Below are 57,671 nucleotides of genomic sequence, written 5' to 3'. Positions count from 1 at the left end.
TGGACAAGGCCGGCGCGGACGTCGGACAGTTCGTCCTCGCGGTAGGCGTTGCCGTCGGCGTGCAGGTCGAGCGCGAGACCGCCCTCGCCGTCGGTCTCGCCCTGGATGTTGACGGCCAGTCCGCGCACCGGTCCGGTGGACAGCTGGTGGGTGACGGCCTCGGCGCGTCCGAAGCTCATGGCACGGGCGAAGCTCATCACGTTGAGCGTCAGGCCGCCGAACCCGCCGGTCCCGTTCGGCCTGCCGAGCTCCTGGTGCAGGTCCTCGCCCCGGTACCGCTGGTGGCGCAGCAGCGAGCCGACCGAGCGCCGCACATCGTCCACCAGTTCGCCGAGCACCGTCCAGCGGCCGATAGTGAGGCGCAGCGGCAGTTCGTTGGCGAGCATGCCGGGGGTGGTGAGCGCGGTGCGGCCCAGCCGGGCGGTCACCGGCAGGCCGAGCACGATCTCGTCCTCGCCGGTCATGGCTCTCCGGTACGCGGCGCCCAGCGCGATCGCCATGATCGCCCACGGCACGCGGGCCGCCCGCGCGGCCTCCAGGAGGGGGCGTGCCTGCTCCGGGCCGAGAAGGCCGCGGCTGTGCAAAGGCGACGCGGAGCCGCCGAGCGAGGGGGCCTGGGGGATGATCAGGCCACTCGTCGTCTCCTGCCAGTACCGCCGGTCCCGCTCGAAGCCGCTGGAGGAGGCGTACGCGACGTCCCCTTCGACGAGTTCGGCGAGCGTGCCGGCCCTGGACGGCGGGACGGGCGTCCCGGCCTCCAGGGCCGTGTAGACCTCGGCGATCCGCGCGGTGTGCAGGCCCTGGCCGAACCCGTCGAGCAGTGCGTGGTGGTAGCTGAGGAAGAGCCGGTCGCGGTCGTTCCCGAGCCGCAGCAGTGTATGGGAGACGAGCGGCTCCGGTCCCAGCATCGTGGGGGCCTCGGCCAGCCGTGCCGCCGCCCAGGCGTCGGCTTCGGCGGCCGGGTCGGGGTGTGCGCGCAGATCGACCAGCGTGAGCTCACCTGCTGTCCGGGCCTCGTCGGAGGGCCGCACGTGGAGCGTCAGCCGGTCGTCCCGCTCGGCGAACCGCACCCGTAGTGCTTCGGCGTCGTCGACCGCGCGCGCCACGGCGCGGCCGAGCAGCCCGGGGTCGATGGGGCCTGAGAATTCGAGTACGGCCGCGCAGTGGAAAGCCGTGGGGGGGGCCGGGGGGGGGAGCGGGGGCGGGGGCGGCCCCCGGGGCCCCCCCGGGGGTGGTGGGGCCCTGATATTGCGTCCCCGCCCCGGCTGGGAACCGCGGGGGGGCCGGCGTCGTTGTGCGCGGCCCCGGGCCCCCCACGCTGCGCAGCCGTAGCGGGCAGGGGGACGAAGCCCGTGCGGCGAGTGTTCACAGTGCATGCTCCAGGTCGGCGTCGACGGGCCCTCAGGACGTGGCGGCCCGGGCCTCGATCAGATGTGCGGAGAGTTCGGCGATGCTGGGGTGGTCCCAGACGGCGGTGGGGTCGACCTCGACTCCGAGGTGGTCCTCGATGGCCGCGGCGAGCGTCAGGCCGGAGATGGAGTCCAGTCCGTACTCGCCGAACGCGGCGGAGTGGTCGATCTCCTCCGGCGCCATGCCGAGAAGCGGGGCGATCTCGGCGGCCAGCCAGTCCTGCAGCTCGGTCTGGACCGGCAGGACCTGCTGTCCGGTGGTACCCGGCATGGTGATCTCCTTCTCTGGGGTGGGGTCACGCTCCCGCCGCCCCTTGCCCGTCGGGCAGGAGTCGCGCGGCGAGGTCGAAGGCACGACCGGTGTGGAACCGGTCGAGCAGCTCGGTGTACAGCGCCTCCTCGGCGGCCGCGGGCAGCGGGGCGGGCCGGCCCTTCAGCCGCCCGTGGAGCCGGTCCAGCAGGGCGTGCGGCCAGACCGGGGCGTCCGGCAGACCGCCGCCGCCGATGTTGTGCCGCCAGAGGCCGAGGACGGAGGCCGCCGTGTGCACGTGTCCGAGCCGGGTCACCAGGTCGGAGGCGTCGGCGCCCGCGGTGACCGTGAGATCCGCCGGGCCGAGGGCGCGGCAGTCGCGCGTCAGCGCGGCGTGCTCCACGAGGAGCAGCTCGCCGAGGGCGGCGGCGGGACCGCCGAGCCGGGAGACGGACTCGGTGAGCGAACCGGTCAGGTGGTCGCGCCCACCGGCGGAGAGCCCGAGCCGGTGAAACTCCAGCGGCCCGAGGGGGGCGTCGAGGTCGAACAGTTCGGCCGGGGCGTCCTCGGGCCGGGGCTCCGACCAGGACCGGCGGGCGAGCACCGGGAGTTGCGGCAGCACGATCGACTCGCAGGCGGCGCGGGCGGCATGCCCGAATCCGACCAGGCGTACGTCGCGCAGCAGCTTCTGGAAGATCGCCGTGGGGCCGGTCCGCAGGTAGAAGTGGGCGCCGAGAAGGTCGGACAGGGTGTTCATCGCGTCGAGCAGCACCGCCGAGCCGAAGTGCTTGTACACGGCCGAGTACACGCTCGCCTCGGCAGGCAGCACGTGTACGGCCCTGATCGCGGCCGCGCCGAAGCACTCGACGAGGAGCAGGTCTGCGAAGACACCAGCGAGGGTGGAGCGCACGTGGGGCAGGTCCGTGGCCGTACCGCCGTACAGGGGCCTGGTGGTCAGGTGGCGCAGCGCCACCCGCAGCCCGGTCTCCACCGGTCCGCACATCACGGCGGGCGTGACGGTCTTCGTGATCTGGAAGGAGCGGATCGCCGTCTCCAGGCCCCGGCCGCGTTGCAGGATGCTGTGCGGCGGCACCGGGCAGTCCTCGAACTCGATGCCGTGCAGCTGGACCGCGCGCATGCCCGAGCTGGAGAAGCGGGGCAGGTCGCGCAGGCGTGTCCGGTCGAGGGTGCGCTTGTCCAGCAGGATCTGCGAGTGGCTGCGGCTGCCGGGGCGTTCGTCGGTGCGCGCGAAGAGGATCATGCCCTGGGCGCGGCGCACGTTGGTCACGACTTCCTTGCGTCCGCGCAGGACGGGGGTGCCGTCGACCTCGACGAGAGAGCACTCGGCGCCCGACAGGTCGTTGCCGTGCGCCAGTTCGTGGTACGCGGCGGCGAGACGGTGGTTGCCGAGGATCAGTTCGGCGGCGGTCCGGCGCTGCCGGTCATCGCCTGCGAGCCAGACGTTGACGGAGGCGATGAACGAACTCATGCCGTAGCCGAGGCCGAGGGAGGGGTCCCGGCGGTAGAGGGAGCGCAGGGCCGCCACGACGCCGTCGAGCCGGGACAGCCTGCCGCCCAGTTCCACGGGCACGAACTCCGCGTTGAAGCCGTAGTCGTCCAGGGCCCGCTCGGCGGCGGCGGGCATCTCGCCACGTTCGTCGGCCTCCAGGAGCGCGGCGAAACCGACCGGGTTGGCGTCGTCGAACGGGTCCCCGAGGTGGCGCTCCAGCTCCCCGGTGCGGGAGTGGTCCATGGTCATGAGGTCTCCAGTCCGCAGAGCAGGGAGAACTCCCCTTCGGCCGGGTCGGCGGAGAGCAGTTCGTCGCACAGCAGGTCGCGGGCGTCGGGTCCGGCGGCCGGTTCGAGGCCGAGCCGTCCGAGGACGACGGTCAGGCAGGCGCGCACCCACAGAGCGTCGCGCCACCACCGGGCGCCGGGCGGCGGCTCGTTGTGCAGCCACAGCGCGAGAGCGGACGCCCCCGCGAAGACGAGTTCGTAGCGCTTCGCCAGTTCGAACGCCTCGGCGGACGCGGCCCCGGGCGCCTCGCGGCAGCCGGCGATCTCCTTGTGGAGCCGCGCCGACACCTCGGCCAGCGCGCGGGCGTCGGCGGCGACGTCCTCGCGGCCGCGGCGGGCGGCGAGTTCCGCCGCCTCGGGGAGGGACTGGACGACGCTGGAACCGCCGTCGCTGATCAGAGCGAGTCGGCGGGGATCCAGCGGCGGCTGCGCGACGCCGATCCCTGCCGCCGCCCGCAGACCCGCTTCGTCGCGGGCCCCGGCGGCGTGCGCCCGGGCGAGCAGCGGGAAGGCGGTGATCAGCGCCTGCCGGTTCACGGCGGTACTGCCGTCGAAGACGGCCACGATGCGGTGGTCGCGGTCGAGTTTGGCGAACGCGCCGTGCTCCAGGACTCCGGTGAGGAAGCCGCGTACGCCCAGGAGTTCGGCCAGGGCGTCCACCGAGCGCTGCACGGTCGTCGGGACGAAGGCCTTCGTCACGGCGGCGGTCACCGCCAGTTCTCGGGTCAGGGTCTGGGCGCTCCGCCCTGCCAGCACGGCTACCGCCTCGGCGAGCAGCAGCGCAGACGCCGCGTCGCCGAGGGCCCTGCGGATGCGTGGCAGGTCCGCGAGCCGCTGTCCGTACAGGCGGCGCTCGGTGAGGAAGCGCACGGCGATGGGAAGGGCGTGGTCGGCGGCGCCCAGTGAGAGCGAGGTGGCGCAGATCCGGGTGAGCTGGAGCGACTTGAGGAGCACTTCGAAGCCGGAGCCGGGCGCACCGACGAGCGCCGAGTCCGGAACGCGTGCGTCCTGGAAGGCGATGCCGCTGATGTCCGCGCCGCGGATGCCGTGGGTGGCCTCCTTCCGCAGTGTGCGGAAGGCCCCCTCCGGGAGTGTGTCCTTGTCGACCAGGACGAAGCCGAAACCGCGCGGGCCGCCCTCCGGCCGGGTGCGGGCCAGGACGCAGGCGAACCGGGCCCGGGTGGCGTTGTTGATCAGCCACTTCTCCCCGTCCACGGCAAGCCCGCCGTCGACCGGGCGGGCGGTCAGCCGGCCGGAGAGGAGGTCGCTGCCGATGCCGCGCTCGGTGAGCCCCCAGCACACCTCCGCACCGGAGCGGATCTCCCGGGAGAGCAGCTCGGTCTGCTGTTCGTCGCCGGCCACCCAGGTGGGCATCGCGCCGAGGAAGGTCTTGCCATGGGCGATGGCGACGGTCAGGTCGCGGCGGGCGACGGTGCGCAGCACGGCCATCGCTCCGTCGAGGCCGTGCAGCCGGCCGCCGTGGCGCTCCGGGACGTAGTGCGCGCCCGTGCCCGCGTCGGCGAGCAGCCGGTGCGCGGCTTCGGGGAACGCCTCCGCCTCGTCCAGCCGGGCGAGTTCGGCGGGGTCGAAGGCGCCGCCCGGGGCGGATGCCCGGGTGAGCAGCTCCTCAAGAGCCGGGGCGCCGGTTCCGGTGCCGGAAACGGTCATGCCGTGCGTCCTCGTCCGGCGAGGGCGGCGTACTGGGAGTCGTACTCCGCGAACAGCGGTTCGACCGCGCCGGAGAGGAACAGCTCCCGCATGGCGGCGCGCTGGATCTTGCCGCTCGTGGTGCGCCGGACACCGGCCCGGCGGAGGAGCAGGACGCCCGCCGTGCGTACCCCGAACTCCCGGGAGATCGTGTCGCGGATGGCGCGTACGAGCGCCCGGGCGTCGTCCGGCGACGGACGGCCGCGTACCTCCTGAAGCACGAGCAGCGCGTCGTCGACCGAACCGTCGCTGCCGTCCGCCGGTACGGTGAACGCGGCGGCAGGCAGCCCGCCCAGCTCGTCGTGCCGGTCCTGGAGGGCGTGTTCGACGTCCTGCGGGTGGAGATTGCGGCCGTTGATGATCATCAGTTCCTTGCGCCGCCCGGTGATGTAGAGCTCCCCGTCCAGGAAGCCGCCCAGGTCGCCGGTGCGCAGGAACGGGCCTTCGCCGTCCTTGGTGTGCGCCTGGAACGTCGCGGCGGTCGCCTCCGGGTTCTCCCAGTAGCCGAGGGCGACGCTCGCGCCGCGCAGCCAGACCTCCCCCACCGAGCCGACGGGCAGTTCCTCGCGGGTGTCCGGGTCGACGATCCGGGCCTCCACGTCGCGCACCACGCCGTTGCTGGGCACCGACCGCCCCTGGGCGGCGTCCGTCGCCCGCCGCAGCAGCCCCTGTTCGAGCAGCGCCGGATCCAGGTCGGTGACGACCACTTCGCGTCCGGGCGACCCGGAGACGAAGACGGTGCACTCGGCGAGGCCGTAACAGACGCCGAACGCGTCGGACTTGAGGCCGGCCGCGGCGAAGCGCTCGCTGAATCTGCGGATGGTCGACGCCTGCGCCGGCTCGCCGCCGCTGAGGGCGTAGCTCCACCGGGACAGGTCGAGGGTGGCCAGCTGCTCGTCGGTCACTTTCGCGGTGCACAGGTCGTGAGCGAAGTTGGGAGCGGCGGAGAACCTCAGGTCGTACCGGTCGATCAGCCTCAGCCACTGGACGGGGCGCTTCACGAAGGTCACGGCCGACATCAGGACCACGGTGCTGCCCATGGCCAGCGGTGCGAGCGTCTGCCCGATGAGGCCCATGTCGTGGTAAAGCGGCGCCCAGCCGCCCGTCCTGACCGGCTCGTCCGAGCCGAGCGACGACACGAACGACGCGATGTCCGACAGGAGGTTGCCGTGCGTGATGGTGACGCCCTTGGGCTCGCTGGTGGAGCCCGAGGTGTACTGGAGCATCGCCGTCGTCCCGTGGCCGGCGGGCGCGAGCGCCGCCAGATGGCCGTCGGCGTCGTCGAGGGTGTCGGTGGCCACGATGCGCAGGCCGGGCAGGGCCGCGGCGTCGGCCCACTCCTGTACGGCCGCGAGGTTCGCGCTGTCCGTCAGGACCACGGAGATCCGGGCGTCGGAAACGATCGAGGTGACCCGCTTGCGGTCCTGCTGGTAACTGCCCGGCATCGGGGCCACCACCGCCAGCGTTCCGGCGTACAGGCAGCCCGCGAAGGCCGCGACGCACTCGGTGCTCTGCGGATACAGCAGGAGCACCCGGTCACCGGCGGCGGAGTGCGTCCGCAGAGCCTCGGCGATGGCGCCGGACCGCCGATCCAACTGCGCGTAGGTGAGGGTATCCGCGTCGCCCGTCTGCGGGTCACGCACGAACACCACGGCCTCCTGGTCCGCCCGGTCGCGCAGGTGTCCGCGCAGGAGGGCGCCCAACGAGGCCGCGTTCCTGATGTTCTCGATCATGTCGTAGCCCACTGGATTCCTCTCCGTACCGGTGGCCGCCCGTTGAGGGCCCACACAGCGTCGCCGCGGGTTCTTCGGGTCTTTCACGCCACGCGGAAGCACGCCTGGTGCGCGGACTTCCGGGCAGCGCGGTGCGGCCGTTGCCGCGGGGGGACGTACGGGTCTTCTGTCAGCGATCCGCGCGACGGCGAACGCCCGGGGACGGCCGCGCGGGCATCAGCAGGCGCGGCAGCTCTCGGGAAACCGGGCGGCGTCCGCCTCCGGGAACCCCTCGCCGTCCCTGGTGAACTCGTCTCCCATCTTCAGGAGCGCCAGGCCGAGGTCGGTGAGGGAATGCAGTACGGCGTTGAGTTTGCGCCGACTGGTGATGAGCCCGGCCGCCCGGAGCACCGCGGTGTGCTGGCTCGCCGCCGCGGCCGAGATACCGAGCCGCCGCCCGAGTTCAGTGGTGGTGCAGCCTTCCGTCAGTGCGAGCAGCACGCTCGCACGGGTACGTCCCATCAGCGCGCCGAGGGCCCTGTCCTGGTGCTCCGGCTCCTCCCACATGGCCGCCGCGGTCACCGCGTCCAGCGGGACGGGGTACACCAGGACGGGCGGGGTGCCCTCGGAGCCCGAACCCTTGTAGACCACGGGCCTGCTGTGCAGGAACAGCGAGGGCACGACCATCAGGCCCGCGCCCTCCGGGCGGAACTCCCCGTCCAGACCGTTGTCCAGCTCCAGCACCGGCGAGTTCCACTCGATGCGCGCGTTCAGCGTGCCGAGCAGGGCTGCCACCCCACCGCTGAGGAAGATCCGGCTGCGGTGTTCGGCGTCGGCACGGAGGTAGGCGTTGATGCGTTCCCAGTAGGGGGCCACCACACGCTCGAAGAAATCGTTGTCGGCGGTCGCGCCCCGGCGGCCCGTCCACTCCTGCAGCATGGCCGCGCCACTGGCCTGCGCCAGCAGGGTGAGGTGGTCGGGCACCGAGGGCCTCGCCGGCAGGCGAAGCGTGCCCCCCTGACTCACCAGATCTCGCCAGCGTCCGAAAATCACACCCCCGCTCCGGCGGCGGAGAAGATCAGCGGCCAATTCGGTCTCCACAGCCGGATCCCCCGCGGGCGCGATGGTGATACGCGTCAGATCCTGGACGGTGAAATGAATCCTCTGCACTGATCCCCCGAGATCATGGATGAACTTAGCGGCCGGTCGGCAAGATCGACCTGGCTCATGGAGTATGGTCCGGCGCCTCCGGAGCCGCAATGACATTTAGATCAAGATGAATGATGGCGACCCTATCCCCATTTGAACACGAACAGTGATCGAACGCTCCCGCAGAGTAACCGCCTTTTGGTCTCCTTTCACATTGCAGGGACTTTCGGCCGAGCATGAAACCCTGCCCGCGCGACTCCCGGCCGAATTAGTATCCCCAGATGCGAAATCGGAGCGGGTCGAACCCGTGCGGCCCGCCCGCTCGAAAAACGGCGCTCGACACCGTCCAGGGGGCGACCAGGTGACCACCGAACACACGTACCGCCAACGCCGCATTTCCGTATTCGATGCCACATTGCGCGACGGGGAACAGGCCCCCGGCAATTCAATGTCGCCGGCCCAGAAACTGCCTCTGGCGCTCGCGGCCGAGGCGTACGGCGCGGACATCGTGGAGGCCGGCTTTCCCGGCTCGTCCCCGGCGGACGCCGAGGCGACCCGACTGATCGCCGAGTCCCTGACGACCGCGAGGTTCGCCACCTTCAACCGTGCGTCCACCGACGACGTCCGGGCCTCCATGGCAGCGGGCGGGGCCAGGCCCAACCATCAGGTGCAGATCTGCGGCACTGGCAGTGACCTGCACCTGGAGCACAAACGCGGCATCACGCGCGCCGAATCGATCCAAGAGGTGCACGACGCCATCCGGCTGGCCGTCGACCTCGGCGCGACCGACATCTCCTTCGGCGTCGAGGACGCCAGCCGCGGCAGCAAGGACCACATCGAGGCCCTCGTCACTGCCGCCGTCGAAGACGGCGCGACCACCGTGATCCTCGCCGACACCACCGGATGCGCCACCCCTCAGGAGTACGGCGACCTCTGCGCCTCCGTGCGCTCGTGGATTCCGGACGACATCATCCTCTCCACGCACTGCCACGACGACATGGGTCTGTCCCTGGCCAATGCGCTCGCCGGAATCCAGGCGGGCGCCAATGAGGTGCAGGCCACCCTGGGTGGAATAGGTGAACGTGCGGGAAACACGCCGCTCGAAGAACTCGCATCCGTACTGACGCACAAGGGTGACGAATTCGGCGCGACCATCGATGTCCAGCTCGCAGGGCTTTACCCGGCCTATCTCCTCCTCTCGGAGACGATCGCACTGGCACCGTCCCGCAACAAAGCGGTCTTCGGAGTCAACGCCTTCGCGACGGAAGCCGGAATTCACCAGGCCGGAATTCTGAAGAACCCGATCAACTACGAGTACCTGAATCCGCATCTGTACGGTCGCGAGAGGTCGCTCCTCGTCGGGCGGCACTCCGGCAGATCGATCCTGCGTTACCTGCTCGACCGCATGGGCATCCCCGCACAGGACGAGCTGGTCGACGGTCTTTACGAGGAGTTCGTGGCCTCGCGTCCGGCCGGCGAGTGCGACGAACTGGACGACCTGGCGCAGCGGATCGCGGGCCGGTTCGCCGAGGCGGCGAAGGCATCGTGAGCACGCCCCTCACACTCGTCGACAAACTGTGGGACGCCCACGTCGTCAAGCAGGAGGAGGACGGGGCCGACCTGCTCTACGTGGACCTTCATCTGATCCACGAGGCCACCTCGGCGCAGGCGTTCGACGGGCTCGCCCAGGCGGGCCGCCGCGTCCGCCGGCCCGATCTCACCCTGGCGGTCGAGGACCACAACGTCCCCACCGACTCCCTGACCATCACCGACCCCGTAGCCTCCCTCCAGGTGGAGACCCTGCGGGCCAACTGCGCCGAGCAGGGCATCCGGCTCTTCAGCCACGGTGACGACCAGCAGGGCATCGTCCATGTGGTCGGCCCCGAGCTGGGGATCGTCCTCCCGGGCATGACCGTCACCTGCGGGGACAGCCACACCTCGACGCACGGCGCGTTCGGTGCGCTGGCGTTCGGCGTCGGCACCAGCGACGTCGAGCACGTGCTCGCGACCCAGGTGCTGGCGCTCCAGCGCCCGCGCACGATGGCCGTCGACTTCGTGGGCACCCCGCGCGCGGACGTCACCGCCAAGGACCTCACCCTGGCGCTCCTGGCCGAACTCGGCGCCAACGGCGCGCACGGGCACGTGCTGGAGTACCGCGGCGAAGCGGTGCGCGCGCTGACCGTCGAAGGCCGGATGACGCTGTGCAACATGAGCGTCGAAGCTGGCGCCCGGGCCGGTGTCGTGGCACCGGACGAGACGACGCTCGACTACCTGCGCGACCGCCCGGAGAGCCCGCGGGGCGCCGACTGGGACGAGGCGGTGGCCCACTGGCGGGAACTGCGCACCGACGAGGGCGCCTCCTTCGACCGTACGGTCGTGATCGACGCCTCGGCGGTGACTCCGTACGTCACCTGGGGCACCAATCCGGGCCAGGCCGTGGGAATCGGCGACCGCGTGCCCGACCCCGACACACTCGCCGGCCCGGTGGAACAGGCCGTCGCCCGCAAGGCGCTGGCCTACATGGGCCTCACGCCCGGGACCGTCATGCGAGACATCGCGATCGACTCCGTCTTCCTCGGCTCCTGCACCAACGGCCGTCTCGAAGACCTCAGGGCGGCCGCCGACGTACTGCGGGATCGGACCATCGCCCCCGGCATCGACATGCTCGTCGTTCCCGGCTCGATGGAGGTCCGCCGGGCGGCCGAGGCGGAGGGGCTCGACAAGGTGTTCACCGAAGCGGGCGCGAAATGGCGGTTCTCCGGTTGCTCGATGTGCCTCGGCATGAACCCCGATCGGCTGACGGGCCCCCGACGCTGCGCCTCCACCTCCAACCGCAACTACGAGGGCCGCCAGGGCACGAGCGCGCGCACTCACCTCGTCTCGCCCGCTGTGGCGGCCGCCACGGCCGTCGTGGGGCGGCTCGCCGCACCCGCCGATCTCGACTGACCACCGCGGACAGGAACGACAGGCAACAGGAACGAGGAACGATGGACGCGCTCACCGAGCACACCGGCACCTGTGTGCCGCTGCGCCGCAGCGACGTGGACACAGACCAGATCATCCCGGCCCGGCACTGCCGCAGGCTCACGAAGACGGGTTTCGAGGACGCGCTGTTCAACCGCTGGCGCGAGGACCCCGGGTTCGTCCTGAACGAGCCCGAGCGCGCGGGCGCGAGCATCCTGCTGGCAGGCCCCCACTTCGGCACCGGATCGTCCCGCGAGCACGCGGTGTGGGCGCTGCGGGACTGGGGTTTCCGGGCCGTGATCGCACCCAGCTTCGGCGACATCTTCCTGCGCAACGCCCTGCGCAACGGGCTGCTCGCCGTGCGGCTCCCGCAGGAGGTCGTGGACGGGCTGCTGGACCGGGCGGAGGCGTCGGCCTCCTTCGCCCTCACCGTCGACCTGCGGGAACAGCGGGTCCTCGACGGCGGACGGCACTGGTCGTTCGACGTGGCGGCCCGCGCCCGCAAGCTCCTGCTCGAAGGTCTGGACGACATCGAGGTCACGCTCAGGTCCCAGGACGCCGTCACCCGGTACGAGGAGACCAGACCCCGCTGGATGCCCAGGCCCTCCGGGAGCGCGGCGTGAAGCGCATCGCGGTTCTGCCCGGGGACGGGATCGGGCCCGAGGTCACCGCCGAGGCACTGCGCGTGCTGAAGGAGGTCGCCCCCGACCTGGAGACCGACGTGCTGGGACACGTCAACGCCGACACCTTCCTGGCCGGAGGGCCCGCGCTGTCCGACAGCGACTTCGCCCGGGTGGCCGAGGCCGACGGGGCGCTGCTGGGGGCCGTGGGCGATCCCCGGGTCACCGACCCCTCCTATGCGCGCGACGTGCTGCTGCGCCTGAGGTTCGACCTCGACCTCTACGTCAACCACCGCCCGGCGAAGCTGCTGCACGACCGGCTGAGCCCACTGCGCGACCCCGAGCGCAGGGCGATCGACTGCACGGTGGTCCGTGAGAACACCGAGGGCCTGTACGCAGGCATCGGCGGAAGGCTGCGCCCCGGCACCGCGCACGAGACGGCCGTCGACACCGAGGTGAGCACCCACCGGGGGGTGAGCAGGGCGCTGGAGTTCGCGTTCGCCCGCGCCACCACCTCGGTCTGTCTGGTCGACAAGGCCAACGCCGTACCGAACAACGGTGCGCTGTGGCAGCGTTGCTTCCGTGAGGTATCGGCCCGCCGGCCCGAGCTGGCCACCCGGCATCTCTACGTGGACGCGGCGGTGATGCACCTGGTCTCCGACCCGACCGCCTTCGACATGATCGTCGCCAACAACGCGCACGGCGACATCCTGAGCGACCTCACCGCCCAACTGGCGGGTGGCATGGGCACAGCGGCCTCGGCGAACCTCAACCCCGAGACGGGCTTCGCCCTGTGCGAACCGGTCCACGGGTCGGCGCCCGACCTCGCCGGATCCGGTACGGCGAACCCGCTCGCCGCGATCCTCAGCGCAGCCCTGCTACTGGACTGCGCCGGGCGTGCCCCGGAAGCCGCCGCGCTCCGGGACGCGGTCGGCAGGAGCATCACGAAGCGGCTCTGCACCCCCGACCTCGGCGGCTCGCTCACCACCTCGCAAACGGGCACCGCCGTACTCGACGAACTGTCCTGACCGGGCAGCACACATCTAGGAGACGCCGGTGGATTTCGGCCTGTTCTACTTCGCCAACAACTCGGCCGGCACGGACGGATACCGTCTGCTGCTCGAAGGGGCCCGGTTCGCCGACACCCACGGCTTCACCTCCGTGTGGACGCCGGAGCGGCATTTCCACGCCTTCGGCGGCTCCTATCCCAATCCGGCCGTCACCGGCGCGGCCGTGGCGACGGTCACCGAGCGGATCCAGATCCGCTCGGGCAGCGTGGTGGCGCCGTTGCACCACCCCCTGCGGATCGCTGAGGAGTGGGCCGTCGTCGACAACCTGTCCGGCGGGCGCGTCGGTCTCTCCTTCGCGTCCGGCTGGCACGCCGCGGACTTCGCGCTCGCCCCGCACAACTACGCCGACCGCAAGGAGGTGCTGGCGCGGACCGTCGCGGACGTGAGGGAGCTGTGGCGTGGTGGCGCCATCGCCGTTTCCGACGGGGACGGTGAGACACGCAAGCTGCGCACCTATCCGGAGCCGGTACGGGACGAACTGCCGGTCTGGCTGACGGCGGCGGGGAACCCCGAGACGTTCCGCGAGGCCGGCGAGATGGGCGCCGGACTGCTTACCCACCTGCTCGGGCAGTCGATCGAAGAACTCACCGAGAAGATCGCCGTCTACCGCGAGGCGCTGCCGGCGGGCTGCCCGGGCCATGTGGTGCTGATGCTCCACACCTTCCTCGGCACCGACCGGGACGAGGTCCGCGAGATCGTGCGCGAGCCGTTCAGCGCCTATCTGCGGAACTCGCTCGGGCTGCTCCTGAAGGCCGCGGGCGACATCATGCCCGATCTGGACCCGGACGACCTGACCCCCGAGGACATGGACTTCCTGGTCTCCCTCGGCTTCGACCGGTACTTCGAGACGGGCGGCCTGTTCGGCACCGTGGACGAGAACGCGGAGCTGCTGCGCGGCGTGCGGGACGCCGGTGTCGACGAGGTCGCGTGCCTGATCGACTTCATCGATGACGCCGACACGGTGCTGGGCGGGCTGAAGCACCTGGACGAACTGCGCCGTACCTGGGCCTGACCACGTCCGGCCGCATCCACGAGATCGCCGAAGGCTCCTGGTGGACCACCCCCCTCAAGCGGGACGCGGTCCACCCGGTGCCTTCGTCCGTACGCCGTCGGGGCTCCCGGGAACGCCGGACCGCGGACGCGGAACACGCCGTCGCGGCTGCCCGGCCGCCCACCGGAGCGTGGGCGCATGGCGCGTCCCCGCCCTCGACGCGGCCGCTCCCGCCACGCGTCGCCCCGGCCTCGCCTCCGCACACCGCGACGGCGAACAGCCCCACCTGCTCTGGGACCTCCACCCCGGCTACGCACTACGGCCGGAGGACCGCGTCGTCATCGCCGCCACGCGCTGCGGCCACGCCGAACTGCTGGGCCGCCACCCTGCAGGCCGCGGATCCCGAGGCCATCAGCGGCATCGGCCGGCTCGGGGCCTCCCGTACGACGTCGCTCGTACGGTGTCAGGTGCGGACGAGCTCCGCAGCGCCGAAGGAGACGTCGAACCGGTCGCACCAGATACTCACGCTGGTGTACGCCGACCAGTCGAGGTCCGCCGGGAGCAGGTAGTTCTGGTCACCTTTGTTCCCCTTGAGCTTGGCGAGGTTGACGTACATCCCTTCGTCGAAGACGAACCAGCCCGCCCTGCCCTCCTTCACCGGTGCGTCGCTCAGCCACACCCGAAGGTCAGGGCCGTTGCTCGTCTCCAGCCCCTCAAGACGGAGCGTGTGGCTGCCGTCCGCAAGACGGACGATCTTCACGGCTCCGGTCGTCGCGTGCTCGTGGCTGACGAACGACCCCTGCGCGACGGTGACGGGGCCCGCGGGCGCCCGGGACGGCGACGCGGTCGCGGGCGGCGGGGCGCCGACCGGCGCCGTCTGCGGCGCTGCGGAAGGCAGCGCCTCATGCACGGTCTCGTCCACCCACAGCGCCCAGGGCTTGAACCACACCAGCCCCGCAGCGACGACCACCGCGGCCACTGCGGCGACCGCGCCCCACCTCTGCCTGCTCATGACGCGCCCCACGACGCACCTCCTTCAATGTCCCGTCTCACCAGGTCATCCAAGCGAGGGCGCCGGGCCGGGGGAAGCTCGGACCCGATGACGAAAGCCTTACGTCACACAGTGACGCAGAAGACCGCCTGCAGGCCGTCTCACCCCCGGCGCGAAACGGCTGCCACCAGGCGGGCGTGTGATCGACATTCAGGGCTCCCTCCACCGGGATGACGGAAGTCTTACGGCCCGGCGCGGACGCCGCCGCCACGCGGTGCGGGTCCGTAGCGTCGCGCCTATGCGCGTACTCGTCACAGGAGGAGCCGGTTTCATCGGCTCGCACATCGTCACCTCGCTCCGGCTGGCCGGTCACGAGCCGGTCGTGCTGGACGCACTGCTGCCCAGTGCCCACCCCACCGCCCCGGACCCGCAGGGCGTGGAGTTCCTGCACGCGGACATCCGGGACGCAGCGAGCGTACGCGCCGCGCTGCACGGGGTCGACGCGGTCTGCCACCAGGCGGCCATGGTCGGCCTGGGCAAGGACTTCGCCGACGCCCCCGCGTACGTCGGCTGCAACGACCTCGGCACCGCCGTTCTGCTGGCCGGGATGGCGGAGGCGGGCGTACGGCGGCTCGTCCTCGCCGGGTCGATGGTCGTGTACGGGGAAGGGCGGTACGAGTGTCCACTGCACGGACTGGTCCGGCCGGGCCCCCGCCGCCGCGAGGACCTCGCGGCCGGGAGCTTCGAGCCGCGCTGTCCCGCGTGCGGCTCCGAACCCGCGCCTGGGCTGGTCGGCGAGGACGCGCCTGCCGACCCCCGCAACGTGTACGCCGCGACCAAGCTCATGCAGGAGCACCTGGCCGCAGCCTGGGCTCGTGCGGTAAGCGCAACGGCCGTCTCGCTGCGCTATCACAACGTGTACGGGCCCGGTATGCCCCGGGACACCCCCTACGCCGGCGTGGCCTCCCTCTTCCGCTCGGCGCTCGCCCGCGGCGATGCACCCCGCGTCTTCGAGGACGGCGGGCAGCGGCGGGACTTCGTCCACGTCAGGGACGTGGCGGCGGCCAACGTCATCGCGCTGGAGGCCGCCGGCAGCCTTCCGACCGGCGCCCTCACCGCGTACAACACCGGCAGCGGGGACCCTCACACGGTCGGCGAGATGGCGGCGGCGCTGGCCCGGGCGCACGGCGGAGAGCAGCCGGTGGTAACGGGAGAGTTCCGGCTCGGCGACGTCCGCCACATCACGGCGGACTCGTCCCGGCTGCGACGGGAGCTGGGCTGGCGTCCGGAGGTCGGCTTCGCCGAGGGGATGGCGGAGTTCGCTCGCGCAGGGCAGCGGGCTTCGGCGGCCGTCGGCGGGTAACCCGGTCGGCCTGCCGTCGGGCAGCGGAGCCCGGTCAGCCGGCGGCTGCCGGCAGACTGACCTCGAAGCGGCAGCCGCCGGGTACGTTGCGCACCTCGGCGCGGCCCGCGTGGGCCTCGACGATGCCGCGGACGATGGCGAGGCCGAGCCCGGCCCCGGCGGGCGGGGTGCGGGCCTCGGCGCCGCGCCAGCCGGTGTCGAAGACCCGTGACAGGTCCTCGTCCGGTATGCCGCCGCAGCCGTCGGTGACGGACACGACGACGGCCCCGTCCCGGCGTTCGGCCGCGACCGCGACGGTGCCGTCCGCGGGGGTGTGGCGGATGGCGTTGACGAGCAGGTTGGCGAGGACGCGCGTCATCTCCCTGCCGTCCACCTGGACGGGGACGGCTTCGACCTCCTCTCCCACCAGCCGGACCCCGTGCTCGCGGGCGAGCGGGTCCGCGCCGCTCAGGGCGTCGCCGACCAGGTCGTACACGGACATCCGGCTGAGGCTGAGGGTCAGTGCCCCGGCGTGGATGCGGGAGAGTTCGAAGAGGTCGGTGACCATGCCGGTGAGTCGTTCGACCTCGGTGCGGATCTGGCGGTGGTAGCGGGCCGGGTCGGCGGCCATACCGTCCTCCAGAGCCTCCGCCATGGCCCGCAGCCCGGCCAACGGGGTGCGCAGGTCGTGCGAGATCCAGGCGACGAGCTCCCGGCGGGACGCCTCCAGGGCACGCTCCCGGCGCCGGGAGGCATCCAGTCTCGCGCTGGTGGCGGCCAGTTCGCGGGTGAGGGCGGCGAGCTCGGCGGTGGCGGTGCCCTCGGGTGGGGCAAATCCGCCGCCGTCGCCGAAGTCCCGCGCAGCAAGTGCCAGCGCGCGGCTGCGGGCCACCACCCACCGGCCCAGCAGGAGTGCGGTGGCCAGCGAGACGAGCGCGGCCATCGCGACGACGACGGTCACCACCCACAGATCGTGCGCGGACAGGAACATCGCCTGGGCGACCGCGAGCGTCCCGGCGAGCATCGCCGTCACGGTCACGGCGGCGACGACGGTCAGCGAGACCGCGACCGAGCAGCGGCGTACGAGACGCAGCACGACCGCCCCGGCAAGCCCGGCGCCGACGGCTCCCGCGAGCGCGAACGCGGCGATGAGCAGGACGTCGTTCACGTCGTGGTGCCCTTCGCGAGGACCGGTTCGAAGCGGTATCCGACGCCCCACACCGTCTGGATCAGGGCGGGCATGGCGGGGTCGTCCTCGATCTTGGCGCGCAGGCGGCGGACGTGCACGGTGACGGTGGACAGGTCGCCGAAGTCCCAGCCCCACACGTGTCGCATCAGCTCCTCCCGGCTGTGCGCGGCACCTGGATGCTCCATGAGGTACGCCAGGAGGTCGAACTCCCTCAGAGTGAGGGCGAGTTCCCCTTCCGCACGGGTGGCCCTGCGGGTGACGGGGTCGACCGTCAGGTCCCCGGCGCGCAGCACGGCCCGGGGGGCGACGGGGGCCGCGGCACGCGCCCGCCGGAGCACGGACTCGACGCGCAGCACGAGCTCGCGCGGGCTGAACGGCTTGGTGATGTAGTCGTCCGCGCCCACTTCGAGCCCCGTGATCCGGTCCTCCTCGTCACCGCGGGCGGTCAGCATGACCACCGGCACGGGCCCCGTGGCACGCAGTCGCCGGCAGACCTCCAACCCGTCCAGCCCAGGCAGCATCAGATCGAGCACGACAAGGTCGGGCCACCGATCCCCGGAACGCCGCAGGGCGTCGAAGCCGTCGGCCGCGTACTCGACGGAGAAACCGGCCCGCTCCAGGTAGCCGGTGACCACCTCGGCGACCGTCGGGTCGTCGTCCACCACCAGGACCCGGCCCCCGCTCCGGAGGGCGCCACGCTCATTCATGGGGCACAGCCTCGCATCCGCTCCCGCAGTGCGGCCACGGCCACCCGGGCGGACGTCGCACGGCGTCCTCGTTTCGTAAGGACTTCGGCGCCCCCTAAGCGCTCCGTGATTCCTACGGTGAGAGCCATGTCTCCCATGACTGTAGATGTCGTCCTTCCCTGCCTCGACGAGGCCGAGGCCCTGCCGTGGGTCCTGGCGCGCATCCCCGCCGGCTGGCGGGCGATCGTCGTCGACAACGGCTCGACCGACGGTTCCGCCGCGCTCGCGGCCGGCCTCGGCGCCACCGTCGTACACGAGCCCAGACGCGGCTTCGGCGCCGCCTGCCACGCCGGGCTGGTGGCCGCCGACGCCGAATTCGTCTGCTTCTGCGACTGCGACGCCTCCCTCGATCCGGGTCTGCTGCCCGGTCTGGTGCGTACCGTCGCCGACGGCTCCACCGACCTCGTCCTCGGTCGCCGCCGCCCCACCGGGCGAGGCGCGTGGCCCGCGCATGCCCGGGCGGGGAACCTCGCCCTGTCATGGCTCCTGCGCCGGCGCACCAGGCTGCGGCTGCGCGACCTGGGGCCCATGCGGGCCGCACGGCGCGAGGCGCTCCTTGCGCTCTGCCTGTCCGACCGGCGCAGCGGCTACCCGCTCCAGATGGTCGTGCGAGCCGCTGATGCAGGCTGGCGGGTCCGAGAGGTCGACGTGCCGTACCTCCCCCGTAGGGGCAGGTCGAAGGTCACCGGGACCTGGAGGGGCACATGGCAGGCCGTGCACGACATGCGCAAGGTGCTCGACGAACCGGCGTCGACGGACGACGGTCGGCCATGACCACTCTCCTCGTCATCGCCAAACAGCCGCTGCCGGGGCGAGTGAAGACCCGGCTCACTCCCCCGTTCACCCCCGGCGAGGCCGCCGCCCTCGCCGAGGCGGCACTCGCCGACACCCTGGTCGCCGCCGCGCTCGTCCCGGCGGAGCGACATGTGCTGGTGCTCGACGGGGAGCCAGGGCCCTGGCTCCCGTCGGGCTACGAGGTCGTCCCCCAGGTGACGGGCGGGCTCGACGTACGACTCGCGGCCGCGTTCGGCGCTTGCGACGGCCCGGCACTGCTCATCGGCATGGACACCCCGCAGGTCGCCCCGGCGCTGCTCGCGCCCGCGCTGTGCTGGGAAACGTACGACGCCTGGTTCGGCGCGGCCGCAGACGGCGGCTTCTGGGCCCTCGGCCTGGTAACGCCCGACCCCGCCCTCCTGCTCGGCGTTCCTATGTCGCGGCCCGACACAGGAGCCGTCCAGTACGAGCGGCTGCGCGCAGCCGGGCTGCGGATCGGCACCCTGCCCGTGCTGCGCGACGTGGACACCGCCGAGGACGCCCGGCAGGTGGCCGGCCGAGCTCCCGGTACCCGCTTCGCGGCCCTGCACGCTGCCTTGACCGTCACACCGGCGGGAGCGAGAGCGTGACCGCGACCACGACCTGGCGCGCTGATCCGTACACCGACGCACTGCGCACCGGACGGGGCCCTCTCTTCCTGCGCCGCGAAGACGGCTGGCTCCTGCCTCTGGAGATCGAGCGCTGGTGCGAGGCACCCGACCTCGCCGACCGTTCCGTCCTGGCACGGTGCCAAGGCGCCGTCCTGGACGTCGGCTGCGGCCCTGGGCGTCTCGTCGCCGCCCTCGCCGCCGAGGGGCGCCGAGTGCTGGGTGTCGACATCAGCCCGGAGGCGGTCGTCCGCACCGTTCGGCTCGGCGGATCGGCACTGTGCCGCTCCGTCTTCGACCCGCTGCCGAGCGAAGGCCGCTGGGGTACGGCGCTGCTGATCGACGGCAACATCGGGATCGGCGGCGACCCCACCGCTCTGCTCCGTCGGCTGCGACCGGTCGTGTCCCGCTCCGGCCGGGTCATCGCCGAATGCGCGCCCGTGGACGTCGACGAGCGCTGCGAAGTGCGGGTCGACGACGGCCGTGGCGGGCAGGGCGAGCCGTTCCCCTGGGCCCGCGTCGGGAGACGCGCGCTGGCCTCGCAGGCGGCTGTAGCCGGTTGGACGGTGTCCGAACAGTGGGACCTGGCGGGCCGTCACTTTGTCGTCCTGGCCCCTCAGTCGTCCTCCGCGCCCCGCTGACGGCGGACCCGCCACCGCCGTACGAGGATCCCCGCCGCCGCCACCGTGGCCACGACGCCGAGGACGATCACGAGGTTCCGTCCGTACGGCAGTGGCAGGGCGGAGGGGTTCGGCGGCTCTCCGGGACGCACCAGTAGCGGTAGTGCGACCAGGGTCAGGCTCCCCGCCACGACCAGCGCGCCGCGCAGTACGCCCCGTTCGGAGCGCCTGACGAGCAGCAGGCCGACGACGAGGACGAGTGGGGCGAGGATCCCGTCGTGCAGGACGGCCGCTCCGGCCAGCCACACCAGCACGTCCACCGGGTCCGGTTGGGCCGCCACCCGCCAGGCCCCGACGCCGATCAGGACGAGCCCCAGCCCACCGAGCCCGTATCGGAGCACGCTCACACTCCTCACAACACCTCCAGGCTGTGCACCCACTTGGTCTGCAGCACCCCGGGCCTGTTGGGGGCGATGATCCGTGCGGGGAATCCGTGGTCTAGCGAGAGGGGCTGCCCGTTGAGGGCGAGGGCGAGGAGGGTGAGCGGATCCTCCACGTATTCCGCGCCCATCTCCATCACGCGGTAGGCGCCATTCACCTCCAGCGAGGTGACCCGGACGGCGTCCCGACCCGGCCGTCCGCCTGCGCGCTCCACCAGATCCCGTACCCGTACACCTGCCCAGTCCGCGTCGACGCTCCAGCCTTCGACACAGGCGATCGGCAGGCGCACCGCGGTCCGGGGCATCGCTCGCAGGCCGTCAAGGGTGAGGGCGTAGGGGCTGGGTCCGGCGACTTCGAGGCGCCAGGCCCGCAGGATCGGCTCCGAGACACCGGCGGCTGTGGCTGTCCGGTTCACCGGCAGCCCCTGCGGACCGTGGTCGGGGTGGCGGGGAGCGAGCAGGTCGAACGCCTTCAACGGCGTGAACGACTGCCCCACCGTGGTCAACGTGACCGCTCCGACAGCGGCGCCCGTACCGAGGAGGAGGGAGCGCCGGTCGACGGCGTCCACGGCAGGCAGCGCGAGCGTCCCTTCCGAGCGCCGTCCCCAGTGCGCCGCGATCTCGGGGGCCTTGACCGCGAGGTGGAGCAGGATCGAGCCGGCCACGACCCAAGCCACGGCGAAGTGCACCGGCACGAACGAGAACGGCCACGGATACCACTCGACGATGTTGAGCAGCCCGGTCAACACCTGGAACACGGCCGAGGCCACCAGGACGGCGACGGACAGCCGCTCCAACGCATGGCGCACGGACCGCACCGGCGGCCACACGAACAGCCGCGGATACACGGCCCAGAGCTTGACCAGGAGCAGGACGATCGCCGCCAGACCGGTGGCGACGTGCAGTCCCTGCGTGAGCCGGTAGCCCCAGGAGGGCCGGGTGGGCAGGTGGTCGGCGAGCCAGTCCGGCGGGTGCTGGAGATAGTGGCTGACGAGCCCCGTGGCGAAGCAGACCGCGAAGGCCACGCCGAGCCAGCGGCCGACAGCCGTCGCCGTTCTCGCGTCGTGCAGACGCCCGGTGAAGGTGGAGGGTCGGAGTGTTGGCAGAGCGAGACGTGAGGGCCTGGGCAGCCGGAAGGTCATGACGTCCATGACACCGCCGCCGGCGGCCGTACGGGCGGTTCGACACCTTACGAAACGCGAACGCCTCGATGGGTCGCCTGCCGTGCGGCCGCGCGCGCTGCCAGGCTGCGCCCATGTCTCGCGCCCGTCCGCTCGCCGTCACCGTGCTCCTGCTCGCGGCCCTGACCGCCGCGCTGACCCTCCTGCTGAGCGGGGATGCGCTCGGGGTCCGCTTCCTGGCGGGTTACGTGGGGTGCTGGGCGCTGTTCGCCGCAGCCGCGGTGGCCCTGCGCCGGGTCCCCGCCCGCACGGTCGTTCCTCTGATCCTGGTGGGGGCGGTGGCGGTCACCGCCACCGGCCTCGTGGCGGCGCCGCGTACAAGTACGGACTCCTACCGGTACGCCTGGGACGGCCGAGTGCAGGCGGCCGGCGTCTCCCCGTACGACCACGTGCCCGCCGACCCCGCCCTGGCCCGGCTGCGCGACGAGTGGCTGTTCCCCGGCCCTGCCGCCTGCGCGCACGGCCGCGACCTCTCCCCACTGCCCCACGGCGAATGCACCCGCATCAACCGGCCGGGCGTGCACACCATCTACCCGCCCATCGCCGAGGGCTGGTTCCTCCTGGTACACGCCATCGCGCCGGACGACGCCCGCCACAAGGCGCTCCAGACCGGCGCCGCCGCCCTCTCCCTCGCGGTGGCCGGCCTGCTCGTCGCCATCCTTCGCCGACGGGGCGATCCTCGGCAGGCCGCCTTGTGGGCCTGGTGCCCGGCCGTTCCCGTCGAAGGCGTGAACAACGCACATGTCGACGTGCTCGCCGTCCTGTTCTCGGTCGCCGCTCTCACGGTCGTCGCACGCCGCCGCATCACCGGCGGCATCCTGCTCGGCCTCGCCGTCGCCGCGAAACTGCTGCCCGCCGTCCTGCTCCCGGGCGCGCTGTCCGGAACACGGCGACCACGGACGTTCCTGGCTGTCGTGGTTCCGGCGATGACGGTCGTCGGGATGCTCTACCTCCCGTACGTCCTGCTCTCCGAAAGCTCCGTCCTCGGCTACCTGGGCGGCTACGCGCAGGAGGAGGGCTACGACGACGCGGGGGCCGGCGGCCGGTACGCCCTGCTGCGCCTCGTCCTGCCCGACGCCTGGGCGCCGCTCGCCGTCCTCCCCGTCATGACGGCGGTGACGCTCACGGTCTGGTGGCACGGCGACGCCGAACGCCCCTGGCGCGGCGCCTTGCTCACGACCGGAACGGCCTTCCTCCTCCTGACCCCCGGCTACTCCTGGTACGCACTCCTGTTGGTCGCCCTCGTCGCGCTGGACGGCCGCTGGGAATGGCTGGGCGTCGCCCTCGCCGGAGCGGTCGCCTACCTCGCCGGTCCCACGGTGGGCGGCGCAGGCGCGACCACCGCATACGCGGCGGCAGCGGTGGCGGTGTGCGCCGGGGCGCATCAGCGACGCCGCCAGGGCCGAGCGGCTCCCCTGGGGAATGCTCTTCGGTCGTGCCCGCCGGCGCTGGCACCGAACGGACTGAAAGCGGATCCGACAAGCGGATCTGCGGGGCTGCGAGGAAAGGACGGCCGCGGTCCGGACAGTGGCGCGGCGGACATGGGCACCGGCACTGGCCTTGATCGCACGTGAAGGTGGTCAGCCCTGCTCCGATCCAGGGAGTCAGGTCACCACTGGGTGATGAGCGGCGTGTCCGGCCCTTGCTGCCGCCAGGCTTCGGTGAGGCCGTCCCAGACGAAGTGCTTGACCTGGCGGTGGGCATCCTCGTCCGCCCGGTACTGTGCCGTCGCCTCCTCCAACCCCTCGTGGTAGCGCTTGAGGAACTGGGCGCGCGGGCTGAGCTGGCGGACGAAGACGCCTCGGTCCTGTACGAAGTAGATCGGCCCCTCCTCCTTGAGAACCCGCAGGGCGTTCTGTGCGGTGGAGTTGGCGATGCCGTACTGGGCTTGCACGTCGCGGGCGGACGGGAGCTTGGCACCGGGTGCGAGCTGGCCGTCCTGGATTTGCTTGCGGAGCTGGTCCGCAGTCCGCAGGTACGGGGGCGGGGATCGTCAGCGGGGCTGGTGGCGGTCTGCCATTCGCGCTGGAGATCACCGAGACCGGCATACGCGGGATCGGACTCGCCGGGATCAGTTCCTTCGCTTTCCGCTGCGGCTTCCGGCTCCCCTTCGGCTGGCGTCTCCTGCGTGCGGACGTAGCTGCCTAGGCCGAGGACGGAGCAGATCAGTCCTTCACGCTTGACGAGTCGCAGGGCGTTTTGGGCCGTGGAGCTGGCGATGCCGAAGCGTCGTTGCAGCTCGCGCGGGCACGTGTTCACCACGCCATAGGGCAGACCGATCGACCCGACAAACCTCACCCGCGCCTTCACCACACTCCTCCGCAAGGCTGGCCTCCGACGCATCCGCTTCCACGAGCTCAGGCACTCGACCGCGCCCCTGCTCCTGGAACAGGGAGTCGAACTCGTCGTGATCAAGGAACTCCTCGGCCACGCCCACATCGGCGTCACAGCCACCGTCTACGCCCACGTCAGGCTCCGTCTCCAGCGCGACGCCATCGACACCCGCAGCACCGCCCTTGATCGTCCCGTCAACGACGAGTCGACCCGCCGCTGTGCGGGGCCACAGTCCGCTGACGTTGCCGTCAACTACTGCCGTCACCCCATGCAGAAGCCCCGCCAGGACGCACCTGACGGGGCTTCATCTTTGCGTTCGCGACTTACCCGCTCACGCACTGCAGGGCTACGGCCTCACGCCCCAGAGAATCTCGTAAAGAGATCACGGTCGCGCCAGGAATCAGAGAAGGCATCCAGCATGGCCTCGTGCAGCCGAAGATTGCTGACGTCCCCTCGGGGGTGTCTAATTCTTTCTTCGACCGCCTCTCGGACAGCCTCCCAACGCAGCACATGCATCAGGAAAGAAACAATTTCAACGACACCTTCCCGGGGGGAATCAATCAGAGCGATCACGCGACTCTCGAATTGCCCTCTCAATTCAGGATTCCCCTGCAGAATCGTGAGAGCACGCTCCAATCCCGGCTCGAGTTCTTCGGCGCCGCAGGTCTCCTCTGCCGTAGCTAGGACCCCCTGGACGACCTGCATGAACTCCGCGACCGGATCAGCAGCTAGGCCGCCACGCCTCAATGTACTTCCCATCAGCACCAAGTCCATTCTTGTTGAAGGCATCCACTGCCGCCTTCTGGGCGTGAGCACCGTAAGGCTGATAATGGCCAGACTTATTGTCGAGGTACACGACTTGACCACCCTTGGTCTTGAACTCCCCGGCAGCCAGCACGTCCCTCCCCTGGGCGATGCTCACATGACCAGCCGTTCGCTTCCCAATGACGAGCTCGCCATCGCCGGTCACCACGTATGCATAGTTACCCGAGCGAGAGAGAACGGTGCCGGGAGCAATCGGCTTGAACCACTCCGGCGTATCTGCCGGAATCAAGTTCGAGAAGGAGGTGGGGTCAGGGCCCGCTCCGCTGTTGTGAACGAGGACCGGCGTCTGCCCTGCCAGCACATAGTACGTGTGCAGGTCGTCCACGGTGAGGTTGTAGGTGCGAGCATGCTTGGTGAAGGCACGGTTGGCCTGTACGACGACGGTCGTACCCTCATCCGTAAGGAGGCTCATGCCTGGGCGCAGCTGACCGGCCTCAACCCACTGCTTCTCTGACGGGGACCAGAAGGGGTGCTCGTGTGTGGCCGTGAGTCGCTCAAGTCCTTCGGGTGTTGCAATGGTGAGCTCGTTGAAGTGCTTGTCATCCTCGGTGACGATAAGTCGCGTGACCTTACGGGCTCCCGACTCTCCGCTTTCGGGGTCTGTTGCCAGTACTTCGTCGCCTAGCTCGACCTCCTCGATGTCCTTCGTGGTGCCATCGGCCAAGAGAACGTCAGTTCCTGCAAGGAAGCACTTACACGGAGAGGATTTCCATTTGAAGCTGCCCGCACGGGGGCCGGCCCCCGTGCCTTCATACCCCATGTATTGGCTCATCCTGAGCCATTCGAGATCCCCGTAGGCGTTCTTCATTCCCTTCGGGCATCGCATACTTCCTGGCCCGAAGCACGTGCTCAACGCGGCCACGATCAGATCGTCAGGCCTTAGTTCATCCTCGTACCACCGCATGTCGTCGATGGCGGTGTTGTACTGCTTACGCCATGCCGCATAATCGCCGGGCCCAGTAAGGTATTTTCTGGCTACTTCAGTGATTTCCCGCTCGACAATGTTGACCGGGTCGTTGACACTAACCACATCGTTCACAGAGGGCTTGGTCGCCCCCCCGCTGTGGTACTTGCCGTAGTCGCTGTTCGGCGTCTCTGTCCAGCCGTCGCTCGTGAGACTGCAGCTGACGCCGCTGAGGCAGTCGGCAGGCTTAAGGCCAGTGGGGTCGCTGAATGTGACAGGGTTGTTGTTGGCGTAGTTGTATCCGTTGAGGGACTGGGGCTGGTCCAGGGACAGGAGCGGGTCGACGCTGATGAACTGGCCGAGTTTGGTGTCGTATTCGCGGGCACCGATGTGGGTCAGGCCGGTGGTCGCGTCGATGTCGCCGCCGACGAAGCCTTTCTGGCCGGGCCAGAAGGCGGGCGGGGTGCCGCGTTCAGCGCCGTAGGGGAGTTGCTTGCGGCGGTTGACGGCGAGGTTCGATGCGGTGATGGAGAGGGTGTTGGTGGCGTGGTGGTCTGCGACCAGGAAACGGACCTGGCCGTCGCTGGAGCGGATCGCGGAGCCGCCGGGCACGCTGTAGTACCGGTTGCCGGCCAGTGTGCCGGTGGACTTGGTCAGGATGAGTTCCTGGCCGCCGGGCAGGTAGAGGGTCGTCTTCGTGGGCTCGCGCTTGAGGAGGCGGGTGCCTTCAGGGTCGTAGAGGAACGACGTGGTGGAACCGGAGACGGCCGAAGTGGCGAACTTGCCCTCATCGTTCCAGGTCAGGGATTGGGTGGCGCCAGCAGCCGGGTCCTTCGTGATGAGGTTGCCGGTCTTGTCGTAGGCGTACGTGTCCGTACCGCTCGCCCCGCCGCTGGCCGTCACGCTGCGGACACCGTGGGCCTGGGCCGCGTTCGCTGTGGTCGGGTAGGTGTACGTACGGGTGGTGTCGGCCGAGACGGGGCCTGCCTTGTGCTGGGTCTCCGTGGCGCGCTGGCCGGTGTCGGTGAAGGTCCAGCTCGTCCAGTAGGGGTCGACGGCGCCCAGGATGTTGGTGCCGGCGCCTGTTGAGGGCTTGGTGGAGCAGCTTCCCGCTGTGGTCCAGGCGTCGATCAGCCGGCGGGCCCAGTCGTAGTCGAAGCACTGGTCGTCTTCGATTGACGCGTCGTTCTGGAGTTCCTTGATCCGGGTGACGTTGCCGGCGTCGTCGTAGGTGTAGCGAATGTCGGAGAGGGTTGCCGGTCCGGTGGCCTCACGGTCGACGACCTTGCTCGCTACGCGGCGGGTGGATGCCTCGTAGGTGGAGGTCTGGATGACGCGTTTGCCCAGGTTGCCGAGTTCGGCCTGTGCCAGCTCGCCGAACGGCGTGTACGACGCGCCGCGCAGGTAGACCTGTGAGAGGTCGCCGTCGACCAGGGCAAGTTGGTCCTGGGCTCCGTAGTGGTTGGTGACGGTTTCGGTGGGCAGGACGGTCGCGGCGGCGCTGTTTCCGGTCGTGTACCTGGCCGTGTTGGGCAGGCCGTTCACGGCGGTGGCGGTGGTGGCGACCGTGTAGGTGCCCGCCAGCTCTTCCTCTCCCGCCACGGACGGGATTGTGACCTTGGTGCCGGTGGGTCTGCCTCCGGTGTCGTAGCCGGTCACTGCTGTGGTGTAGGCGGCCGTACCGTCGTAGCGGGTGGAGGTGGCCGGAAGGGCCTTCCCACCGGTGACGGTGTCGTATGTCCACTGGGCGAGCTTCGTGCCGGTGACCGAGTCCTTGCGCAGGCTGGTCTTGCGGCCGAGCTCGTCGTAGGTGGTGGCCAGGGTGATGCCCCGGGCGTCCTTGACCGTCTCGACGCGGCCGTCGGCCCCGTAGGTGGTGGTGGCCAGTCCCTTGTCGGGATCGCTGGCAGTGAGTTGTCTGCCCTGGAGGTCGTACGTGTACGTCCAGGCGTTGCGGCCGGAGTTGTCGCTGATCTGGGCGAGGCGGCCGGCCGTGTCGAACTCGTAGGCGTGCTTCTCGTACTGGGTGGGCGCGGCGCCGATGACCGGGTTGCGGTCCTTGTAGTCGCGGCGTTCGATCACGCGGTCACGTGCGTCGGTGACGGCGAGCGTCGCGGTACCGCCGTCCGGTGGGACGATTGCCGACCAGTTGGCACCGTAGGTGTTCGTGGTCGACCACTTCGGCGTGTTCAGGGTCAGCAGTGTGCTGACCGTGGTGCGGCCGCGGTTGTCGTACTCGGTCGTGGTGGCGCAGGGGATCTGGTTGTCGGTCGCGACGAACGGCGTCGTTGATACCGGGTCGCTGTTGTAGTACGGCGCGTTGGTGCGGACGACGCGGCCGTGGTCGTCGTAGAACGTGTCCGCGACGATGCGGCCGACGACCCCTGTGGCGTCCGCTTGGGATTGCCGCTGGCGCAGCAGCGAGTCGTACAGGGTGACGGAGGTGCCGGTGGTGCCGTCCTCGTACAGGTTCTTGGTCGTCACGGCGGACTGGCTGGTGGGCGACAGTTTGTAGCTGAAGGTGACGTTCGGCTTCTCCGTTGTGGCCCGGCCCTTGGCCCAGGCACTGGTGAGTCGTCCGAGGGAGTCGTAGGCGGAGGTGGCGGTGCGGCCGTTCGCGTCCGTTGCTGTCAGGGTGAGTGCACGCAGGCCGTCGAGTGTGGACGTCGCGGTGTAGCCCTTGGGGTCGGTGACCTTGACGGTTGTCGGCTGTGCGCCGGTGGCCGGGGTGTAGGCGGTCGTGGTGGTCTTGCCGTCCTGACCCGTGACCGTCAGTGCCCGCCCGTAGGCGTCGTACGTCGACTGGCCCGTGGTCTCCCAGTCCAGCAGGCCGGAGGCGTCGAGGCCCTGGGCAGCATCGGTCTTCGTCGCGTTCGCGAGGCCGGCTTTGGGGGAGGCCCCGTATGCCTGCCCGTCGTAGTAGGTGCGGGAAGCGCCCGTGACCTTCGCGTTCGGAGCGGTTGCCGAGCACGGCGCGTGGCTGGTCGTGACCACCTTGGAGGGGTAGGCGATCAGCCAGTTCGTCGTGTCAGGTGTCACGTAGGAGGTCTTCGTGCACCTCGTTTCGACCTCGCCCGCGGCACCGTCGTCGCCCTCCGTGAGTTGGAGGCCGTACGTCGGGTCGTAGGTGCGGGTCGTGGTGTTGCGCCGCCAGGTGGTGCCGTCGTCCAGCAGCGTTTCGCTCAAGGTGGTGGTGGTGCCGGACAGGTAAGCCGTCTTGGCGGGGAGGTCGGGGGCTTCCTCGCTCGGCTTGTCCGGGTCCGTGATGCCCTTGACCGGCTGGGTGGCGGTCGCCTCCGACTCCCAAGGGAGGTTGGTCGTCTTCACGACATTCGGGCCGGACACACCCTCGTAGGTGCGGGTCTGCGCGGTCCGGCCGGCATAGTCGGGCCGGTCGGTCACCCCGAAGACCTGACCGCCCATGCCGGTGAAGTACGTGACGCCGGTCTTGGTCCGGTTCGTGGAGCCGATGATGGTGTCGACTGAGGAGTATCCCTGCCACCGGTTGTAGGTCCGGTGCTTGTTGAGGGTGAACTCTCCTTCGTCCTTCCGCCAGTTGGGTGTGGCGTAGGTGTACGAGGTGGTCTTGGACGGTGAGCCGGTGCCGCCGGTGGTGTCGTCTTCGACGACTTTGGTGACCACGTATTTGTGGAACCAGTCCTTCTCCGGGTCCACGGCCCCATCGCGCGTCCACCACGACGGGTAGCAGCGTTTGGTGTTCTTGTCGGCCGTGGGGAGGGCCGAGGGGGTGCACTCGGTGGCGCTGTACGTGACGAGCGTCTGGCCGCCGGTCTCGTTGGTGACTTTGGTGATGCGGTACTTGTTCAGCGGAGGTTTGCCGTCCGCCGCGTCGACGCGGTTGGGCATGAGGGTGCCCTCGAACGTCGTGGCAGGAAGGGTGAGGTCACCGAGACTGCCTGCGCGGCCGGTGTGCTGGACGGAGTCGAGCCAGAGCGCACGCTTGGAGGTGTCCCCGGTGGCCGGCCAGGACTGGGCCAGAGTCCAGCTGTCTACCGAGGTGAGTGTGCTGCCGACGAGGGAGTAGGTGTTGATGGACTTCAGACGCTTACTGGACCAGAAGCTCGGGGAGGCCTGAAGGCACTTGGTGCCACTGGTGCAGAGCAGATCGACAGGAACGTCCGGACCCCAGTCATCCTTGTGCTCCTCGTCCAAGGTGCAGCTCTCGGCCGCACAGCGGTCGACAAGACCGAACGTGACGCGCCCGGCGGGGTTGGCCGTGTCGTAGACGTGGCCGTGTCGGAGACCGAAGTCGATCTGCGTGAGGACGCTGTCGCGCGTGTAGGCCACCGGGCTGTCGAACTGCTTGTTCTTGGCGTAGTAGCCGACGTACTTCGAGTAGTAGTAGGCCATCGCGTTACCGTGCGGGTCCACGACGTAGTCGAGGTTCCAGCGCCAGCCCTGCTGCACGGCGGAGGAGGCGAAGTCGGCGGCGTGTCCGGGCTCACCGTCATGGTTGCCGAAGACGGGAACGGTGTTGACGGACTTCGTCTCACGGTCACCGGTGGTCCAGCCTGGCAGGCGGTTCTTGCCGAAGAAGTACTGGGTACCGTCGCTTGTGGTGACCTTCCAGTACTCGAAGTCCTTGTCACCGGAGCCGTTGTCGGTCGAGTCGTAGAGGCGCTCGATGCGTGAGCCGTCGTCACCGGAGAGCTTCCACACCTTCTTGCCCGTGTCCCAAACCAGCTCGTTGCTGGAACCGTTCAGCGACAGGGTGGCGTTCTCCGACTTCCAGCAGAGGTCGGCGACCTTGTCGGTCGCGGCGTTGTTGGCGCCGTTCTGCTTGTCGTTCTCGCAGGAGGCGTACGTGCGCTCGACGAAGCCAGGAGAATAGCTCCAGCCCTCACCGATCCATGACGCCTGGTTGTTCGTCGACGCCGTACGACCATCCACCGAGGACGAGCTGTACGCCAAGTTGAGCTTCGGAGCGAGACCGCCCGGGGCGGCTGGCGCTCCGATGGGGATGCTCCAACCGAAGCTGCCGGAATTGCCTCCGGCCGACCATGAGCCGCTCGGGGAAAGCGAGGTTGCCTTGAAGGAACCTTCGTCACCGGACGTGCCCGCCTCCGCGGACACCAGCGCGACCCCACCGGACTGGGCCACGAACCGAGCAGCCTTGTTCGTCGTGGTCGCGGCCATCGGCAGTGGGACGTTGGCCGTCAGTGTGCCGGACTTGCTGTCGTTGCGGGTATCGAGTGGAGTGCGTTCGAGACACGCGGGCTTTTCCGGGGTGGTCAGCGCACAGGCGGGAAGGCTCACAAGTCGCAGGCGGGAGGACCAACCGCCGCCGTACGCGTCGCGGAAGGCCCTGTAGTCGAGTTCGACGCGAGCCACGCCCGGCGCAGCGGAACCATCGATGCGCTGCACAGACAGCAGCACACCCTTGATACCCGCCTTTGCCGTGGCCCGCCGGTCCGCCACGCTCACCCGGACCTTGCCCGGCGGTGTCGCGCCGCTGCGCTGCCTTCCTTCAGGTACCGAGGCGACCTTCATCGGCAGGCTCTCAGCCTTGGCGAAGACGCCGGCCCGCTTCGCCGCGCCAGAGGTTGTCTTGGCCGTGTCAGAGAGTGTGACGTCGTTGGTCGCGGCCTTGGGCCAGCGCACAGGTGCGGGCTTCCATGTGGCCCTGGACCCCGGCAGGAAAGCCGACTTGGGCTTCGCGAGGACGAGTTCGTGTCCGTCGACGGACTTCATCTTCTCCACAGCACGCGGCTCGAACGCCGCCGCAGTGTCGGCGAAGGCAGGTCCGGAGAGGAGCGAGACGGTCAGGGAAGTCGTAATGACACCGACAACAGAGGTGCGGAGTCTTCGCCGTCTCGCCTCGATCCCCTCCCGCTCCCTGGATCTCGCACGGAAGTACGGACGACTGGCTTGCATACCCCACCCCAGGCCAAAAACAGAAAGTAGCCCCCGTATCCAACATGTTCGCCCATTTGAGGGCAAGCATCAGTTCGATAACGCCCTGACCTGCCGCTTCTCGGGACCACTGCCGCGCTATCCCGAGTCACCATCACAGATCAAACGAAGGGGACTAATTGGACTTTCCGGAGATAGAACTACACCTCGTAATTGGCCACTTCTTTGCGTACTGTGCCTACCGCTACCAACACATCACGCACCGAGAAAGCGCCGCATGAGACAGACCACCTCTCGCGGCAGCCGCTCCAGACGCCCCCTGGCGACACTCCTCGCCTTGGCGTTCCCCGCGACTGCCCTCACCGCCTTTGTTCCCGCAGCAGTTGCCGACGGGGCCACGGGGCCCACGGCCGAAACGGAGCAGCAGGTCACTTCGGCCTCCGAAGCGGAGGCGTTCACCCTGGCGGCCAAGGCCGGGCAACGTGTTGAGATCGTCGACCGCCGTGAGGAGAGCGCGGAGACGTTCGCCAACCCCGACGGATCCATGACGCGTCGTCAGTACGCCCGGCCGCTCTGGACCCGCTCGGACCTGACCTGGCGCCGGACGGACCCGAAGGTCGAGCGACGGGAGGACGGCACCCTCGGGCCCCGAGCCACGACCTTTGACATCACGTTCTCCAGCGGCGGCACAGCCCCGCTCGTCACCATGAAGAGCCTGGGCAGGACTCTCGCTCTGACGTGGCCCACAGACTTGCCCGAGCCGGTGGTGGAGGGGAACACCGCGCTCTACAAGTCCGTGCTGCCCGATGTGGACCTGAAGCTGACCGCAGACGTCGACGGCTTCGCCGAGCACCTCATCGTCAACACCCCGCAAGCTGCCGACAATCCGGCACTGAAGAACATCAAGTTGGGGATCGATGCCCATGGGGTGACCCTCGACGACACTGCTGGTGACGTCCTGCTCGCCAAGGACGCGGAGGGGAACGTCGTCTTCAAGGCGCCGCAACCCAAGATGTGGGAGCAGCCCTCGTCGGCACAGGACGGCGCCAAGACGTCGACTGGGTCCACGGCCGCTGCCAAGTCCGTGCGACAGGCCGGTGCCAAGTCGATGGTGTCCACTATCGCAGCCACCGATGCGGATCCCGCTGACAAGCCGGAGACCGCACCTGTCGCCGCAGATGTCACAGGGTCCACTCTCACGCTCACCCCGGACGCGGGGCTGCTGGCTTCGGCAGACCAGTTTCCCTTGATCATCGACCCGATCTTCAGTGGCGGAGGCAGGGAGTCCTGGGCGGTCATCTACTCTGACACCCCTAGCGACTCCTACCCCAACGGCCAGGGCTGGCACTCCGGTACGCCCTCGGACGAGCCGAGGGTCGGTTACAACGGCTCCGGCGATACCAGCTCGTTCTTCTCCATGGACACCAAGGGCCTGAGTGGGGCCACGATCTCCGACGTCACTTTCGCCGTTGAGGAGACCCATTCCTGGGGTTGCGACGCGGACGTGGCCGGCCCCACTGAACTGTGGAGCGCCGATAGCATCAGGACGGCTCCCACCTGGAACAGCCAGGGCAACTACTGGGGTTCCAAGCTCGATGCCGACTCCTTCGCCCATGGCAATCCGAAATACTGCCCCGGCGTCCGGGGCCATGACTTCAAGTCGTCGGCGCTGACCGACTATGTCCAGGAAGCCGCGGACAAGGGTTTGGACCCCATCGTCCTCGGCATGCGCACCCCGCTCTCGTATCGGGGCAACGTCAACAGTTTCAAGCGGTTCCGCAACAGTCCGGCTCTTGAGGTCACCTACAATTTCAAGCCCGAGGTCCTCGACGCGGATGCCTACGAAGGCACCTGGACTCCTGGCGGGGACGGAAACAAGCATGTCCCTTGCGGCGGGACGATCGGCAACAGCGGCCTCGCCCTGACCGCCACCCTTCGGGACAAGGACGGCGGCACGGTCACACCCGAGTTCGTCGTCACCGACTCCGACGGAAGCAGTGTCCCGGTCAGCTACGCCACCAAGGTGGCGAGCGGCCAGACAGCCACCGCCACCGTGCTGGCAAAGAACCTGGCCAACGGCACGTACAAGTGGAAGGTCCGCGCCACGGATGGCGAAGGACCGGCCAGCGCCTACACAGCCAGCTGCTCCTTCACCGTGGACAGGATCGGTCCCAAGTACCGCGTCGACGTATGGACGGAGGACGGCGACACGATCCCGTCCAGCACCAGGTTCAAGGCACGCAAGAAGGTCCGCTTCAAGGTTCACAACCCGGCCGGGGACCTTGCGGGCTTCTGCTGGGCGATGGACCACCCCATCTCCGTATCCAGCTCCCGCTGCTCCAACGGCAACTGGGTCCCCGTCGGTTCCAGCGGCTACACCGCCTACATCGACGTGGTCCCGACCGGCTATCCGAACAGCACCCTCTACGTGCTCGCCTACGACGACGCCGGCAACCACTCCCCCACGGACGGGGACGAAGACACCACCGTCCTGAAGACCAGTCAGGCCGATGTCGTCTACGAACCCGGCATGAAGCCCTCAACCCAGGGTTTCGCGCATGACCGGCTCGGTGACCTCGACGGAGACGGGTACGGCGACGTACTCGCCACAGACACCCTCGGCCGCCTGCACTTCTACGGCGGCGACGGCACGGGCAACGTTGCTTCGTCCGTGGTCGTGGGAAGCGGCGGCTGGAGCGGAGCCCTCATCGCACACGGCGGTGACTTCACCCACCTGACCAGCCCCACGGCCGCCCCCGACGGTTACGAGGACATTCTCGTACGACTGAAAGACGACAAGACCTACCTCTATGCGGGCAACGGCCTCGGCGAGCCCTGGTTCTGGACCCGCCGCGAGCTGGCAGCACCCTCCAGCTCAGCCGAGGTCGGCGGCTGGAAGAGCGTCCTGCAGATGATCACGCCAGGTGACATCGATGGTCGTACCGACAGCGGCTACAAGGGTGGGAACGACCTGGTCACGATCCAGTGCAAGGCAGATCCCTGCACCGACGCCGACGCCGACCTCTATCTCTACTCCGGGAGGACCGCTGGGGACGGTGCCGCGAACCAGGCGGACCCCTTCGACCTCGAGAAGCCGAAGCGCATCGGCAACGGCTCGCTGTGGCTGAACCGCACGATCCTCGCGATCGGCGACCAGGACGGTGACGGTATCAAGGACCTTCTCGCACGAGATGAGACGAGCCGCGAGCTCATCATCTTCCCCGGAGAGAAGAGCGCCAGCGGCACCTACAGTCTCGACTTCGACCGCAAGGCGGTCTACGGCAGCGGCGGCTGGAACAAGGGAAACAGGCCCCTTCTGGCCTCCGCCGGCAATGCGCAGGGCGTAGTCAAGACCCTGACCGACTCGGTCGACGGCGCCACCACCCAGTACCGGGGTTTCGTGCCCACTACCGGCGCGACCGCGGGCGACCTATGGGCCACCACTCCCGCGGACTCCGACCTCGTGATCAACTACGTCACGAGCAGTGGGGCCGCCGACAGCACCACCTGCCCCACCGGATGTCTGCTCTTCTACCCGGGCGGCACGACAACACACCGCTCCCCCCAACTGGTCGGAACCGGGTACTGGTCCAAAACCATCACCGGGATCTTCTGACCCATCGGTTTCTCGCACCACGATGTCCCCGGCCCGCGGGCCGGGGAGATCAGTGTAGGTGTCCTGTTGTTGCGTGCGTGAAGTCGGCGCGCGGCGGCGATAGCCACCGCGGCCGCGTTCATCAGCGGACCACTGGTCCTCGCACCTGCTGCGGCCGCCGACAGCGAGCCGCTCGTCCTGGCCGCGGACGACCAGGTCGCGGCGCCAGGTGCCTCCTGGCGGGCCGAACCCTGGCACGTGTCCGGCCCCTATCGCAACGGCACCATGGTCTTCGCCCTCTCCACCGAGGCCCTGACCGGGGCCATCGCGGCGGACGCGGTCCTCCCCGACACTTTCATCCTGCAGGACAACGACTGCAAGACGCCGCCAGGCACCCACGGCGTCTACACCTGCGAGCGAGGCCCGTTCTACGAGGGCTACAGCAAGCTCTCATTCCACCTCAGCGAGAGCACCCGCAATGTGAGGGTGCACTTCGGATACGCCTGGGTACCGGCCGGTGGAGACATCTCAGCGGCCGTACAGTCCGTGCAGAAGTCGGAGAACCTCCCCGAAGACGCCACGCACGGCCACGCCCTCCTCAAGGTCGTCACCCCTGCCACGGCCGCCGCCCGCAACACCGTCGCCTTCGACACACCGGCCGTACCGGCAGGACGCTCCGTACGCCACAAACTACGCGTCCACGCCACCGACCCCGGGAATGTACGCACCTACTACGCCCGGTCCGTCGGGCAGCCGAGCTGGCGCCGTGACAAAGTGGCCATCACCAACGTCACCACAAGCCCCGGTATCTCGTGCAGACTCGACACCCGCCTGATCCTCGAGGGCGGAAACAACCTCAACTGCGAGGCGAGCTCCGGCGACCACACCATCGAGTACACCCTGACCGCACCTGCCGGCATGGACACCTGGCGGATCGCCACCCACGTGGTCCACGACATCTACGACCTCGCGCCCCACGGCAGCGCACTCGACCGCACATCCGCCTTCACCGCCGGTACCGGCCCGCTGCACCTGCGCCATCAGCTCCTGGCCCGGGACCCCTCCGGAAACCTGTACAGGTTCGCCGGGACCGGAAAGCCCACCACGCCGCTCTCCACGCGCAGCCTGATCGGCACCGGCTGGCAGACCTACAACCAGATCACCAAGCTGGACCCCGTCAGCGAAGACCTCTCATTCCCCGGCGCAGTCCCAGCCAGTGCGCAGCACGGGCACGGGGACCTCGTCGCCCGGGACACGAAGGGCACGCTCTGGTACTACCAGCGCCAGTTCACCTTCAAGGCGCCCGAAACGTTCAAGGCCCGCGTCAAGGTCGGCACCGGCTGGAACGCGTACGACACCCTCACCGGTGCCGGCGACGTGAACGGCGACAAGCTGTCCGACCTCCTCGCCCGGGACAAGACCGGCGTGCTCTGGCTCTACAAGGGCACCGGCAAGCCGTCGGCGCCCTTCGCCACCCGAGTCAGGGTCGGCGGCGGCTGGCAGGCGTACAACCGGCTGGCCGGTTCGGCGGACCTCACCGGTGACGCACACCCCGACCTCCTCGCCCGAGACAAGACCGGCGTGCTCTGGCTCTACAAGGGAACAGGCAACTCCAGCCCTCTGTACGGCACACGGATCAAGATCGGTGGCGGCTGGCAGACCTACGACGCACTGTCCGTCGTCGGCGACCTGACCGACAACGGCAAGGCCGACCTCATCGCCCGCGACGGTTCGGGCGCCCTGTGGCTCTACAAAGGCACCGGCCACACCTCCGCCCCGTTCGCCACGCGTACCAAGATCGCCACCGGCTGGAAGGGCTACAACAACCTCCTCTGAACCGGGACAAGACGGCGAATCCATGTGCAGCAGCCTCCGCTCGTGCGCGGGCTGCTGCACACCTATGCGAGGCAGAGAGGGACCGACACACGGCTGGATGAGCGGGCCGCCACAGGCCGGGGACTCCGGGCGGTTGATGATCCGTAGTTCCGTCAAGCCTCGCCCAGATGGAATTACGTATCGATATGCTCCGGACGCTCCATTGGCGCACCACTGAGGGTGGGTCTCATGCGCGTCCACCGCACTCTGACTGCCGCTACATTGGTCGTCTTCGGCACCGCTTTCGGGATTGCCGCCACTGCACCGGCGGAGGCAGCCGAGTACTCGTCAGCGCTGAAGATCAAGGGCATCCAGTACGACGCCCCGGACACGGACTCCAACAAGTGCTCCAGCGGCAACACCAAGAATGAGTACCTGACGATCAAGAGCTAGCGCGTTCCGCACGCGTGAGATGCGACCGGGGCGGGCGCCCTCATCACCCCGGGGCGGTGGTGTCCTCCCTGCCGACTCGGCGTCTTCGACCGGCACCCGCCGCTTCTCAGCGGCCAGCCCTGCACCCCGCTGTCGCTATCCATCTGCGAGGCTTGCCATCACGGAGCATCGTTGAGGGCTTCTTCCCCGAGCTTCGCGCCCCGCCGTTACGACCATGTTCAGCTGCCACCACCCGACAGTGGCGATACGGCTGTTACTCCAGCCGGTGACGACCCATCCACTACAGAGTCTTACCACCGGTGCGGCTACCCAAGAACAAGGACCACCGGCCCGCTTGCGTGAAAGGCGCTTCTCCGACGGGGCACACAGCCCATCCCGAAAGTCGATTCCCCGCCTGTGACCGACAATGAACAGGCCGAGGCCCATGACGATGACGACCATCCACCGCGTGACGGTGCGGTGGACGTCGAGCAGCGTCGCCTCGTAGCTGGTGTAGGCCCAGGTGCCGAACACGGCGACGAGCAGCACCGCGGTCTCCGCTGCTCCGCGCCAGTCCTGGTGCTCGAGCAGGTGGTGGGAGAGCTGCGAGACGGCGAAGACGAAGACGAGGTCGTAGAACAGTTCGAGGGGGGACACCGGCCGGCGCAGTCTGAGTGACTCGGGCACGCTGCTCATGATCCGTGGTCTCCTGCGTCTGCTTCGGGCGGGCGGCCCTCACCGGACGAGGTGCTTCTTGTAGAACGGGATCAGGTGATCCAGGGCGATCTTGACCGGTTCGGGCTGGTCGTACAGGTCGTAGTGGGAGAAGCCTTCCGCCACGACCAGTTCCTTGTCCTTCGACGCCGCGCGGCGGTAGATCTCCAGGCCGTCCCGGTACGCGCCGAACGCACCGGGCTTGTCTCCGACGACTACGCACAGCGGCCGCGTCAGGAGAACCTCGGCGCGGTGGAAGGCGTCCCAGCCGATCGCGGAAGCCTGCCGGGAGAACAGTCCCTCGGTACGGCCGCTGGGCTTCTCGCCGCGCTCGGTGCGGTAGTACGCGGTGGCCTCGGACAGGTCGAGTTCGGTCAGACCCTGCTCCTTGGCGACCTCGGGAGACGCCGGCAGGTACTGGGTGACCCGCCGCTCTTCTCCCCGTGCCTCGGCCGTACGCTGCTCGGCAACGGCGTCGAGGGCGCCGATGGGGTCGTAGCCGCTGAAGGACTCGTGCATGAGGCGCCCGAAGTTCACGCCTGTGACGCTGCCGACGGCCTTGATGCGGCGGTCGGTCATGGTGGCGTTGATGGAGTAGCCGCCGCCACCGCACACGCCGATGACCCCGATGCGGTCGGCGTCGACGTAGGGCAGCGTCACCAGGTAGTCGATGACGTAGCTGATGTCCTGGGCCCGGAACACCGGGTCCTCGATCGACCGCGGCTCACCGCCGCTTGCGCCCTGGAAGCTGGCGTCGAAGGCGATGACGACGAATCCTTCGTCCGCCAGCGCCGTTCCGTAGACGTTGCCGGCAGTCTGCTCCTTGCACGAGCCGATGGGGTGAACGCTGACGATGGCGGGGTAGGTCCGGCTCTCGTCGAAGCCCGACGGGAGGTAGATGTCAGCGGCAAGGTCCCAGGCGAGCGCCGTGACGGAGACGTGCTTGATGTTGTCGGTCATGGGTGCAACTCCTCGTCGGTGAAGCGGGTCGCGGCCAGTGGCAGGGGCGGGGCCGTGCGTCCCAGAAGTGATCAGCCCTTGTCGGCGGGCTCGCCCGTCAGGTGCTCCCGGAAGAACGGGGCGGCCTGGGAGATGGCGCGATCGACGTACTCGGGCACGTCGTAGAAGCTCATGTGCGTACCGCCCTCGACGACCTGGAGCTGCTTGGGGCTGCGGACCCGGCCGTGCAGTTCGGTGGACATCCACAGCGACCCGGCCTCACTGCCGGCCACGATGAGGATCGGCTGGGTGAGGAGGTCCTCGACCATGTGGAAGGCGTCGAAGGTGAAGATCCGCGAGACGCTCTTGGTGAAGAGGAACTTGTTCTTGGCGTTGGGGTGCTGGGCGCGCGGGGTGAGGTAGTAGTCGCCGGCCTCGACCAGGTCGCGCGGGGTGTTCTCGTCCGGCTCCGGCGGGACGTAGGGCAGGTAAGTCGGGTCGGCGCCCTTCGTGGCCTCGGCGGTCCGCTGCTCGGCAAGAGCCCTGAGAGTGGGCACGGCGGCCGCGTCGGAGTCGGTGCCGTACCAGCCGCGGCGGAAGGAGGTGCCGATGTTGACGGCGCTGACGGTGGTGAGGGCCTTGATCCGGTAGTCGGTCATCGCGGCGTTGACGCTGTAGCCGCCGCCGGCGCAGACGCCCAGGGCGCCGATGCGCTCGGGGTCGACGTAGTCGAGGGACTGGATGTAGTCGACGGCGGCGCGGACGTCCTCGACGCGAGCGTAGGGGTCCTCCAGGTGGTGGGGCTCGCCGCCGCTGTCGCCCTGGAAGGAGGCGTCGAAGGCGAGCGCCACGAAGCCCTGCTCGGCGAGCTTGCTCGCGTACAGGCCGGCGGCCTGTTCCTTCACGCCGCCACCGGGGTGGACGACGACGATGGCCGCGTGAGGGGTGTACGGGGCGAAGCCGTCGGGCAGGTAGAGGTTGCCCGCCATGGTGATCTGGCCGTTGGGGAAGGTGATGGCTTCCATCATCTGCTCCTGTTGTGTGTAGGTGCGGTGTGGTTTCAGTGGGTGCGCAGGTGCGCGAGGTCTTCCCTGACGCGGGCCGGTTCGGCGTCCAGGGGCAGGTTGGCGGTGTCCTTGACGGCGTCGAGGGCACCGGAGAGGTCCGGCTGGGCCTTGGCGAACAGGGCGGTGAAGTCCTTGGTGGCCCGGCCGGGCCCGGAGAAGACCTCGAAGGTCTTGCCGATGGCTGCGTCGTCCAGCAGCGCCTCGACCAGGAGGCCGCCGAGGGCCTCGCGGCTCACTCCGTCTTCGCCCGTGTCACCCTGCTCGATCCGCAAGTGCGCCCCGCCCTCGCCGGCATCCAGCCAGCCGGGGCGCACGATCGTGTACGGGGCGCCGCTGAGCCGTACGAGCCGCTCGGAGCGGCGCTTCCAGTCCAGGGCGTGACCGCCGTCGTTGAAGGAATGGTCGCGGCGGGTGACGAAGATCGTCGTCTGCAGGACGATCCGGGGCCGGCGCTCCCCGAGCGCACGCAGGACGTTCGAGACGCCGCCGTAGTCGATCCGCTCGAAGGACTCGGGGCGGGCGTCGTCGTCCGAGCCGTGCACGAAGATCACCGCGTCGATGTCCCGGACCGCCGCTGTGAGGGTGTCCGGTGCCGTGAGGTCGCCGACGACGATCTCGGTGCCAGGAGGGAGCGCCTTGCGGGCGCGGGATGCGCTGCGGGCGAGGGCCACGGCGGTCAGACCGCGGGCGGTCGCCGCGGCGACCACGTGCTGCCCGGTGCGGCCGGTGGCCCCGACGACGAGGACACGATCGATAGAGGGCATGAGGGGTTCAGCTCCTTCTTCGGCTCAGGAGTCGATGACGGCCATTCCGGCTTCGTCGTGACGCTCCCCGGCGGCCGGGGTCAGGTTGTTGAGCCGGTCGATCTGTTCGCCGGTGAGTTCGACGCGGTCGGCGGCGGTGTTCTCCTCGACGCGCGAGACCCGCTTGGTGCCGGGGATGGGGGCGATGTCATCACCCTGGGCGAGGAGCCAGGCCAGAGCGACCTGTGCCGGTGTCGCGCCCGCCTCCGCCGCGACGGCCTCGACCTCGTCGACGATCCGCAGATTGCGCTGGAAGTTCTCGCCGATGAAACGCGGATTGATCCTGCGCCAGTCGTCCTCGGCGAAATCCTGGGTGGAACGGATCTTCCCGGTGAGGAAGCCGTGGCCAAGGGGCGAGTAGGGGACGAAGCCGATGCCCAGCTCACGCAGCAGGGGCAGCAGCTCGGCCTCAGGGTCGCGAGTCCATAGGGAGTACTCCGTCTGCAGGGCTGCGACGGGATGCACGAGGTGGGCGCGGCGGATCGTGGCCGGGCCGGCCTCGGACAGGCCGATGTGGCGGATCTTGCCCTCGGCGACGAGTTCGGCCAGGGCGCCGAACGTCTCCTCGATCGGGGTGTCCGGGTCGACCCGGTGCTGGTAGTACAGATCGATGTAGTCGGTGCCCAGACGGCGCAGCGAGCCTTCGACAGCGGTGCGGATGCTGGCCGGGCTGCTGTCCAGCCCCGGGCGGCCGGTGTAGGAGATGCCGCCGAACTTCGTCGCCAGCACGACCTGGTCCCGGCGGTCCTTCACGGCTCGGCCGACGAGTTCCTCGTTGGTGTACGGGCCGTAGATCTCCGCGGTGTCGATGTGGGTGACACCCAGGTCCAGCGCGCGGTGGATGGCGCGGACGGCCTCGGCGTCGTCACTGCCGGCACCGGTGTAGTAGGCGGACATCGACATGGCGCCGAGGCCGACGCGCGAGACGTCGAGTCCGCCGAGAGTGATGTGCTTCATGAGGAGGATGGCTCCGTTTTCCCTGTTGATTCAAAGCGGATGGTGGCCGTGAGCGGAGGATGTGTCCGACTCGCGGTCGGAGCAGACCAGAAGGTCTCGGCTCCGAATTCCTAGAGACCGGCGAATATTCGCCTCTCCGTCATTCTTCTCTTGGCCACAGGACGAAACTCGCACGCGCCATGCGCCCCCACCAGAGGAGACTTTCATCCTGGGAGGAATCCATCCAGGGATAAAAATATCCCTGCCACCCCAGTTACCTGCCGGGTGACACTGGAGACCATGACCAATAGTGCGCGCCCCGATGAACTGGGGGCCTTCTTGAAGGCACGCCGAGCCGACCTGAGCCCGCAATCGATCGGTCTCCCCGAGAGCGGAGCCCGCCGCCGTGTCCCGGGGCTACGCCGCGAGGAGGTCGCCGCCCTAGCCGCCATCAGCGCCGACTACTACACCCGCCTGGAACAGGGCCGCATGCAGGCATCGGCGCCGGTGCTGAACACACTGGCACGCGTCCTGCACCTGGACGACGACCAGCGCACCTACATGTTCCAGCTCGCCGGGCGCCCCTCGGGAAAGCCCGCACGCCGCTCCGCCCAGAAAGCACAACCCCGACTGCAGCGTCTGCTCGACGACCTGGCCACGACCCCGGGAATCATTCTCGGCCGGCGCATGGACATTCTCGCGTGGAATCCACTCGCGGCAGCTCTCGTCACCGATTTCTCACACATTCCGGAGAAGCACCGGAACTATATACGCCTGGTTTTCACCGACCCGAAAATGCGGGAGCTGTATGCCGACTGGAAGAACGTCGCCCACACCTGTGTGGCCCAGCTTCGCATGGAGGCGGCCCGCGACCCGGACAATCCGCGCCTCACCACACTCGTCGGCGAGCTGTCGGTCCAGGACGCCGATTTCCGCCGATGGTGGGCCGACCACCACGTAGCAGTGCGAGGAGTCGGCACGAAGACACTCAGGCACCCGGTCGTCGGCGACCTGACCCTCGACTGGGACACCCTCGCCTCCACCACCGACACCGACCAGCAGCTCGTGGTCTGGTCCGCCGAACCCGGCTCCCCCTCCCACGACGCCCTACGCATCCTCGCCTCCTGGGCCAACGCCACGACCTCGGCCACCACCGAGACCAGCACCGACACCGACCGCTCGCTGCCCGGCTGACCTGAGCCGCTGCCACACTGGAACCATGAGCAGTGGCGACCCGAAAGAACTGGGCACATTCCTCAAGGCGCGCCGGGCCGAGCTGGATCCCCTCCAGGTAGGGCTGCCGGACACCGGACCTCAGCGGAGGGTGGCGGGCCTGCGCCGCGAGGAGGTCGCCCAGCTGGCCGCCATCAGCACCGACTACTACACGCGCGTCGAACAGGGCCGCATGCAGGCATCCGTCCCCGTCCTGGAGGCAATCGTCCGGGCCCTGCGCCTCACCGACGACCAGCGCACCTACCTGTTCGAGCTTGCCGGCCGTCCACCGATCGAAGTGCCTGCCCCACCGGACCGGACTGTCACCCCGCACACCCGCAGACTCCTCGACCAGCTGACCGAATCACCCGCCGTGGTCCTGTCCGACACCATGGACGTCCTGGCCTGGAACCGGCTCGCCGCAGCCCTCCTCACCGACTTCGGACAAGTCCCCGAAGAGGACCGCAACTACGTCTGGCTGCTGTTCAACGACCCCGTCCTGCGTGCCCTGTACGACGACTGGGAGACCGGCGCACACGCCTGCGTGGCCTACCTGCGCATGCACACCGCCCGCCGCCCGGACGACCCCCGCCTCCTGCGTCTCCTGGAACGGATGGCGCATCATGCCGACTTCCAGAACTGGTGGCAGACGCGCGAGGTCGCCGTTCAGGGCGCCGGCAACAAGGTCTTCCACCATCCGGTCGCCGGTACCCTCGTCCTCGACTGGGACACCCTGACCAGCTCGACTTCCCCCCAGCAGCATGTCGTCATCTGGACGGCGGAGTCCGGCAGCCCCTCGGAGAAGGGGCTTCGTCGTCTGGCGACAGCCGCAGCCGACAAGCAGCGGACAGGTCTGCCCACACGTCGTCCGTGAACACCCGCCGTCAGGGTCTGCGTACACCGCATCGGCGCGGTGCTGATCGGGGCCTCCTTCTGATCCTCCGTGCGCCGCAGCAAGCGGTTCGCGGATGCCGAGGGATCCGGCACGACCCAGAAACGGCGATGGGCCTCCGTGAGCTGATCATGTTGTGGCTGGCGGCACTCAATGACGAGCCATCAGAACTAGCGTCAACTGAGCGTCGATGTGGTCGGCCTCCCTTCATACTGATGGAAGGACGACCGCACCGCCGTTCCGGTACGCCATCTAGAACGCCAGGTCAGACGGCGTTCGTCAGCAGACCACGCGCTTCACGTCGTGCACCTACGGAATCATGTCGGCACGACCCGCCCGCAACCTGGGGAATCAGAAAATCAGCAGGTCAGAGGCCCTTTGCAGCGGGCTCAAGAATCGCCACGCACTCCACGTGCGAGGTCATCGGGAACAGGTCGAACGCCCTCAGTGTCCGTGGCCTGTACCCGCACTCGCCGAAGTACGCCAAGTCCCGTGCCAGCGCAGCCGGGTCGCAGGCCACGTAGGCGATGCGGCGGGCGCCGAGGGTGGAGATGTACTCGACGGTGGTGCGGCCCGCGCCCGCGCGAGGGGGGTCGAGGACGACGAGGTCGGCTTCGGTGATGCCGGTACGCGGGAGGACGGACTCGACCTTGCCCTGTTCGATGCGGACCCTCGGGAGGTCCTGGAGGTTGTGGCGGGCGTCCTCCACCGCGCGCTTGCCGGACTCGATGCCCAGCACCGCGCCCTTTTCGCCGACGCGCTGGCCGATGGCGCCGGCGAACAGGCCGACGCCGCAGTAGAGGTCGAGGGCCGTGTCGCCCTTGCGCGGGAGCAGGCCCTGCATCACGGCCTGGACGAGGGTCTGGGCAGCCTTCGGGTGGACCTGCCAGAAGCCGCCCATGCCGACGCGGTAGGTGCGGTCGTCGGCGCGTTCGCGGACGAAGGGGCGGCCGTGGACGCGGTGGACGCTGCCGTCCCTCTCGTGGATGCGCAGGACCGACACCGGCTTGTCCAGCTCCACGATCGGGAGCCGGGCACCGGGGCGCGGGGTGAGGATGACCTGGCGGTCCTGGGAGCCGGTGGCGGCGATGGCCTCGATCGATGCCATGCCCTCCCAGGAGCGCTGCTCGACGCCGAGTTCGGTCACACCCGGCGCGGCGATCATGCAGTGGTCGACCGGTTCGACCTCATGGGAGCGGTGGCGGCGCAGCCCGGCCCGGCCTGAGGGGTCGACGGCGTACTGGACGCGGGTCCGCCAGGCGGGCACCTCGCCTGCGGGCAGCTTGTCGCCCTCAGCGGGCATCACCGTGCCGTCCCAGCCGGCCTCCTCGGGGGTGAGGCCGGCGAGGCGCTTGAGCTGCTCCGCGATGACCTCGCCCTTGAGGCGGCGCTGCGCGCCCGGCTTGGCGTGCTGCCAGTCGCAGCCGCCGCACTTTCCAGGGCCCGCGAACGGGCAGGGCGCCTCGACACGGTCCTTGGACGGCTCCAGTACGCGGACCGCGTCGGCGCGCAGATAGCGGGAGCCCTCCTCGCCCTCGGTGACGCGGGCCACGACCCGCTCGCCGGGCAGGGCGTGCCGGACGAACAGCACCTGGCCCTCTTCGGTGCGGGCGATGCAGTGGCCGCCGTGTGCGACGGGGCCGATCTCGACCTCGTACTCCTCCCCGACAAGCGAGGACTCAGGTGCGTTCTGCATGGCGGGGAGGACTCCAGAGGGCATGGGGTGCGACTGCGACAGCCCACCAGTCTACGTGGGTGCGCGGAGACCTCAGGCCTTGGTGCTGGGCTCCCTGACCGGCTCGCCCACGGGTCCGCGGCGCACCGCGCCCGGGGCGTTCCAGTCCTGGCGCTTCTTGGCCCGCGCCTTCGCCGCCTCGGACGACTGGAGCTGGTACGGCACCGAGGTGACCATGACGCCCGGAGTGAACAGCAGCCTGCCCTTGAGGCGCAGCGCGCTCTGGTTGTGGAGCAGGTGCTCCCACCAGTGGCCGACCACATATTCGGGGATGATCACACTGACCGCGTCCCGCGGGCTCTCTCGGCGCAGGCTCTTCACATACTCGATGATCGGCCGGGTGATCTCCCGGTAGGGGGAGTCGAGGATCTTGAGCGGTACGTTGATGCCGCGCCGGTCCCACTCCGCCTTGAGGGCTTTGGTCTCCGCCGGGTCCACGTTGATGCTGAGCGCCTCAAGCCGGTCGGAGCGCATCAGCTTGGCGTAGGCGACGGCGCGCAGCGTGGGGCGGTGGACCTTGGAGACCAGCACGATCGAGTGGACCCGGGAGGGGCGCACGGTGTCGTCGGTCGGCTCGTCCGGGGCGGCGATCTCGTCGGCGACGCGGTCGTAGTGCTTGCGGATCGCCGTCATCGTTCCGTAGAAGATCACCATGCCGAGCAGGGCGACCCATGCCCCGTGGGTGAACTTGGTGCCCAGGACGACCACCAGCACCAGGCCGGTGAAGAAGGCGCCGAAGGTGTTGATCGCCCGGGAGCGGATCATGTGGCGGCGCTTGGCGGGGTCGCGCTCGGTCGCCAGATGGCGGTTCCAGTGCCGCACCATGCCGGTCTGGCTGAGGGTGAAGGAGACGAACACACCGACGATGTAGAGCTGGATCAGCTTGGTGGAGTCGGCTCCGTAGACCCAGACGAGCAGGATCGCGGCGCCCGCCAGCAGCACGATGCCGTTGGAGAAGGTCAGCCGGTCGCCGCGGGTGTGCAGCTGGCGCGGCAGGTAGCGGTCCTGGGCCAGGATCGATCCGAGTAGAGGGAAGCCGTTGTACGCGGTGTTCGCGGCCAGGAACAGCACCAGGGCGGTGGCGGCGGCGAGCACGATGAAGAAGAACGTCCCGTTGCCGAAGACGGCTGCCGCGACCTGGGAGATGACCGGGTTCTGGACGTAGCCGGAGCCGACCGGGACACCGTCGCGGATCAGGTCCTGGGCGGGGTGCTCCGCCATTCTGACGTCTGTTGCTATGGCCAGGCCGATGATGCCGCAGAACATGGTGACGGCCAGGGCGCCCATGAGGAGCAGCGTGGTGGCGGCGTTCTTGCTCTTGGGTTTGCGGAAGGCGGGGACGCCGTTGCTGATGGCCTCGACGCCGGTGAGCGCGGCGCAGCCGGAGGAGAAGGCGCGCAGCAGCAGGAAGACCAGGGCGAAGCCGGCCAGGCCCTGTGCCTCGGGCTTGATCTCGAGGTCGGCGGTCGGGGCGCGCATGGTGTCGTCGAGGACGAGTCCCTTGTAGGCGCCCCACACGATCATGATGAAGACACCGGCGACGAAGATGTAGGTCGGGATGGCGAAGAGCTTGCCCGACTCCTTGACACCGCGCAGGTTCATCAGCGTGAGCAGCACGATTATGCCGATGGCGCAGAACACCTTGTGCTCGACCACGAACGGGATCGCGGAGCCGAGGTTCTCCACGCCGGAGGAGATCGACACGGCGACGGTGAGTACGTAGTCGACAAGGAGCGCGCTGGCGACGGTGAGGCCCGCCTTGGGGCCGAGGTTGGTGTTCGCCACCTCGTAGTCGCCACCGCCGCTGGGGTACGCGTGGACGTTCTGGCGGTACGAGGCGACCACCGTGAACATCAAGACGACGACGCCCGCCGCGATCCAAGGGCTGAAGTGGTAGGCCGACACACCCGCGATCGAGAGGACCAGCAGCACTTCGCCGGGGGCGTACGCCACGGAGGACAGCGGGTCGGAGGCGAAGACGGGGAGTGCGATGCGCTTCGGCAGGAGCGTTTCTCCCAGCCGGTCGCTGCGCAGGGCCCTGCCGATCAGGATCCGTTTGAGCGGGTCGGTCAGTTTAGGCACGCAGAGGATCGTAAGGGCTCTGTCAGGGGGAAACCCACTCGCGGCCCGTCAGGGATTCGTATGGACTCCAGTCGCCACGTTGTGATGCCGGCCGGGTACACAGGGCTATGGGGATTCCCCGTGTAATCCGAGCCCGTCCGCTCGCACGGATACGCCAACGCGTTCGGATGGGTACCGCGGATGAGGGCAAGCGGATAGCCGCGTCATAAGCTCGTCAAGGGCAGCGCCGGGCGCTGTTGCCCGGCCATTGCCCAGCAGAGCCGAGAGAGAAGAGTGACCAGGGTGTTTGCGCAGGTCAGCCGGATGACCAGGACTGCGGGGTAGATAGGTGCACATTGTCATCATGGGCTGCGGCCGGGTGGGAGCGGCACTCGCGCAGACCCTGGAGCAGCAGGGACACACGGTCGCCGTGGTCGACCAGGACCCCACCGCCTTCCGTCGCCTGGGCTCCGGGTTCGGCGGGCGCCGGGTGACCGGTGTCGGCTTCGACCAGGACACCCTGCGCGAGGCGGGTATCGAGGAGGCCGGCGCCTTCGCGGCCGTCAGCAGCGGCGACAACTCGAACATCATCGCGGCTCGGGTCGCTCGGGAGATGTTCGGCATCGAGAACGTCGCGGCCCGGATCTACGACCCCCGGCGCGCCGAGGTCTACCAGCGCCTCGGGATCCCCACCGTGGCCACGGTCCGGTGGACCGCCGACCAGATGCTGCGCCGGCTGCTGCCGTCCGGAGCCGAGCCACTGTGGCGTGACCCGAGCGGTGGTGTGCAGCTCGCGGAGGTGCACACGTCACCGGCCTGGATCGGCCAAAAGATCAGCAAACTGCAGGAGGAGACGGGTGTGCGTGTCGCGTTCCTCACGCGGCTGGGTGAGGCGGTGCTGCCGACGTCGCAGACGGTCCTCCAGGAAGGCGATCTGGTCCATGTGATGATGCGCACGGACGAGATCGAGAAGGTCGAGGCGGCGTTCGCCCAGGGTCCCGAGGAGGCCGGTCACTGATGCGGGTCGCGATTGCCGGGGCCGGCGCGGTGGGGCGTTCCATCGCGGGCGAGCTGCTGGAGAACGGGCACGAGGTGCTCCTGATCGACAAGGCGCCCACCGCCATCTCGGTGGAGCGGGTGCCGCAGGCGGAGTGGCTGCTGGCCGACGCCTGTGAGATCACATCGCTGGACGAGGCCGCCTTGCAGCGGTGCAACGTCGTGATCGCGGCGACCGGTGACGACAAGGTCAACCTGGTCGTATCGCTGCTGGCGAAGACCGAGTACGGCGTGCCGCGTGTGGTCGCCCGGGTGAACAACCCCAAGAACGAGTGGCTCTTCAACGAGTCCTGGGGCGTGGATGTCGCGGTGTCCACTCCGCGCCTGATGTCGGCGCTGGTCGAGGAGGCGGTGAGTGTCGGCGACCTGGTCCGGCTGCTGCGCTTCAGCCACGGCGACGCCAACCTGGTGGAGTTGACGCTGCCGCCGGAGTCGGCGCTCGCGGGTGTCCAGGTCGGGGATGTGGCCTGGCCCGAGGACACCTCGCTGGTGACCATCATCCGCGGGCCCCGGGTGCTCACCCCGCATGGCGAGGAGACGCTGGAGCCGGGTGACGAGCTGCTGTTCGTCGCGGCGCAGGCCCGTGAGGAGCAGCTGGAGGACCTGCTGTCGGTGCGCCGGGGAGACCCGGGGAAGGTCTGATTCCGCCACGCGCCCATGCGTACGGGTACGGCCCGGGACGAAGGTCCCGGGCCGCACCCATGACGAGGGGCCTACATCTGGCGGTCGCCACGCGCGGCGGCCTGGCGCTCCTCCTCGGCACGCTCCGCGCGCTCCTGCTCCTCCATCTCCGCGAAGACGTCGATGGGCGGCGGGGCCTTCGCCAGGAAGACCCAGGTCAGATAGACCGCGAGCAGGAACGGCGGAATCTTCAGGGCGATCAGCACCCAGCCGAACTGGGTCGTGTCCGCCCACCAGTAGAGCGGGAAGAGGATGGCGCACTTGGCCAGCAGGATCAGGCCCCAGGCCCAGCTGGCCTTCGCGTAGGCCTTCTTGCGTCCCGGGTTGCGGGTGCGCCAGGAGAGGTTCTCCTTGAAGACCGGGCCGAGGATGAGACCGATCAGCGGCACGCCCGCGAGGGTCGTGATGATGTACGCGAGCCCCAGGCCCAGGGTGTACAGCATGCCCGGCAGGTAGAAGTCCTTGGCGTTGCCGGTCATCATCGCGAAGATCACGCCGAAGGCCACCCCGAAGACCCCGCTGAACGCGTGCTTCACGGTGTCCCTGCGGATCAGCCGTACGGCGACGAGCAGCAGCGAAACCGCCAGCGCGGCGATCGCCGAGATGTGCAGGTCCTTGTTGATCGTGAAGATCGTGACGAAGAGCAGTCCGGGCAGGACTGTCTCCACCATGCCCCGGAGCCCGCCGAAGGCCTCGAACAGGGCCGCTTCCGTGACCGCCTTGCTGTGCTCGGGGCCGCCGTCTTCCTGGTCCTGCGCGGTCGGCTTGTCGAGGGACGCCACCTGCTACTCCTGTCCGAGCGGTCGCAGCTCGTATTTCGGGTTGAACAGCACACGCCGGCCGTGGCTCATGGCGATCCGGCCCGAGGCGATCATCCTGCGGCCCGGTTCTATGCCCACGATCGAGCGTCGGCCCAGCCACACCACGTCCAGGGCGGCGGAGCCGTCGAACAGCTCCGCCTCCAGGGCCGGGACTCCGGCCCTCGGGCGCAGGGTGACCGTGCGCAAGGTACCAGTCACCTTCACGATCTGGCGGTCCCCGCAGTCGGAGATGCGCGTGCAACCCGTCGCCTGCGAGTCCTCCTGGAGCTCCTCGGACTCGAGGTCCTGCTGGGAGCTGGACAGACGATCGAGCATCCGGCGGAAGCGGCCGGCCGGTTTCTCGCCATTCCCGGATCGAGACGCAGCACTCATACCGGAAGCGTACCGGGGAGCCCCGCCGTCCCGGTCATGGGCCGATCATCACTTTCCTGCTCCCTGCGGGTACCACGCCGCGCCGGCTCAGCGTTCGAAGCGGTATCCCATTCCGGGCTCCGTGAGGAAGTGCTCGGGGTGCGAGGGGTCCGCCTCCAGCTTGCGCCGCAGCTGAGCCATGTAGACCCGCAGATAGTTGGTCTCGGTGCCGTATGAGGGACCCCACACCTCCTGGAGCAGCTGCTTCTGGCTGACCAGCCGTCCGGTGTTGCGTACCAGGACCTCCAGGAGGTGCCATTCGGTCGGGGTGAGGCGTACGTCCTTGCCGCGTCGGTTGACCTTCTTCGCCGCGAGGTCGACGGTGAACTGCCCGGTCTCGACCACGACGATCCCGTCGTCACCGCCACCGACCGGCTCGGCCCTGCGCACCGCGGCACGCAGCCGCGCCAGCAGTTCGTCCATCCCGAACGGCTTGGTCACATAGTCGTCGGCTCCCGCGTCCAGCGCCTCCACCTTCTCGTCCGAGGTGTGCCGCGCGGAGAGCACCAGGATCGGGACACGTGTCCAGCCGCGCAGGCCCTTGATCACCTCGACTCCGTCCATGTCCGGCAGTCCGAGGTCCAGGACGACGGCATCGGGATGGCGGGCGGCGGCGAGCTGGAGCGCCGTGGCACCGTCGGTAGCCGCGTCGACGTCGTACTTGCGTGCCTTCAGGTTGATCACGAGGGCGCGTACGATCTGCGGCTCGTCGTCCACCACGAGCACTCGGGTCATGAGTGCCTGCCTTTCGTCTCTCGTCTTGTTGTCCGTGCGGGATCGGCCAGGTCAGCCGGTCGACCGGGCGATGAGCTCGGGGGGCACAGGAGCGCTACCGGAAGCCGCCCGAAGGGTCAGGACCATCGTGAGACCGCCACCCGGGGTGTCCTCGGCGGCCAGAGAGCCGTCCATGGCTTCCACGAAGCCCCGGGCCACGGCGAGACCGAGGCCGACTCCCGCGCCGCGCGGTGCGTCACCGTAGCGCTGGAAGGGCTCGAATATCCGGTCCTTCGCCTCGTCGGGCACTCCTCGGCCGCGGTCCGCGACCCGTAGCTCGACACGGTCGCCCAACGCACTGGCGGACACCATGACGGTGCTCGCCTCGGGGCTGTACTTGACTGCGTTCTCGACGATGTTGGCCACGGCGCGCTCCAGCAGCCCCTTGTCGACCCGCACCATCGGCAGTGTCTCGGGGATGTCGAGACCGACAGCGGAGTCGGGGACGCCGACCAGAGCCATGGGCACGACCTCGTCCAGGTCGGTGTCGCGGATGAGGGGGGTGACCGTGCCGGTCTGGAGACGGGACATGTCGAGCAGGTTGCCGACCAGGTGGTCGAGCCGGTCAGCGCCGGTCTCTATGCCTTCGAGGAGCTCGGCCCGGTCCTCGTCTGACCATTCGACGTCACCGGAGCGCAGCGAGCTGACGGCCGCCTTGATTCCGGCCAGCGGGGTGCGCAGGTCATGGCTGACGGCGGCGAGCAGCGAGGTGCGGATCTTGTTGCCCTCGGCGAGCTTACGGGCCTCCTCCGCCTCGTCGACGAGCCGCTGGCGGTCCAGGACGACCGCGGACTGGGCGGCGAACGCGCCGAGGACACGGCGGTCCGCGGCGGGCAGCACCCGCCCCGACAGCGCGAGCGCCATATGGTCGCCGACAGGCATGTCCACGTCCGCGTCCTCGGGCCTGGCGGCGGGCGCGGGGCCGACGCTGCCCGCGCACTCCCAGGGCTCCACATCGCCGGAGCGCTCCAGCAGCGCCACCGACTCCATACCGAAGGTCTCCCGCACCCGCTCCAGGAGCGCGTCCAGGGTGGTCTCGCCGCGCAGCACACTGCCGGCGAGGAACGAGAGGATCTCCGACTCGGCGCGCAGCCGGGCTGCCTGGTGGGTACGCCGGGCCGCGAGGTCCACGACCGATGCCACCGAGATGGCGACCGCCACGAAGATCACTATCGCGACGATGTTCCGTGGGTCGGCGATGCTGAAGAGGTGGAGGGGCGGGGTGAAGTAGTAGTTCAGCATCAGCGACCCGACAGCCGCCGACGCCAGCGCGGGCAGCAGCCCGCCGATCAGCGCCGCCGCCACCGTCAGGGCCAGGAACAGCAGCATGTCGTTGGCGAGGCCGAGCTCGGTCCCGCCCTCATGGATCCGGATGAGGAGCAGGGCGAGCAGCAAGGGGCCCGCGATGCCGACGAGCCAGCCGGCGATGATCCTGGAACGGCCCAGGCGGGCGCCCCGGGCGACAGGCAGCCCGCGGCCCTTGGCGGCTTCCTCGTGCGTCACGATGTGCACGTCTAGGTCGGGCCCGGACTCGCGGGCCACGGTCGCGCCGACTCCCGGCCCGAAGACGTACTGCCAGGCCTTCCGGCGCGAGGAGCCGAGCACGATCTGGGTGGCGTTGACCCCGCGCGCGAAGTCGAGCAGAGCGGCGGGGATGTCGTCACCGATGACGTGGTGGAAAGTGCCGCCCAGGTCCTCCACGAGGGTGCGCTGGACCGCCAGCTCCTTCGGGGACGCCGAAGTCAGCCCGTCGCTGCGGGCGACGTAGACGGCGAGGATCTCGCTCCCGGAGCCCTTGGCGGCCATCCGAGCGGCCCGGCGGATCAGGGTGCGCCCCTCGGGACCGCCGGTGAGTCCGACGACGATCCGTTCGCGGGCCTGCCAGGTCGTGCGGATGTTGTGCTCGCCGCGGTACTGCTGGAGGTACTCGTCGACCCGGTCGGCGACCCAGAGCAGCGCGAGTTCGCGCAGCGCGGTGAGGTTGCCCAGGCGGAAGTAGTTGGACAGCGACGCGTCGATCTTGTCCGGCTGGTAGACGTTGCCGTGCGCCATCCGGCGGCGCAGCGCCTGGGGCGACATGTCGACCAGCTCGATCTGGTCTGCGCGGCGGACGACCTCGTCGGGCACGGTCTCGCGCTGGCGTACCCCGGTTATCGCCTCCACGACGTCGCCGAGCGACTCCAGGTGCTGGATGTTGACGGTCGAGATGACGTCGATCCCGGCGGCCAGCAGCTCTTCGACGTCCTGCCAGCGCTTGGTGTTCCGTGACCCCGGCACATTGGTGTGGGCCAGCTCGTCCACCAGCGCGACAGCGGGCCGGCGTCGCAGCACCGCGTCCACGTCCATCTCCGTGAACACGGATCCCCGGTAGGGCAGCTCGCGACGCGGGAGCTGTTCGAGGCCGTGCAGCAGGACCTGCGTACGGGGCCGGTCGTGGTGCTCCACGACGCCGATGACGCAGTCGGTGCCCCGCTCCCCCCTGCGGTGCGCCTCGGAGAGCATGGCGTATGTCTTGCCCACCCCCGGAGCCGCGCCGAGGTAGATGCGTAGCTTGCCGCGTGCCATGGCCTCATTGTCCTTCGATGACCGCCTCCGCGGGCGGCTGCGTCCACAGCGGACACCTGTTGAAGCTACATTCATGAAATCCGCTGAAACGGACATCATGCGATGGTCACGGGTGTATTGACGCGATTCTGACGCGGTCGGGAGCCGGACCTTTGCACCCGGGCCGTCCACGCCGACGGGCCGTCCACGCCGATGGGCCGCACACCGCGAACGGTGTACGGCCCATCGCAACTGCCTGAGCTGCCTGAGGCTGCCCGAAGTGTCAGCGCACCTCGGTGATCTCGGGTCCCCGCTGGAGCTGTCCCATCCCGCCGGAGAAGCGGGATCCTTCCTGCTCCTCCTGCTGGACACCCTCCGGCACCATCTGGGCGTCGTTCGGGAGCTTGAGGACGATCGGATCGCGCGGCGCCATCGGGCCTTCGCCGCGCACGACGACCGTCTCACGGAAGATCTGCTCCAGCAGTCCGGCCGCCTCGGGCTGAACCGCACCCTGCCCGGAGATCACCCCGCGCAGGAACCACCGCGGCCCGTCGACGCCGACGAAGCGGACGAGCTGGACGCCCCCGGTGCCGTCCGGGAGCTGGACGGGCACCTGCGCCCGCAGCTCCCAGCCCAGCGGGCCCTCGACCTCGTCGATGACACCGCCCTGCTGGGTGATGCCGGTGGCGATCTCCTCGCGCACCTCACCCCAGATGCCTTCCTTCTTGGGCGCGGCGAACGCCTGGAGCTGGACCGCGCTGTCCTGGAGCACGACCGTCGCCGCGACGATCGCGTCGCCCGCGACCTCCACCCGCAGCTCCATGCCCTCGACTCCGGGCACGAAGAGACCGCCGAGGTCCACCCGGCCCTCGCCGGGCTGGGGCTTCTCGGAGATGTCCCAGGGCCCGTCGGGCCTGGGCTCCGGCGGAAGGCTCACCCGCCGCGGCGCCTCGTCCTGTGCCGCGTCATCCGTGTCGAGCTCGTCGACGACCTGCTCGGCCTCGCCCGCCACCTCGTCGGCGGAACCGCTCTTCTTGCGACGTCCGAACACGTCACTGTCCTTCCCGGTCGGATACGACCGAAGCGTATCGATTCCCACCCTGTACGCCGTCCACGCCGGACCCGCCCACGGCGGTATGACCACCGGTGGACCCGAAGCCCCCCTCGGCCCGGGCCGAGCCGGGAAGCTCCGCCACCTCATGGAAGCGCACCTTCTCGACCTGCTGGACGACCAGTTGAGCGATCCTGTCGAACCGCTCGAACCGCACGCTCTCGCGCGGGTCCAGATTGACCAGGATCACCTTGATCTCCCCACGGTACCCGGCATCCACCGTCCCCGGGGCATTGACCAGGGCGACACCGCACCGGGCCGCGAGCCCGGAGCGCGGATGGACGAAGGCCGCGTACCCGTCCGGGAGCGCGATGGCCAGTCCGGTGGGCAGGACCGCGCGCTCCCCGGGAGCCAGTTCGGCACTCTCCGTGGTCACCAGATCGACACCGGCGTCGCCCGGATGTGCGTACGCCGGGATCGGCACCTCGGGGTCCAGGCGCCGGATCAGTACGTCGACGGGGTTGTGCATCAGGGGTTCACCTCGAAGGCGCGGGTACGCCTGACCTGGTCGGGGTCGGCCATGGCGGCCTGGATCTCCTGCGGACGGCCGTTGTCGACGAAGTGGTCGACCTTGACCTCGATGAAGAGGGCTTCGGCGCGCACGGCGACCGGTCCCTCCGGGCCGCCGATCCGGCCCGTGGCCCTGGAGTAGATCTTCCGGCCGCTGACCGCGGTGACCTCGGCCTCCAGGAACAGCACGGTGTCCACCGGCACGGGTCGGACGAAGTCGGTCTCCAGCCGCCCGGTCACCGCGATCACCCGCAGCAGCCAGTTCAGCGAACCGAGCGTCTCGTCGAGCGCGGTGGCGAGCACGCCGCCGTGCGCCAGGCCGGGAGCGCCCTGATGGGCGGGGGTGACGGTGAACTCGGCGGTGAGACTGACGCCTTCACCGGCCTTCGCCTCCAGGTGCAGCCCATGGGGCTGCCCGCCGCCGCAGCCGAAGCAGTGGTCGTAGTGCGCGCCGAGCAGCTCGCCGGGGGCGGGCGCGTCGGGGTGCCGCACCGGCGGTATGGCGTCGGCGGGAGGGGTCAGTGCAGTACTCACAGGCGCAGACCTTACCCGCGCGGGTAGCCGCAGGTCGCGCCGTGCCAAGCTTGGATTCATGCAGCCTTCCGCCGCCGCCTCCGGCTCGCCCGCCGTGCCGTCCTACGACGAGCGCCTCACCGCACCCCGCTCCTGGTGGGCGATCACCGCTCTGGTGGCCCTGTCCGGGAGCCTGGTGATGATCCCCCTGGGCCCGGTGCCGATGCTGGCGGGCCTGATCGGGGCGGGTGCGCTGGCCGCCGCGGCGGTGAGCTCCTACGGGTCGGCGCGGGTCCGGGTGGTGGCCGGTTCGCTGGTGGCCGGTGACGCGCGTATCCCGGTCGACGCGCTCGGTGACGCCGAGGTGCTGGACGCGGCGGAGGCCCGGGCGTGGCGCTCGTACAAGGCGGATCCGCGCGCGTTCATGCTGCTGCGCAGCTATGTGCCGACGGCGGTACGGGTGACGGTCTCGGACCCTGAGGATCCGACGCCGTACGTGTACGTCTCGACCCGGGATCCGGAGGCTCTGGTGGCCGCGCTGGAAGCGGTACGGGCCTGACCGCCGCACACACGGGCCTGACCGCCTCGTAGGGGGCGTACGGCCCGGTCCCGGCCGCTTGACCGGTGTACCGACCTGAGGCGTACCGGTCCTGGCCGACAGCGCGGGGCCCCGGTAGGACTCCGTCGGGTCAGCCGTCCTCCAGCTCCTTGCGCAGCTCCGGCGGAAGCTCGGGGGGCAGTTCGCCGGTGGGCTTGTCCAGGCGCGGCAGCTCGGGCAGCGCCTCCCAGGGGACCTGGTGCTTGCGCAGGTCCTTCCTGATGTGCTCGGCGAGCTTTCTGGTGTCGCGCCTGTTCATCACCGCGCCCACGGCCGCGCCGATCATGAAGGGCATCACGTTCGGCAGGTTGCGGACCATGCGCTTCATGATCTGCTGGCGCAGTTCGCGCTTCATCTGGCCGCCGAGTGCGGCGTTCATCGTCGTGGGCTTCGTCACGTCGATGCCCCGCTCCTCGGACCACGAGGTCAGATAGGCGGTGGCGCGCTCCCTGACGTTGCCCGGCGGTCGCAGGCCGTAGACCTCGTGCAGCTCGGCGACGAGCTTCAGCTCGACGGCGGCGACACAGACGATCTCCGTGGCCAGCTCGGCCGGCAGGGCGGGCGGCACGGGCAGCATCGCCGCCGCGCCGACTCCGGCGCCCACGGTGGAGCTGGCATTGGCCGCTCCCGCGATCAGCTTGTCGGCGATCTCCTCGGGGCCGAGCCCCGGGAAGTGCGCCCGGAGGGTGGCGAGATCGCGCACCGGGACGCGCGGTGCGATATCGATGACCCGGTCGGTCAGCAGACCGAGCAGGGCCTTGCCGGCCTCACCGGTCCTACGGACGCCGCTTCTGACGGCGTCCAGCCGCCGGGGGCCCGCGGCGGGGCCCCGCGGGCGGGGGGGGGGCCCGGGTGGGGGGGGGCGGGGCGCGCAACGCGGGCCTTCTCGCCGCCCGCATCCTCGCGACACAGGAC

At 69.6% G+C, this 57,671-nt stretch carries 46 protein-coding genes and 2 pseudogenes (1 of these 48 running past the window's edge); 19 read left to right on the top strand and 29 right to left on the bottom strand.

All coding sequences use genetic code 11. The features are described 5' to 3' along the window. From ACFWI9_RS05815 to ACFWI9_RS05790, 6 genes are all read right to left on the bottom strand, one after another. Window positions 1-1,376: part of a condensation domain-containing protein coding region (locus tag ACFWI9_RS05815; RefSeq protein ID WP_387159260.1), annotated on the bottom strand (this coding region is incomplete at its 3' end). Its footprint begins 239 nt before the window's first position; the window shows 1,376 of its 1,615 annotated nt. Between the two features lie 25 nt (window positions 1,377-1,401). Then, the gene (locus ACFWI9_RS05810; protein ID WP_387159259.1) at window positions 1,402-1,680 is read right to left on the bottom strand and encodes an acyl carrier protein; all 279 of its coding nucleotides are present in this window, start codon (window positions 1,678-1,680) and stop codon (window positions 1,402-1,404) included. Between the two features lie 25 nt (window positions 1,681-1,705). After that, entirely contained in the window at window positions 1,706-3,418 is a 1,713-nt protein-coding gene (locus ACFWI9_RS05805) for an acyl-CoA dehydrogenase (RefSeq protein ID WP_387159258.1), read from the bottom strand. After that, a complete protein-coding gene (locus ACFWI9_RS05800; protein WP_387159257.1) occupies window positions 3,415-5,124 on the bottom strand; it encodes an acyl-CoA dehydrogenase family protein in 1,710 nt (569 codons plus the stop codon). Before ACFWI9_RS05800 ends, ACFWI9_RS05805 begins: the two co-directional genes overlap by 4 nt. After that, window positions 5,121-6,908 carry a fatty acyl-AMP ligase gene (locus tag ACFWI9_RS05795; protein WP_387159256.1) on the bottom strand — a complete coding sequence of 596 codons (1,788 nt, stop codon included), beginning with the start codon at window positions 6,906-6,908 and terminating at the stop codon, window positions 5,121-5,123. The genes ACFWI9_RS05800 and ACFWI9_RS05795 overlap by 4 nt, the downstream gene beginning before the upstream one ends. 204 nt (window positions 6,909-7,112) lie before the next feature. After that, window positions 7,113-7,859, bottom strand: coding sequence for an ArsR/SmtB family transcription factor (locus ACFWI9_RS05790; protein WP_387159255.1), 747 nt, complete (start codon window positions 7,857-7,859; stop codon window positions 7,113-7,115). Between the two features lie 526 nt (window positions 7,860-8,385). Between ACFWI9_RS05790 and ACFWI9_RS05785 the strand changes: the two genes are divergently transcribed. From ACFWI9_RS05785 to ACFWI9_RS05765, 5 genes are read left to right on the top strand one after another with little or no spacing between them, the layout of a single operon-like run. Beyond that, window positions 8,386-9,573 (top strand): LeuA family protein, encoded by a 1,188-nt coding sequence (locus ACFWI9_RS05785; protein ID WP_387159254.1) that lies wholly within the window; start codon window positions 8,386-8,388, stop codon window positions 9,571-9,573. Next, the gene (gene leuC, locus ACFWI9_RS05780) at window positions 9,570-10,970 is read left to right on the top strand and encodes a 3-isopropylmalate dehydratase large subunit (RefSeq protein ID WP_387159253.1); all 1,401 of its coding nucleotides are present in this window, start codon (window positions 9,570-9,572) and stop codon (window positions 10,968-10,970) included. Before ACFWI9_RS05785 ends, leuC begins: the two co-directional genes overlap by 4 nt. Before the next feature lie 41 nt (window positions 10,971-11,011). Then, window positions 11,012-11,611: a 3-isopropylmalate dehydratase small subunit gene (gene leuD, locus ACFWI9_RS05775; RefSeq protein WP_387159252.1), complete on the top strand. Its 600-nt coding sequence runs from the start codon at window positions 11,012-11,014 to the stop codon at window positions 11,609-11,611. Next, entirely contained in the window at window positions 11,608-12,636 is a 1,029-nt protein-coding gene (locus ACFWI9_RS05770; protein ID WP_387159251.1) for an isocitrate/isopropylmalate dehydrogenase family protein, read from the top strand. Before leuD ends, ACFWI9_RS05770 begins: the two co-directional genes overlap by 4 nt. A 28-nt stretch (window positions 12,637-12,664) precedes the next feature. After that, complete coding sequence (locus ACFWI9_RS05765; RefSeq protein ID WP_387159250.1) at window positions 12,665-13,690, top strand: LLM class flavin-dependent oxidoreductase; 1,026 nt, start codon at window positions 12,665-12,667, stop codon at window positions 13,688-13,690. A 442-nt stretch (window positions 13,691-14,132) separates the two neighbouring features. Here ACFWI9_RS05765 and ACFWI9_RS05760 read toward each other — a convergent pair whose 3' ends face one another. Then, window positions 14,133-14,681, bottom strand: coding sequence for a DM13 domain-containing protein (locus tag ACFWI9_RS05760; protein WP_387159249.1), 549 nt, complete (start codon window positions 14,679-14,681; stop codon window positions 14,133-14,135). Between the two features lie 277 nt (window positions 14,682-14,958). Between ACFWI9_RS05760 and ACFWI9_RS05755 the strand changes: the two genes are divergently transcribed. Beyond that, the gene (locus tag ACFWI9_RS05755) at window positions 14,959-16,023 is read left to right on the top strand and encodes an NAD-dependent epimerase/dehydratase family protein (RefSeq protein ID WP_387159248.1); all 1,065 of its coding nucleotides are present in this window, start codon (window positions 14,959-14,961) and stop codon (window positions 16,021-16,023) included. 34 nt (window positions 16,024-16,057) lie between these two features. Here ACFWI9_RS05755 and ACFWI9_RS05750 read toward each other — a convergent pair whose 3' ends face one another. Together ACFWI9_RS05750 and ACFWI9_RS05745 are read right to left on the bottom strand one after the other, a co-directional pair. Continuing rightward, window positions 16,058-17,170 (bottom strand): sensor histidine kinase, encoded by a 1,113-nt coding sequence (locus ACFWI9_RS05750; RefSeq protein WP_387159247.1) that lies wholly within the window; start codon window positions 17,168-17,170, stop codon window positions 16,058-16,060. Further along, a complete protein-coding gene (locus ACFWI9_RS05745; RefSeq protein ID WP_387159246.1) occupies window positions 17,167-17,898 on the bottom strand; it encodes a response regulator transcription factor in 732 nt (243 codons plus the stop codon). The genes ACFWI9_RS05750 and ACFWI9_RS05745 overlap by 4 nt, the downstream gene beginning before the upstream one ends. A gap of 126 nt (window positions 17,899-18,024) precedes the next feature. On the opposite strand from ACFWI9_RS05745, the gene ACFWI9_RS05740 reads away from it, so the two are divergent. Genes ACFWI9_RS05740 through ACFWI9_RS05730 form a run of 3 tightly spaced genes read left to right on the top strand, consistent with a single transcriptional unit; the run spans window position 18,025 to window position 19,999 of the window. Further along, window positions 18,025-18,711 (top strand): glycosyltransferase family 2 protein, encoded by a 687-nt coding sequence (locus ACFWI9_RS05740; RefSeq protein WP_387159245.1) that lies wholly within the window; start codon window positions 18,025-18,027, stop codon window positions 18,709-18,711. Beyond that, window positions 18,708-19,340 carry a DUF2064 domain-containing protein gene (locus ACFWI9_RS05735; RefSeq protein WP_387159244.1) on the top strand — a complete coding sequence of 211 codons (633 nt, stop codon included), beginning with the start codon at window positions 18,708-18,710 and terminating at the stop codon, window positions 19,338-19,340. Before ACFWI9_RS05740 ends, ACFWI9_RS05735 begins: the two co-directional genes overlap by 4 nt. Continuing rightward, window positions 19,337-19,999: a methyltransferase domain-containing protein gene (locus tag ACFWI9_RS05730; protein WP_387159243.1), complete on the top strand. Its 663-nt coding sequence runs from the start codon at window positions 19,337-19,339 to the stop codon at window positions 19,997-19,999. Before ACFWI9_RS05735 ends, ACFWI9_RS05730 begins: the two co-directional genes overlap by 4 nt. On the opposite strand, the gene ACFWI9_RS05725 is transcribed toward ACFWI9_RS05730, so the two are convergent. Both ACFWI9_RS05725 and ACFWI9_RS05720 read right to left on the bottom strand, forming a co-directional pair. After that, a complete protein-coding gene (locus tag ACFWI9_RS05725; RefSeq protein ID WP_387159242.1) occupies window positions 19,975-20,385 on the bottom strand; it encodes a hypothetical protein in 411 nt (136 codons plus the stop codon). The genes ACFWI9_RS05730 and ACFWI9_RS05725 overlap by 25 nt on opposite strands. A 5-nt stretch (window positions 20,386-20,390) precedes the next feature. Further along, window positions 20,391-21,560 (bottom strand): molybdopterin-dependent oxidoreductase, encoded by a 1,170-nt coding sequence (locus ACFWI9_RS05720; RefSeq protein ID WP_387159262.1) that lies wholly within the window; start codon window positions 21,558-21,560, stop codon window positions 20,391-20,393. Window positions 21,561-21,673: 113 nt separating this feature from the next. Here ACFWI9_RS05720 and ACFWI9_RS05715 point away from each other — a divergent pair, with 113 nt between their 5' ends. Next, the gene (locus ACFWI9_RS05715) at window positions 21,674-23,173 is read left to right on the top strand and encodes a glycosyltransferase 87 family protein (RefSeq protein WP_387159241.1); all 1,500 of its coding nucleotides are present in this window, start codon (window positions 21,674-21,676) and stop codon (window positions 23,171-23,173) included. 35 nt (window positions 23,174-23,208) lie between these two features. On the opposite strand, the gene ACFWI9_RS05710 is transcribed toward ACFWI9_RS05715, so the two are convergent. Then, entirely contained in the window at window positions 23,209-23,544 is a 336-nt protein-coding gene (locus ACFWI9_RS05710; protein WP_387159261.1) for a GntR family transcriptional regulator, read from the bottom strand. Window positions 23,545-23,844: 300 nt separating this feature from the next. On the opposite strand from ACFWI9_RS05710, the pseudogene ACFWI9_RS05705 reads away from it, so the two are divergent. Then, a pseudogene (locus ACFWI9_RS05705) lies at window positions 23,845-24,126 on the top strand (tyrosine-type recombinase/integrase); the annotation flags it as partial. A gap of 161 nt (window positions 24,127-24,287) precedes the next feature. Here ACFWI9_RS05705 and ACFWI9_RS05700 read toward each other — a convergent pair. Both ACFWI9_RS05700 and ACFWI9_RS05695 read right to left on the bottom strand, forming a co-directional pair. Then, window positions 24,288-24,707, bottom strand: coding sequence for a hypothetical protein (locus ACFWI9_RS05700; protein ID WP_387159240.1), 420 nt, complete (start codon window positions 24,705-24,707; stop codon window positions 24,288-24,290). Further along, on the bottom strand, window positions 24,655-31,557 hold the full coding sequence (locus tag ACFWI9_RS05695; protein WP_387159239.1) for a polymorphic toxin-type HINT domain-containing protein: 6,903 nt from the start codon (window positions 31,555-31,557) through the stop codon (window positions 24,655-24,657). The genes ACFWI9_RS05700 and ACFWI9_RS05695 overlap by 53 nt, the downstream gene beginning before the upstream one ends. A gap of 256 nt (window positions 31,558-31,813) precedes the next feature. On the opposite strand from ACFWI9_RS05695, the gene ACFWI9_RS05690 reads away from it, so the two are divergent. The 3 genes and pseudogenes from ACFWI9_RS05690 to ACFWI9_RS05680 all read left to right on the top strand — a co-directional run. Next, window positions 31,814-35,152: a hypothetical protein gene (locus ACFWI9_RS05690; protein ID WP_387159238.1), complete on the top strand. Its 3,339-nt coding sequence runs from the start codon at window positions 31,814-31,816 to the stop codon at window positions 35,150-35,152. 237 nt (window positions 35,153-35,389) lie between these two features. Further along, window positions 35,390-36,967, top strand: coding sequence for an FG-GAP repeat domain-containing protein (locus ACFWI9_RS05685; protein WP_387159237.1), 1,578 nt, complete (start codon window positions 35,390-35,392; stop codon window positions 36,965-36,967). 228 nt (window positions 36,968-37,195) lie between these two features. Next, window positions 37,196-37,396: pseudogene (locus tag ACFWI9_RS05680) on the top strand (lamin tail domain-containing protein); the annotation flags it as partial. 138 nt (window positions 37,397-37,534) lie between these two features. Here ACFWI9_RS05680 and ACFWI9_RS05675 read toward each other — a convergent pair. The 5 genes from ACFWI9_RS05675 to ACFWI9_RS05655 form a co-directional block, all read right to left on the bottom strand. Further along, on the bottom strand, window positions 37,535-38,074 hold the full coding sequence (locus ACFWI9_RS05675) for a low temperature requirement protein A (RefSeq protein ID WP_387159236.1): 540 nt from the start codon (window positions 38,072-38,074) through the stop codon (window positions 37,535-37,537). 39 nt (window positions 38,075-38,113) lie between these two features. Further along, window positions 38,114-39,052 carry an alpha/beta hydrolase gene (locus ACFWI9_RS05670; protein ID WP_387159235.1) on the bottom strand — a complete coding sequence of 313 codons (939 nt, stop codon included), beginning with the start codon at window positions 39,050-39,052 and terminating at the stop codon, window positions 38,114-38,116. 71 nt (window positions 39,053-39,123) lie between these two features. Continuing rightward, window positions 39,124-40,059: an alpha/beta hydrolase gene (locus tag ACFWI9_RS05665; RefSeq protein WP_387159234.1), complete on the bottom strand. Its 936-nt coding sequence runs from the start codon at window positions 40,057-40,059 to the stop codon at window positions 39,124-39,126. Window positions 40,060-40,091: 32 nt separating this feature from the next. Next, window positions 40,092-40,862, bottom strand: coding sequence for an SDR family oxidoreductase (locus tag ACFWI9_RS05660; protein ID WP_387159233.1), 771 nt, complete (start codon window positions 40,860-40,862; stop codon window positions 40,092-40,094). 24 nt (window positions 40,863-40,886) lie between these two features. Beyond that, window positions 40,887-41,858, bottom strand: a complete 972-nt coding sequence (locus ACFWI9_RS05655) for an aldo/keto reductase (protein WP_387159232.1) — start codon at window positions 41,856-41,858, stop codon at window positions 40,887-40,889. Window positions 41,859-42,137: 279 nt separating this feature from the next. Here ACFWI9_RS05655 and ACFWI9_RS05650 point away from each other — a divergent pair, with 279 nt between their 5' ends. Both ACFWI9_RS05650 and ACFWI9_RS05645 read left to right on the top strand, forming a co-directional pair. After that, the gene (locus ACFWI9_RS05650) at window positions 42,138-43,031 is read left to right on the top strand and encodes a helix-turn-helix domain-containing protein (protein WP_387159231.1); all 894 of its coding nucleotides are present in this window, start codon (window positions 42,138-42,140) and stop codon (window positions 43,029-43,031) included. A gap of 25 nt (window positions 43,032-43,056) precedes the next feature. Continuing rightward, complete coding sequence (locus tag ACFWI9_RS05645) at window positions 43,057-43,923, top strand: helix-turn-helix domain-containing protein (protein WP_387159230.1); 867 nt, start codon at window positions 43,057-43,059, stop codon at window positions 43,921-43,923. Window positions 43,924-44,308: 385 nt separating this feature from the next. Here the strand turns inward: ACFWI9_RS05645 and ACFWI9_RS05640 are convergent, their stop codons facing one another. Both ACFWI9_RS05640 and ACFWI9_RS05635 read right to left on the bottom strand, forming a co-directional pair. Next, window positions 44,309-45,637 carry a class I SAM-dependent RNA methyltransferase gene (locus tag ACFWI9_RS05640; RefSeq protein WP_387159229.1) on the bottom strand — a complete coding sequence of 443 codons (1,329 nt, stop codon included), beginning with the start codon at window positions 45,635-45,637 and terminating at the stop codon, window positions 44,309-44,311. A 72-nt stretch (window positions 45,638-45,709) separates the two neighbouring features. Continuing rightward, on the bottom strand, window positions 45,710-47,758 hold the full coding sequence (locus tag ACFWI9_RS05635; protein ID WP_387159228.1) for an APC family permease: 2,049 nt from the start codon (window positions 47,756-47,758) through the stop codon (window positions 45,710-45,712). Between the two features lie 328 nt (window positions 47,759-48,086). Between ACFWI9_RS05635 and ACFWI9_RS05630 the strand changes: the two genes are divergently transcribed. Together ACFWI9_RS05630 and ACFWI9_RS05625 are read left to right on the top strand one after the other, a co-directional pair. Further along, a complete protein-coding gene (locus tag ACFWI9_RS05630; RefSeq protein ID WP_387159227.1) occupies window positions 48,087-48,755 on the top strand; it encodes a potassium channel family protein in 669 nt (222 codons plus the stop codon). Beyond that, a complete protein-coding gene (locus ACFWI9_RS05625) occupies window positions 48,755-49,435 on the top strand; it encodes a potassium channel family protein (protein ID WP_387159226.1) in 681 nt (226 codons plus the stop codon). The genes ACFWI9_RS05630 and ACFWI9_RS05625 overlap by 1 nt, the downstream gene beginning before the upstream one ends. Window positions 49,436-49,506: 71 nt before the next feature. On the opposite strand, the gene ACFWI9_RS05620 is transcribed toward ACFWI9_RS05625, so the two are convergent. The 7 genes from ACFWI9_RS05620 to ACFWI9_RS05590 all read right to left on the bottom strand — a co-directional run bounded on the left by ACFWI9_RS05620 (window position 49,507) and on the right by ACFWI9_RS05590 (window position 56,179). Then, on the bottom strand, window positions 49,507-50,256 hold the full coding sequence (locus ACFWI9_RS05620) for a DUF3159 domain-containing protein (RefSeq protein WP_387159225.1): 750 nt from the start codon (window positions 50,254-50,256) through the stop codon (window positions 49,507-49,509). Window positions 50,257-50,259: 3 nt separating this feature from the next. Then, window positions 50,260-50,667 (bottom strand): OB-fold nucleic acid binding domain-containing protein, encoded by a 408-nt coding sequence (locus ACFWI9_RS05615; protein ID WP_387159224.1) that lies wholly within the window; start codon window positions 50,665-50,667, stop codon window positions 50,260-50,262. 87 nt (window positions 50,668-50,754) lie between these two features. Beyond that, on the bottom strand, window positions 50,755-51,441 hold the full coding sequence (locus ACFWI9_RS05610) for a response regulator (protein ID WP_387159223.1): 687 nt from the start codon (window positions 51,439-51,441) through the stop codon (window positions 50,755-50,757). A 51-nt stretch (window positions 51,442-51,492) separates the two neighbouring features. Then, window positions 51,493-54,045, bottom strand: a complete 2,553-nt coding sequence (locus ACFWI9_RS05605; RefSeq protein ID WP_387159222.1) for an ATP-binding protein — start codon at window positions 54,043-54,045, stop codon at window positions 51,493-51,495. 262 nt (window positions 54,046-54,307) lie between these two features. Then, window positions 54,308-55,075, bottom strand: coding sequence for a DUF3710 domain-containing protein (locus ACFWI9_RS05600; protein WP_387159221.1), 768 nt, complete (start codon window positions 55,073-55,075; stop codon window positions 54,308-54,310). Window position 55,076: 1 nt separating this feature from the next. Further along, window positions 55,077-55,604 carry a dUTP diphosphatase gene (gene dut / locus ACFWI9_RS05595; RefSeq protein ID WP_387159220.1) on the bottom strand — a complete coding sequence of 176 codons (528 nt, stop codon included), beginning with the start codon at window positions 55,602-55,604 and terminating at the stop codon, window positions 55,077-55,079. Beyond that, entirely contained in the window at window positions 55,604-56,179 is a 576-nt protein-coding gene (locus tag ACFWI9_RS05590; RefSeq protein WP_387159219.1) for a PaaI family thioesterase, read from the bottom strand. The genes dut and ACFWI9_RS05590 overlap by 1 nt, the downstream gene beginning before the upstream one ends. A gap of 58 nt (window positions 56,180-56,237) precedes the next feature. Here ACFWI9_RS05590 and ACFWI9_RS05585 point away from each other — a divergent pair, with 58 nt between their 5' ends. Then, window positions 56,238-56,717 carry a DUF3093 domain-containing protein gene (locus ACFWI9_RS05585; RefSeq protein WP_387159218.1) on the top strand — a complete coding sequence of 160 codons (480 nt, stop codon included), beginning with the start codon at window positions 56,238-56,240 and terminating at the stop codon, window positions 56,715-56,717. A gap of 130 nt (window positions 56,718-56,847) precedes the next feature. Here the strand turns inward: ACFWI9_RS05585 and ACFWI9_RS05580 are convergent. Next, the coding region (locus ACFWI9_RS05580) for a hypothetical protein (RefSeq protein ID WP_387159217.1) at window positions 56,848-57,671 on the bottom strand (824 nt) is incomplete at its 5' end.

This window comes from Streptomyces sp. NPDC127084 (assembly GCF_042724175.1).
Taxonomy (GTDB): Bacteria; Actinomycetota; Actinomycetes; order Streptomycetales; family Streptomycetaceae; genus Streptomyces.
The sequence above is the reverse complement of the archived record's forward strand: the minus strand, read 5'-3'. Positions and strand labels throughout refer to the sequence as shown.

Bases quoted from the DNA above. Each gene is read 5' to 3' on its own strand.
- ACFWI9_RS05585 (WP_387159218.1), top strand. From the start codon at position 56,238: ATGCAGCCTTCCGCCGCCGCCTCCGGCTCGCCCGCCGTGCCGTCCTAC.
- ACFWI9_RS05615 (WP_387159224.1), bottom strand. From the start codon at position 50,667: ATGAGTGCTGCGTCTCGATCCGGGAATGGCGAGAAACCGGCCGGCCGC.
- ACFWI9_RS05690 (WP_387159238.1), top strand. From the start codon at position 31,814: ATGAGACAGACCACCTCTCGCGGCAGCCGCTCCAGACGCCCCCTGGCG.
- ACFWI9_RS05640 (WP_387159229.1), bottom strand. From the start codon at position 45,637: ATGCAGAACGCACCTGAGTCCTCGCTTGTCGGGGAGGAGTACGAGGTC.
- ACFWI9_RS05675 (WP_387159236.1), bottom strand. From the start codon at position 38,074: ATGAGCAGCGTGCCCGAGTCACTCAGACTGCGCCGGCCGGTGTCCCCC.
- ACFWI9_RS05805 (WP_387159258.1), bottom strand. From the start codon at position 3,418: ATGACCATGGACCACTCCCGCACCGGGGAGCTGGAGCGCCACCTCGGG.
- ACFWI9_RS05760 (WP_387159249.1), bottom strand. From the start codon at position 14,681: ATGAGCAGGCAGAGGTGGGGCGCGGTCGCCGCAGTGGCCGCGGTGGTC.
- ACFWI9_RS05755 (WP_387159248.1), top strand. From the start codon at position 14,959: ATGCGCGTACTCGTCACAGGAGGAGCCGGTTTCATCGGCTCGCACATC.
- leuD (WP_387159252.1), top strand. From the start codon at position 11,012: ATGGACGCGCTCACCGAGCACACCGGCACCTGTGTGCCGCTGCGCCGC.
- ACFWI9_RS05810 (WP_387159259.1), bottom strand. From the start codon at position 1,680: ATGCCGGGTACCACCGGACAGCAGGTCCTGCCGGTCCAGACCGAGCTG.
- ACFWI9_RS05670 (WP_387159235.1), bottom strand. From the start codon at position 39,052: ATGACCGACAACATCAAGCACGTCTCCGTCACGGCGCTCGCCTGGGAC.
- ACFWI9_RS05735 (WP_387159244.1), top strand. From the start codon at position 18,708: ATGACCACTCTCCTCGTCATCGCCAAACAGCCGCTGCCGGGGCGAGTG.
- ACFWI9_RS05660 (WP_387159233.1), bottom strand. From the start codon at position 40,862: ATGCCCTCTATCGATCGTGTCCTCGTCGTCGGGGCCACCGGCCGCACC.
- ACFWI9_RS05605 (WP_387159222.1), bottom strand. From the start codon at position 54,045: ATGGCACGCGGCAAGCTACGCATCTACCTCGGCGCGGCTCCGGGGGTG.
- ACFWI9_RS05740 (WP_387159245.1), top strand. From the start codon at position 18,025: ATGTCTCCCATGACTGTAGATGTCGTCCTTCCCTGCCTCGACGAGGCC.
- dut (WP_387159220.1), bottom strand. From the start codon at position 55,604: ATGCACAACCCCGTCGACGTACTGATCCGGCGCCTGGACCCCGAGGTG.
- ACFWI9_RS05610 (WP_387159223.1), bottom strand. From the start codon at position 51,441: ATGACCCGAGTGCTCGTGGTGGACGACGAGCCGCAGATCGTACGCGCC.
- ACFWI9_RS05645 (WP_387159230.1), top strand. From the start codon at position 43,057: ATGAGCAGTGGCGACCCGAAAGAACTGGGCACATTCCTCAAGGCGCGC.
- ACFWI9_RS05715 (WP_387159241.1), top strand. From the start codon at position 21,674: ATGTCTCGCGCCCGTCCGCTCGCCGTCACCGTGCTCCTGCTCGCGGCC.
- ACFWI9_RS05695 (WP_387159239.1), bottom strand. From the start codon at position 31,557: ATGCAAGCCAGTCGTCCGTACTTCCGTGCGAGATCCAGGGAGCGGGAG.
- ACFWI9_RS05655 (WP_387159232.1), bottom strand. From the start codon at position 41,858: ATGAAGCACATCACTCTCGGCGGACTCGACGTCTCGCGCGTCGGCCTC.
- ACFWI9_RS05650 (WP_387159231.1), top strand. From the start codon at position 42,138: ATGACCAATAGTGCGCGCCCCGATGAACTGGGGGCCTTCTTGAAGGCA.
- ACFWI9_RS05625 (WP_387159226.1), top strand. From the start codon at position 48,755: ATGCGGGTCGCGATTGCCGGGGCCGGCGCGGTGGGGCGTTCCATCGCG.
- ACFWI9_RS05745 (WP_387159246.1), bottom strand. From the start codon at position 17,898: ATGAATGAGCGTGGCGCCCTCCGGAGCGGGGGCCGGGTCCTGGTGGTG.
- ACFWI9_RS05720 (WP_387159262.1), bottom strand. From the start codon at position 21,560: ATGACCTTCCGGCTGCCCAGGCCCTCACGTCTCGCTCTGCCAACACTC.
- ACFWI9_RS05665 (WP_387159234.1), bottom strand. From the start codon at position 40,059: ATGATGGAAGCCATCACCTTCCCCAACGGCCAGATCACCATGGCGGGC.
- ACFWI9_RS05700 (WP_387159240.1), bottom strand. From the start codon at position 24,707: ATGGACTTGGTGCTGATGGGAAGTACATTGAGGCGTGGCGGCCTAGCT.
- ACFWI9_RS05800 (WP_387159257.1), bottom strand. From the start codon at position 5,124: ATGACCGTTTCCGGCACCGGAACCGGCGCCCCGGCTCTTGAGGAGCTG.